The organism is Kitasatospora sp. NPDC089797, assembly GCF_040684795.1.
Classification (GTDB): domain Bacteria; phylum Actinomycetota; class Actinomycetes; order Streptomycetales; family Streptomycetaceae; genus Kitasatospora.
Genome location: NZ_JBFBGS010000067.1, coordinates 1 through 51118 on the forward strand (window position 1 = coordinate 1; position 51118 = coordinate 51118).

The 51118-nt window shown below is 72.8% G+C and carries 60 protein-coding genes; 19 read left to right on the plus strand and 41 right to left on the minus strand.

Features of this window, described 5'->3' with window-relative positions; genetic code table 11:
* Window positions 1–178: 178 nt before the first annotated feature.
* From AB0O91_RS36605 to AB0O91_RS36725, 25 genes are all read right to left on the minus strand, one after another.
* Complete coding sequence (locus AB0O91_RS36605) at window positions 179–526, minus strand: hypothetical protein (protein WP_363442511.1); 348 nt, start codon at window positions 524–526, stop codon at window positions 179–181.
* A gap of 72 nt (window positions 527–598) precedes the next feature.
* Window positions 599–1153: a hypothetical protein gene (locus AB0O91_RS36610; RefSeq protein ID WP_363442514.1), complete on the minus strand. Its 555-nt coding sequence runs from the start codon at window positions 1151–1153 to the stop codon at window positions 599–601.
* On the minus strand, window positions 1150–1707 hold the full coding sequence (locus tag AB0O91_RS36615) for a hypothetical protein (protein WP_363442517.1): 558 nt from the start codon (window positions 1705–1707) through the stop codon (window positions 1150–1152). The genes AB0O91_RS36610 and AB0O91_RS36615 overlap by 4 nt, the downstream gene beginning before the upstream one ends.
* Window positions 1708–1790: 83 nt before the next feature.
* Window positions 1791–2144 carry a hypothetical protein gene (locus tag AB0O91_RS36620; protein WP_363442520.1) on the minus strand — a complete coding sequence of 118 codons (354 nt, stop codon included), beginning with the start codon at window positions 2142–2144 and terminating at the stop codon, window positions 1791–1793.
* Between the two features lie 16 nt (window positions 2145–2160).
* Window positions 2161–2985, minus strand: a complete 825-nt coding sequence (locus AB0O91_RS36625) for a histone-like nucleoid-structuring protein Lsr2 (protein WP_363442523.1) — start codon at window positions 2983–2985, stop codon at window positions 2161–2163.
* A complete protein-coding gene (locus AB0O91_RS36630) occupies window positions 2985–3689 on the minus strand; it encodes a GGDEF domain-containing protein (RefSeq protein WP_363442526.1) in 705 nt (234 codons plus the stop codon). The genes AB0O91_RS36625 and AB0O91_RS36630 overlap by 1 nt, the downstream gene beginning before the upstream one ends.
* A 103-nt stretch (window positions 3690–3792) precedes the next feature.
* Window positions 3793–4767, minus strand: a complete 975-nt coding sequence (locus AB0O91_RS36635) for a hypothetical protein (protein ID WP_363442529.1) — start codon at window positions 4765–4767, stop codon at window positions 3793–3795.
* A gap of 73 nt (window positions 4768–4840) precedes the next feature.
* A complete protein-coding gene (locus AB0O91_RS36640) occupies window positions 4841–5086 on the minus strand; it encodes a hypothetical protein (RefSeq protein WP_363442532.1) in 246 nt (81 codons plus the stop codon).
* 89 nt (window positions 5087–5175) lie between these two features.
* Window positions 5176–5883, minus strand: a complete 708-nt coding sequence (locus tag AB0O91_RS36645; protein ID WP_363442535.1) for a hypothetical protein — start codon at window positions 5881–5883, stop codon at window positions 5176–5178.
* 95 nt (window positions 5884–5978) lie between these two features.
* Window positions 5979–6425, minus strand: coding sequence for a DUF6251 family protein (locus AB0O91_RS36650; protein ID WP_363442538.1), 447 nt, complete (start codon window positions 6423–6425; stop codon window positions 5979–5981).
* 93 nt (window positions 6426–6518) lie between these two features.
* On the minus strand, window positions 6519–7079 hold the full coding sequence (locus tag AB0O91_RS36655; RefSeq protein WP_363442541.1) for a hypothetical protein: 561 nt from the start codon (window positions 7077–7079) through the stop codon (window positions 6519–6521).
* An 89-nt stretch (window positions 7080–7168) separates the two neighbouring features.
* Window positions 7169–7381 carry a hypothetical protein gene (locus AB0O91_RS36660; RefSeq protein WP_363442544.1) on the minus strand — a complete coding sequence of 71 codons (213 nt, stop codon included), beginning with the start codon at window positions 7379–7381 and terminating at the stop codon, window positions 7169–7171.
* A gap of 14 nt (window positions 7382–7395) precedes the next feature.
* Window positions 7396–7632, minus strand: a complete 237-nt coding sequence (locus tag AB0O91_RS36665; protein WP_363442547.1) for a hypothetical protein — start codon at window positions 7630–7632, stop codon at window positions 7396–7398.
* 118 nt (window positions 7633–7750) lie between these two features.
* A complete protein-coding gene (locus AB0O91_RS36670) occupies window positions 7751–7957 on the minus strand; it encodes a hypothetical protein (protein ID WP_363442550.1) in 207 nt (68 codons plus the stop codon).
* Window positions 7958–8078: 121 nt separating this feature from the next.
* Window positions 8079–8267, minus strand: coding sequence for a hypothetical protein (locus AB0O91_RS36675; RefSeq protein ID WP_363442683.1), 189 nt, complete (start codon window positions 8265–8267; stop codon window positions 8079–8081).
* A gap of 25 nt (window positions 8268–8292) precedes the next feature.
* Entirely contained in the window at window positions 8293–8601 is a 309-nt protein-coding gene (locus tag AB0O91_RS36680; RefSeq protein WP_363442553.1) for a hypothetical protein, read from the minus strand.
* Window positions 8602–8633: 32 nt separating this feature from the next.
* Window positions 8634–8852 (minus strand): hypothetical protein, encoded by a 219-nt coding sequence (locus AB0O91_RS36685; protein ID WP_363442556.1) that lies wholly within the window; start codon window positions 8850–8852, stop codon window positions 8634–8636.
* 2 nt (window positions 8853–8854) lie between these two features.
* Window positions 8855–9760 carry a hypothetical protein gene (locus AB0O91_RS36690; protein WP_363442559.1) on the minus strand — a complete coding sequence of 302 codons (906 nt, stop codon included), beginning with the start codon at window positions 9758–9760 and terminating at the stop codon, window positions 8855–8857.
* A gap of 206 nt (window positions 9761–9966) precedes the next feature.
* Window positions 9967–12567, minus strand: coding sequence for a DNA translocase FtsK (locus AB0O91_RS36695; RefSeq protein ID WP_363442562.1), 2601 nt, complete (start codon window positions 12565–12567; stop codon window positions 9967–9969).
* A 98-nt stretch (window positions 12568–12665) separates the two neighbouring features.
* Entirely contained in the window at window positions 12666–13052 is a 387-nt protein-coding gene (locus tag AB0O91_RS36700) for an RRQRL motif-containing zinc-binding protein (RefSeq protein WP_363442565.1), read from the minus strand.
* Entirely contained in the window at window positions 13049–14440 is a 1392-nt protein-coding gene (locus AB0O91_RS36705; RefSeq protein ID WP_363442568.1) for a hypothetical protein, read from the minus strand. The genes AB0O91_RS36700 and AB0O91_RS36705 overlap by 4 nt, the downstream gene beginning before the upstream one ends.
* Window positions 14440–14643 (minus strand): hypothetical protein, encoded by a 204-nt coding sequence (locus AB0O91_RS36710; protein WP_363442571.1) that lies wholly within the window; start codon window positions 14641–14643, stop codon window positions 14440–14442. The genes AB0O91_RS36705 and AB0O91_RS36710 overlap by 1 nt, the downstream gene beginning before the upstream one ends.
* A complete protein-coding gene (locus AB0O91_RS36715) occupies window positions 14640–14972 on the minus strand; it encodes a hypothetical protein (protein WP_363442574.1) in 333 nt (110 codons plus the stop codon). Before AB0O91_RS36715 ends, AB0O91_RS36710 begins: the two co-directional genes overlap by 4 nt.
* On the minus strand, window positions 14969–15208 hold the full coding sequence (locus tag AB0O91_RS36720; RefSeq protein ID WP_363442577.1) for a hypothetical protein: 240 nt from the start codon (window positions 15206–15208) through the stop codon (window positions 14969–14971). Before AB0O91_RS36720 ends, AB0O91_RS36715 begins: the two co-directional genes overlap by 4 nt.
* On the minus strand, window positions 15205–15639 hold the full coding sequence (locus tag AB0O91_RS36725) for a hypothetical protein (RefSeq protein WP_363442580.1): 435 nt from the start codon (window positions 15637–15639) through the stop codon (window positions 15205–15207). The genes AB0O91_RS36720 and AB0O91_RS36725 overlap by 4 nt, the downstream gene beginning before the upstream one ends.
* A 310-nt stretch (window positions 15640–15949) precedes the next feature.
* Here AB0O91_RS36725 and AB0O91_RS36730 point away from each other — a divergent pair, with 310 nt between their 5' ends.
* From AB0O91_RS36730 to AB0O91_RS36745, 4 genes are all read left to right on the plus strand, one after another.
* Window positions 15950–16723 carry a GntR family transcriptional regulator gene (locus tag AB0O91_RS36730; protein WP_363442583.1) on the plus strand — a complete coding sequence of 258 codons (774 nt, stop codon included), beginning with the start codon at window positions 15950–15952 and terminating at the stop codon, window positions 16721–16723.
* A 902-nt stretch (window positions 16724–17625) separates the two neighbouring features.
* Window positions 17626–18690, plus strand: coding sequence for a helix-turn-helix domain-containing protein (locus AB0O91_RS36735; RefSeq protein WP_363442586.1), 1065 nt, complete (start codon window positions 17626–17628; stop codon window positions 18688–18690).
* A gap of 76 nt (window positions 18691–18766) precedes the next feature.
* Window positions 18767–20227 carry a replicative DNA helicase gene (gene dnaB, locus AB0O91_RS36740; RefSeq protein ID WP_363442589.1) on the plus strand — a complete coding sequence of 487 codons (1461 nt, stop codon included), beginning with the start codon at window positions 18767–18769 and terminating at the stop codon, window positions 20225–20227.
* 47 nt (window positions 20228–20274) lie between these two features.
* The gene (locus tag AB0O91_RS36745; RefSeq protein WP_363442591.1) at window positions 20275–20967 is read left to right on the plus strand and encodes a hypothetical protein; all 693 of its coding nucleotides are present in this window, start codon (window positions 20275–20277) and stop codon (window positions 20965–20967) included.
* 676 nt (window positions 20968–21643) lie between these two features.
* Here the strand turns inward: AB0O91_RS36745 and AB0O91_RS36750 are convergent.
* Entirely contained in the window at window positions 21644–22033 is a 390-nt protein-coding gene (locus tag AB0O91_RS36750; RefSeq protein ID WP_363442594.1) for a hypothetical protein, read from the minus strand.
* Window positions 22034–22178: 145 nt separating this feature from the next.
* A complete protein-coding gene (locus AB0O91_RS36755) occupies window positions 22179–22526 on the minus strand; it encodes a hypothetical protein (protein ID WP_363442597.1) in 348 nt (115 codons plus the stop codon).
* A 694-nt stretch (window positions 22527–23220) separates the two neighbouring features.
* Between AB0O91_RS36755 and AB0O91_RS36760 the strand changes: the two genes are divergently transcribed.
* Together AB0O91_RS36760 and AB0O91_RS36765 are read left to right on the plus strand one after the other, a co-directional pair.
* Entirely contained in the window at window positions 23221–23817 is a 597-nt protein-coding gene (locus AB0O91_RS36760) for a sigma factor (protein WP_363442600.1), read from the plus strand.
* Window positions 23814–24599 (plus strand): hypothetical protein, encoded by a 786-nt coding sequence (locus AB0O91_RS36765; protein ID WP_363442603.1) that lies wholly within the window; start codon window positions 23814–23816, stop codon window positions 24597–24599. Before AB0O91_RS36760 ends, AB0O91_RS36765 begins: the two co-directional genes overlap by 4 nt.
* Before the next feature lie 258 nt (window positions 24600–24857).
* Here the strand turns inward: AB0O91_RS36765 and AB0O91_RS36770 are convergent, their stop codons facing one another.
* The 3 genes from AB0O91_RS36770 to AB0O91_RS36780 all read right to left on the minus strand — a co-directional run bounded on the left by AB0O91_RS36770 (window position 24858) and on the right by AB0O91_RS36780 (window position 27054).
* Window positions 24858–25916, minus strand: a complete 1059-nt coding sequence (locus AB0O91_RS36770; RefSeq protein ID WP_363442606.1) for a sigma-70 family RNA polymerase sigma factor — start codon at window positions 25914–25916, stop codon at window positions 24858–24860.
* Between the two features lies 1 nt (window position 25917).
* Complete coding sequence (locus tag AB0O91_RS36775; protein WP_363442609.1) at window positions 25918–26163, minus strand: hypothetical protein; 246 nt, start codon at window positions 26161–26163, stop codon at window positions 25918–25920.
* A gap of 555 nt (window positions 26164–26718) precedes the next feature.
* On the minus strand, window positions 26719–27054 hold the full coding sequence (locus tag AB0O91_RS36780) for a hypothetical protein (RefSeq protein WP_363442611.1): 336 nt from the start codon (window positions 27052–27054) through the stop codon (window positions 26719–26721).
* 384 nt (window positions 27055–27438) lie between these two features.
* Here AB0O91_RS36780 and mobF point away from each other — a divergent pair, with 384 nt between their 5' ends.
* Window positions 27439–32253 (plus strand): MobF family relaxase, encoded by a 4815-nt coding sequence (gene mobF, locus AB0O91_RS36785; protein ID WP_363442614.1) that lies wholly within the window; start codon window positions 27439–27441, stop codon window positions 32251–32253.
* Window positions 32254–32394: 141 nt separating this feature from the next.
* Here mobF and AB0O91_RS36790 read toward each other — a convergent pair whose 3' ends face one another.
* Window positions 32395–32829, minus strand: coding sequence for a nucleoside 2-deoxyribosyltransferase domain-containing protein (locus AB0O91_RS36790; protein WP_363442686.1), 435 nt, complete (start codon window positions 32827–32829; stop codon window positions 32395–32397).
* Window positions 32830–33148: 319 nt separating this feature from the next.
* On the opposite strand from AB0O91_RS36790, the gene AB0O91_RS36795 reads away from it, so the two are divergent.
* The 3 genes from AB0O91_RS36795 (at window position 33149) to AB0O91_RS36805 (ending at window position 35416) form a co-directional block, all read left to right on the plus strand.
* Window positions 33149–33574, plus strand: a complete 426-nt coding sequence (locus tag AB0O91_RS36795) for an RNase adapter RapZ (protein WP_363442617.1) — start codon at window positions 33149–33151, stop codon at window positions 33572–33574.
* Window positions 33575–33945: 371 nt separating this feature from the next.
* Entirely contained in the window at window positions 33946–34596 is a 651-nt protein-coding gene (locus tag AB0O91_RS36800; protein ID WP_363442620.1) for a hypothetical protein, read from the plus strand.
* A 172-nt stretch (window positions 34597–34768) separates the two neighbouring features.
* Window positions 34769–35416, plus strand: coding sequence for a hypothetical protein (locus AB0O91_RS36805; protein WP_363442623.1), 648 nt, complete (start codon window positions 34769–34771; stop codon window positions 35414–35416).
* Window positions 35417–35963: 547 nt separating this feature from the next.
* Here the strand turns inward: AB0O91_RS36805 and AB0O91_RS36810 are convergent.
* A complete protein-coding gene (locus AB0O91_RS36810) occupies window positions 35964–36305 on the minus strand; it encodes a hypothetical protein (protein WP_363442626.1) in 342 nt (113 codons plus the stop codon).
* 468 nt (window positions 36306–36773) lie between these two features.
* On the opposite strand from AB0O91_RS36810, the gene AB0O91_RS36815 reads away from it, so the two are divergent.
* Window positions 36774–37178: a hypothetical protein gene (locus tag AB0O91_RS36815; protein WP_363442629.1), complete on the plus strand. Its 405-nt coding sequence runs from the start codon at window positions 36774–36776 to the stop codon at window positions 37176–37178.
* A 184-nt stretch (window positions 37179–37362) separates the two neighbouring features.
* Complete coding sequence (locus AB0O91_RS36820; RefSeq protein ID WP_363442632.1) at window positions 37363–38052, plus strand: hypothetical protein; 690 nt, start codon at window positions 37363–37365, stop codon at window positions 38050–38052.
* A gap of 227 nt (window positions 38053–38279) precedes the next feature.
* Here the strand turns inward: AB0O91_RS36820 and AB0O91_RS36825 are convergent, their stop codons facing one another.
* Window positions 38280–38999: an AbrB/MazE/SpoVT family DNA-binding domain-containing protein gene (locus tag AB0O91_RS36825; protein ID WP_363442635.1), complete on the minus strand. Its 720-nt coding sequence runs from the start codon at window positions 38997–38999 to the stop codon at window positions 38280–38282.
* 208 nt (window positions 39000–39207) lie between these two features.
* Here AB0O91_RS36825 and AB0O91_RS36830 point away from each other — a divergent pair, with 208 nt between their 5' ends.
* Complete coding sequence (locus tag AB0O91_RS36830) at window positions 39208–39864, plus strand: hypothetical protein (RefSeq protein ID WP_363442638.1); 657 nt, start codon at window positions 39208–39210, stop codon at window positions 39862–39864.
* Complete coding sequence (locus AB0O91_RS36835) at window positions 39861–40997, plus strand: tyrosine-type recombinase/integrase (protein ID WP_363442641.1); 1137 nt, start codon at window positions 39861–39863, stop codon at window positions 40995–40997. Before AB0O91_RS36830 ends, AB0O91_RS36835 begins: the two co-directional genes overlap by 4 nt.
* Window positions 40998–41735: 738 nt before the next feature.
* Here the strand turns inward: AB0O91_RS36835 and AB0O91_RS36840 are convergent.
* Window positions 41736–42515, minus strand: coding sequence for a hypothetical protein (locus AB0O91_RS36840; protein WP_363442644.1), 780 nt, complete (start codon window positions 42513–42515; stop codon window positions 41736–41738).
* Window positions 42516–42789: 274 nt separating this feature from the next.
* On the opposite strand from AB0O91_RS36840, the gene AB0O91_RS36845 reads away from it, so the two are divergent.
* The 4 genes from AB0O91_RS36845 to AB0O91_RS36860 all read left to right on the plus strand — a co-directional run bounded on the left by AB0O91_RS36845 (window position 42790) and on the right by AB0O91_RS36860 (window position 46125).
* Window positions 42790–43929 (plus strand): hypothetical protein, encoded by a 1140-nt coding sequence (locus AB0O91_RS36845; protein ID WP_363442647.1) that lies wholly within the window; start codon window positions 42790–42792, stop codon window positions 43927–43929.
* Between the two features lie 29 nt (window positions 43930–43958).
* Window positions 43959–44222 carry a hypothetical protein gene (locus AB0O91_RS36850; RefSeq protein WP_363442650.1) on the plus strand — a complete coding sequence of 88 codons (264 nt, stop codon included), beginning with the start codon at window positions 43959–43961 and terminating at the stop codon, window positions 44220–44222.
* Between the two features lie 163 nt (window positions 44223–44385).
* Entirely contained in the window at window positions 44386–45582 is a 1197-nt protein-coding gene (locus AB0O91_RS36855; protein ID WP_363442653.1) for a hypothetical protein, read from the plus strand.
* A 189-nt stretch (window positions 45583–45771) separates the two neighbouring features.
* Window positions 45772–46125, plus strand: coding sequence for a DUF4158 domain-containing protein (locus AB0O91_RS36860; RefSeq protein WP_363442656.1), 354 nt, complete (start codon window positions 45772–45774; stop codon window positions 46123–46125).
* On the opposite strand, the gene AB0O91_RS36865 is transcribed toward AB0O91_RS36860, so the two are convergent.
* The 3 genes from AB0O91_RS36865 to AB0O91_RS36875 form a co-directional block, all read right to left on the minus strand.
* A complete protein-coding gene (locus AB0O91_RS36865) occupies window positions 46022–46780 on the minus strand; it encodes a hypothetical protein (protein ID WP_363442659.1) in 759 nt (252 codons plus the stop codon). The two genes, AB0O91_RS36860 and AB0O91_RS36865, sit on opposite strands and share 104 nt — an antisense overlap.
* Window positions 46781–47075: 295 nt before the next feature.
* Window positions 47076–47393: a hypothetical protein gene (locus AB0O91_RS36870; protein ID WP_363442662.1), complete on the minus strand. Its 318-nt coding sequence runs from the start codon at window positions 47391–47393 to the stop codon at window positions 47076–47078.
* Window positions 47390–48325 carry an AAA family ATPase gene (locus AB0O91_RS36875; protein ID WP_363442665.1) on the minus strand — a complete coding sequence of 312 codons (936 nt, stop codon included), beginning with the start codon at window positions 48323–48325 and terminating at the stop codon, window positions 47390–47392. The genes AB0O91_RS36870 and AB0O91_RS36875 overlap by 4 nt, the downstream gene beginning before the upstream one ends.
* 170 nt (window positions 48326–48495) lie before the next feature.
* On the opposite strand from AB0O91_RS36875, the gene AB0O91_RS36880 reads away from it, so the two are divergent.
* Window positions 48496–49065, plus strand: coding sequence for a hypothetical protein (locus AB0O91_RS36880; RefSeq protein ID WP_363442668.1), 570 nt, complete (start codon window positions 48496–48498; stop codon window positions 49063–49065).
* Between the two features lie 406 nt (window positions 49066–49471).
* Here AB0O91_RS36880 and AB0O91_RS36885 read toward each other — a convergent pair whose 3' ends face one another.
* From AB0O91_RS36885 to AB0O91_RS36900, 4 genes are read right to left on the minus strand one after another with little or no spacing between them, the layout of a single operon-like run.
* Window positions 49472–49741 (minus strand): hypothetical protein, encoded by a 270-nt coding sequence (locus AB0O91_RS36885; RefSeq protein ID WP_363442671.1) that lies wholly within the window; start codon window positions 49739–49741, stop codon window positions 49472–49474.
* Window positions 49734–50033, minus strand: coding sequence for a hypothetical protein (locus AB0O91_RS36890; RefSeq protein ID WP_363442674.1), 300 nt, complete (start codon window positions 50031–50033; stop codon window positions 49734–49736). The genes AB0O91_RS36885 and AB0O91_RS36890 overlap by 8 nt, the downstream gene beginning before the upstream one ends.
* Before the next feature lie 38 nt (window positions 50034–50071).
* On the minus strand, window positions 50072–50386 hold the full coding sequence (locus AB0O91_RS36895) for a hypothetical protein (protein WP_363442677.1): 315 nt from the start codon (window positions 50384–50386) through the stop codon (window positions 50072–50074).
* A gap of 14 nt (window positions 50387–50400) precedes the next feature.
* On the minus strand, window positions 50401–51078 hold the full coding sequence (locus tag AB0O91_RS36900) for a hypothetical protein (protein ID WP_363442680.1): 678 nt from the start codon (window positions 51076–51078) through the stop codon (window positions 50401–50403).
* Between the last annotated feature and the right edge of the window lie 40 nt (window positions 51079–51118).

The following is a 51118-nucleotide window of genomic DNA, read 5'->3' on the forward strand; positions in this document are numbered from 1 at the left end:
GGTCGAGCCAGCTGTCGATCTGGGGGAGCAGGAGGGTGGCCGTGGGGTCGCTCATGAGTGCGAGCCTTCCGTGAACGTCGTCGGGGGCCGCCTGCAGGCGGCCCCCGGCTCTCATCTTTGCGGGTCGGTCGGACAGGTGGGGCTGGTCTGCGGAAACTCCGCTTCCGTGCTGGTGGTGCTACGCGTCGCCGAGCAGGAAGGCGGTGGTCGAGGTGTCTTCGGTGCGGGTGGCGAGCGCGGCCTGCGCCCGGTCGTACGGGAGGTCCGCCCCGAGGGTGGCCCGGGCTGCGCGGCGCACATCGACCAGCGAGGCGGAGGAGCCGTGCTCGGCGACGGCCAGGTCGGCGGCGGCCGGGTCCGCCCAGATCGGGTGCTGCTGGCGCATGTCCACGCCGGGGGCGAGGACCATGCGGCCGGCGGCGGTCTCCTCGGGCGCGGCCTCGGCCATGTGCTGCGAGAAGCGGGTGCTGCCGCAGATGGTGACGATCGGCGGCAGCAGGTCACCGGTGTCGGGGGTGTAGTGCATCGCTGGCCTTTCTTGGTTGGTCCTGTTGGGTCCAACAGGTCTTGTGATCCCGGGCCGGGAGGGATGGACAGGTCAGGGGGCGGTGGGGCTCTGCTTGCGGTCGGCGGAGCAGCGGGCGCAGTACGCGGTGCCGTCGGGCAGGAGCTGGCCGTCTTCGGCCTGGTCGTGTCCGCGGCGGCAGTGGGTGGGCCGCTGGGGGCTGCCGAGGACCAGGCGCAGGGCGGCGCGGTCGCGCTGGCGGCGGGGGAGGTCGTCGATGTGTTCGGGGGCGACACAGTGCCGGGTGCCGCAGCCGGGGGCGGCGTAGCCCTGCGGGTCGGTGCCGTGCTTGATCCGGAAGGCGATCCGGGCCGCGGTGTAGCACCGGCCGGAGTGGCGCATCACCGGGGTTCCGCTGGTGCGCTGCCGCTCACCGGTCCACGCCAGGTGGCCGCCGGGCAGGTCGCGGACGCGCAGGCGCCACTTCTGTTCGACGGTCAGGGGCTGGGCGGGAGTGTTCGGCAGGCCGAGTTCCTGGCGGAGCAGGGCGACATCGTGCTTGTCGACGCGGAGCTGGCGGGCGATCGCGCTGTTGCTCAGGCCCGCGGTGAGGAGGTCGCGGGTCGCGCCGAGCTTCGCCGGGTTCACCGTGCCTCCTTCTCGTCGAGTTCGGCCAGGGCGTATCGCAGCTGGCGCCGGAGGTCGTCGACCTGGTTGCGGAGGCGGTGCGGGTCGTCGAGGGGGGTCTTGAGGTCGAGCAGGGTGACCGGCACGGCGCTGGGGTCGCCGGCCTGGGTCCAGGTGATGTTCCAGGCGACCTCGTCCGGCCAGCCGTTGTCCTGGCTGTGCTCGATTGGGACGGCGAAGGCGGCCCAGGTCTCGGTCAGGGCGCGCAGGCTGCGCATCGCGCCGGGGGTGGTGTCGTCGAGGAGGTTGGCCCAGTCGTGATTGCGGCGCATGTGCCGGTTGGCGGTGGCGACCAGTCGGCGCCAGTCGAGTCCGGGTCCGTGGCCGAGCGCGAGGAAGGCGTACTCCCCGTGGTCGTTGAGGAGGGCGGCGACGGGCAGTCCGTAGGGGATGTCGAAGGCGTGCTCGAGGAGGTCCTTCGGGCCGGCGGGGTCGGGGATCCAGAGCTCTTCGACGGGCTCGCCGAGCGAGTTGACGCGGATCGTGAACGGCCAGTCGATGGTGATCAGGTCCATGGGGGCCCTTCCAGGCGGGGTGGGTGGAGCTGGGTGGTGTTGGGTCCATCGGGCCCAATGGGGGTGTTGGACCCGATGGGCGGTCAGATGTCGAAGGACAGTTGGCCGGCCGCCTCTCGGGCGGCCCGGCGGGTGGCGGCGGCGCTCTCGCGGTGGTGGTCGCGGTCGTAGTGGAGGTGGCAGCCCTGGCACATCGCGCGCAGGTTCTGCGGGTCGCAGTGTTCGGGCTGGTGGTCGAGGTGCGCGGTGGTCAGCACGACGGTGGAGCCGGTGCCGTACGCGGGCCGGCCGTGGCGGTTGGGGCAGCGGCCGGGGTGGGTTCCCCGGCCGCATTCGCCCAGGCATTCGCACTGCCAGCCGCCGCGTTCCTTGATCGCGCGGGAGACCTCCGGCCAGTCGGCCGGGTACCGGGCGCGGTTCTCGGGGCGGATCGGCACGGTCGGCGCCGCTGGCTCAGGCCGCGAGGCCGTGGCCGGCGGCGGCCGGGGCGGTGGTGGCCCTGCGCCAGGCGTCGACCACGTGCCCCGGCACCACGCCGGCCGGGGAGACCTCGACGCCGTTGGCGGAGGCCCAGGCCCGCACCACCTTCGGGTCGTAGTCCCGCTCGCGCTTCTTGCGGGAGGCGGTGTTCTGCTCGGGCTGCAGCTCGGCGACCCGGCCGCGCAGCGCCTGCAGCTGCTCCTCCAGGCGGTCGATCTGGACCTGGGCGGCGCGCAGCTCGTCGTCGCGCTGGTGGCGCTCGCGCAGCGCGGTGATGCCGCTGCGGATGGTGGCGCCGTGCTCGCGGATCGCCTTGTCCTGGTGGGTGGCGGCCCAGGCGAGGAGCTCGTTGAGGACCTGGTCGCTGGTGACGTTGGCCACCACCGGGGTCACGGGCGTGGCGGCGTCGAGGGCGGTCAGGTCGACGGACGGGGTGGTCGAGGCGGCCTGGTCGGCGCCGAGGAGCCGCTGGACATCGCCGAGCGGGATGCCCAGCACGTCGGCGATCTCCTCGGCGCCGCGGCCGTCGCCGTGCATCGACAGGGCGACGGCGGTGTAGGCGGAGGGGCTGGTGGCCATGGGCACTTCCTTGGGTTCCGGCCGCCGGGCGGCGGTGTTGGACCTGTTGGCGGTGTTGGGGGCAATGGGGGCGGGGGCGATGCCGAGGACGTCCAGGAGCAGGCGCAGGTCGCCCGGCCCGGTGGCGTTCGCGGCGCAGACGAGGGCCGCGGCGCGCTGGTCGGCGGCGGTGACGGCACGGGTCGGGATCGAGGCGTCGCGTTCGGGTGCGGCGGGCATCAGGCGGCCCTGCGCAGGGTGTGGGCGAGGGTCAGCGGGGTGGGCCAGCGCCGTCCCCGGCGCCCGCGGCGCTTGCTGCGGTACATGGCGGCGTCGGCGGCCTCCAAGGCGGCGGAGACGGTCGGCACCGCGAGGTCGGCGAGCCGGGCGGCGCCGAGGGAGGCGCCGACCTGCAGGAGGCGGCCCTGGTGGTCGACCGGCCGGGCGAGGGCGTCACGCAGTTTCGTCACGCGCTCGGTGAGGTCGCCGTGGTCGGGGACGGCGGCGACGAACTCGTCTCCGCCGAGGCGCCCCGCGGCGCCGGCCGGGCCGCACCAGTCGGCGAGGCGGTGGGCGGTGGCGGCGAGCACGGCGTCGCCGGCGGCGTGGCCGTGCCGGTCGTTGACCGGCTTGAAGTGGTCGAGGTCGACCAGGAGCACCGCGGTGGGCCCGGCGGCGGTGAGCTGCTCGGCGCGTTCGGTCCAGGCCTGGCGGGTGTCGAGGCCGGTGAGCGGGTCGCGGCGGGCGCTCTGCAGCCGGGTGGCGAGGCGGTCGCGGTCGGCGAGGGTCTCCTGCAGGAGCGGCAGCAGGGCGGCCAGGTCGTGGTGGACGTACCAGGCGGCGCGCGGCCCGGCGTCCTCGTCCAGCTCGGAGGCCCAGGTGCGGGCGTGGGCTTCGAGGTGCCGTCGGGCGCGGTCTATGAGGTCGGCGGGTGCGGGTGCCATGGTGGTGGGGTTCCTCTCCGTACTGGGTTGCGGGCGAGGGATGCCGGGGCGGCCGGCCTTAGTCGGGTGTGCGGCCGCCCCGGCGCCGGTCAGTGACCGGCCGTCAGGTGCGGGGCGCGGTGGTCCAGGGGTCCTCGGACAGCACCGTGAAGTGCTCGACCTCGGTCTCGGCGCCGCTGTCGGCCTGGTCGGTGGAGTCGGGCTCGGGGGCGTCAGCGTCCTCGCAGGCCTGGGTGCAGTACCGGCGGGAGCCGTGGAACGGGGCGCCGCACAGATCGCACTCCGACTCCGCGGGCTCGCCGTCGAAGTCCTCGAAGTCGTCCTGGTCGCCGTCGCCGAAGTCGTCGGGTGCGTCCAGGCCGGGGCGGCCGTAGGCGCAGGTGCTGCACAGCGTCTCGGTGCCGTGGGTGGTCAGGCAGCAGCCGTCGTGGCAGGGCTCGTAGGGCGTGCAGCCGCAGCGCGGGCAGGACGAGGGGCCGGTGAAGGCCTCGGTCAGCACCCGCCACAAGAGGTCGCGCTCGCCGAAGGCCGGGTCGATCAGGGTGACCTGCCAGGCCCGGTGCATCGCGTGGATGGCCCGGTAGCCGGCCCCTCGCCAGATCCGGATCACATCCTCGCTGGCGAGCGAACGGCCGAACTTGGTGTGCGGCCGCTCGTCCCGCTCGGTGACGACCACCGCTCCCAGCGCGAGGCTGAGGCTCCCGCGCCCGTAGACGCGGATCATCAGGCCGTGCTGCTCGGCCACGCCGCGCAGCACCGCGAGGACATCCGGGTCGTTGGTGAAGCCCTGGACGGCGGCCCGCTGGCGCCTCCAGTGACCGTCTGCGCCCATGCCCCGGAAGCCGGGTTGGCTCGACTCGGTGACGAACCCGCCGCGGTTGCACAGCAGCAGCGCCGCGAGCAGGGCCGGGCTGTCGGTGGTCTCGCTGTCCGGCCCGTGGCCGGGGGTGTATCCGGGGCGGGAGGCGATGCGGCTCTCCAGCCACTGGGCGGTCAGCTCGCCGAGGTCGGCGGCGGTGCGCGCCGAGCGCCAGCGGCGCCGGTCCGCGAAGGACATCATCAGGTGCAGCTTGAACACGTCGGCCTCCTGGCCAGGTGGTTCGCGGGCTTCGTGTGGCGGGGCCGCCTGCGGGCGAGCCCGTGGCGGTCGGTCAGACGCGGGCGGCGGCCAGGATGGCGGGCTCCAGCTCGTGGGCCTCCGCCTCCTCCAGGCACACCTGCGCCTCGGCGCGGTAGCTGTCGGCGATCGGGCGCTCGAGCAGGCCGTAGTTGCCCTGCAGGTCGGCCAGCCGGGACTGGCGACGGCCATGGCTGCCGACCCGGTCGTACTCGGCCTCGGCCGCCTGCGGCCAGGCCGGGGCGGCGGCCTCCTGGTCCTTGGTGACGGGGTCGGTCATGATGAAGCCCTTCCTGTCGCGTCTTGCGGGATGGGAGGGCCCGGGGCGGCCGGTAGGCCGGCCAGCGTGGCGGCCGCCCCGGGGCGAAGTCAGAAGGTGAGCTCGTCGTCGCCGCCGTAGTGGCCCGTGGCGAGCGCCGGCGCCTTCGGCTCGTCGGCGGTGAAGGCGTGCTTGTCGCCGATGGAGAGCGAGGCCATGTCGAGGTAGCAGGCCGTCTCGCGCAGCTCGGCCGCCTGGTCGGCGTCGTACTGGTCGCGGTCGCGCTCGGCGTACCGGTCGGCGGCCAGGGCGATGACGTCGTGGATCTCGCGGACCAGGTGGACGCCGCGCACGCCGGCCAGGAGAGCGTCCAGGTCGGCCTCGGGCTGGCGGAGGTCGACGCGCAGCTGCCCGAGCGCGACGCCGGCTTCGATCGCCCAGTCCGTTTCCTCCAGGCCGTAGCCGTCGAACTCCTCCTCGTAGACGCCGAGTTCGGTGCTGTCGGGCGCGTGGGTCCGCAGGGCGGTGGTGATGAAGTCGTCGAAGGCGTCGCGCTCGGGGGCGACCAGGTCGGCCAGCGCGCCCAGGAAGGCGCGCAGCGCGTAGCCGGTGCCCACGCACCCCATCGCGACGAAGACGGCGGTGCCCAGGCTGACGGTGGTGAGGTCGGGCCGTCCGCCGAGCGGGACGAAGTGGGCGAGCACGACGGCCGCGGCGCTCACGGCCCCGATGACGTCGAAGGCGTCGCCCACGCTGTCGAGCAGGATGGCGGCGGTGGAGCGGATGCGGTAGGTGCGGGTGGTGAGGTGGTGGGTCACGGTTCCTCGCTTCTGGACTGGAGCGGGCCGGACTGTCCGGTCCCCCGAACCGCAGCGACCCCGGAAGTGCGGGGGCGGTGCGGCACGGCGGGCCGTCAGGCGCGGGGCGTCCTGCGGGCGCGGCGCTGTGCGAGGGCGGCGCCGGCCTTGGCCTTGGCCGCCTGTCCGGCCTCGCGGCCGGTCTTGTACTCGTTGAAGGTCCGCATGGCCATCACGGCGATGACCGCGATGACCAGGCCGGTGATGGCCAGGGTCTGCAGCAGGCTGATCAGCATCGGGCCGAGGACGACCAGGGCGGCGACCGCCCCGGCCCCGGCGCCGGCCGCGAGGACCAGACGCAGGGTGACCGGGCCGAGCTCGCTGGCCTGCCGCGGCTGCTGCATGACGATGATCTGCGGCGGGGCCGCGTAGTACGGCGTCTGCCCGGGCTGCTGGACGACGCCCTGCAGCTGGGTGCCGTACGGGCTCTGGGTCGGGTGGTAGGCGGCGGCCGGCTGGACCTGGTGGCCGGGGTAGGGCACCGGGACGTAGTGGTCGGCCATGGGCGTTCTCCGATCTGGCGGGGACGATCCGGTCTGTCCGGTCCCCCGCGCCGCACCGGCCCCGGGGCGGGGGCGGTGCGGCACGGCGGTCCGTCAGCCCGTGCAGCTGATGGAGCCGAGGAAGCGGCCGTGGGCGTCGTGGCGCGGGAGCGTCCCGGTGCCCTTGCAGCGGCGGCAGTGGGCGTGCGTGCCGGTGGTGAGCGGGCGGGCCGAGCGGCGGCGTCGGACGGCGTAGGCCTGGCCGGTGTCCCAGGCCCAGGAGCCGACGGCGAGGCCGGCCCGGCCGGTGAGGGCGAGTGCCTTGCCGGTGGGGCGCAGGACGCCCCGGTAGAGCACGGTCCCGGCGACGGCGGTGGTGCCCACGAGGGCGAGGAAGGGGTGTTCCCAGGCGAAGCGGGCCGCGTGGACCGCCCGGGCGCCGATGCTCTTCGGGGCCTTCTTGGTCTTCTTCGCCGGGGACTTCCCGGCGGCCGGCCTGGCGGCGGTGCGCTGTACCGGGGCCGTCTTCTTCACGGGCCGCGCGGGGGCGGCGGTCTTCTTGGCGGTGCGCTGGGCCTCGGCGGCGGTCCTCTTCGCCGGGGCCTTCTTCGCGGTGGCCTTCTTGGCCGCCGTCTTCCTGGCGGCCGCCGGGGCCGGCGGGGTGGTGGTGCTCACGGAACCCCCTGGTGGCAGGCGGGGCCGGGCTGTCCGGTCCCCCGCGCCGCACCGGCCCCGGGGCGGGGGCGGTGCGGCACGGCGGGCCATCAGCAGGCGGGCGGTTCCTCGGTGCCGTAGATGCCGTCCGGGTCCCAGGTCGGGTCCATGAACCGGCGGATCCGGATGTTCATGTAGATATCGGCGCGCCGGTGTTCACCGGCCTGGTCGTGGGCCACGGCGGCCCGGACCAGCTCCTCCTCGGTCATGTCCTCGCCGGGCTTGTGGATCCAGGACTCGCCTTCGTACGGGGTGAGGTCCACCTGCTGTCCTCCGTCTAGTCGGTGAGGTTCTTGAGCTGCTTTCGGATGTACTCGCGGGTGAAGCCGAGGGCGTCGACCGCGTCGACCTGGCGCAGGGCGCCGGAGTCGATCTCGTCGCGGACCGTGGTCCAGAAGGCGGTCTCGATGTCGGCGTGGCCCTTCTCGCGCCGGGTGAGGGCCTCGGCCAGGCGGGCCTTGGCTGCGTCGCGGGCCGCCTCCTTGGCGGCCTTGTCGGTGTTGTCGGTGACCATGTGCGGGCTCCTGTTCGGATCAGGGACGATGGGTTCTCCTCCCTGCTCTTCCTGGAGCGGGTCGGTGGCCCGGGACGGCCGACGATGCTTGCCGGCTGGCGGCCGTCCCGGGGCGTGGTCAGCCCTGGGCCCGCTCGGCCATCGCGAGGCAGAGCTCGGCGAGGCGGATCTCGGTCTCGGTGTAGACAGGCGGCACGTCGCCCGAGGCGTGCTGCCGGACGGCGGCCGCGTAGTGGTCGGCGGCCCGGTTGGCCCAGCCGACCTTGGTGGTCCGGACGAGGCTGAGGTCGATCTGGGCGGCGGGGCTCTGCGGGACGGTGTCCACGGGAGTTCCTCTCTCCGTTGGTGTCGGTCCCCGGCGGGCCCGACACATTCAGAATGCCAACTTAAAATTGGCGTGTCAAGTGTTGGCCAACATCAAGTTGGCGCGCTGCTGTTCCGGCTGGTCAGCGGCCGGTCGCCGGGGAGCTGACGGCCGACGAGGGCGAGGGGTCGGGGCCGGCCGGAGCCGCTCCGCCGTGGCCCGCGGCGCTGGCCAGCCAGGCGCCGGCGGCGAGGCCGACAACCGCGCAGACGGTGGGCCTGTGCTTCTGCCACCAGGTGGGCGGGTCGGGCTCGGATATCAGGTAGCGCACGCCCAAGGGGCGGCTCCCTTCGAGGTCAGGGGGTGCGGGCGCTCTCGGACGCGCACCGGGCGCCGGCGGGCTTCTTGTTCAGGCCGAGCCAGGTCTTCACCCGGCTCTCGCCGACGCCGACGCGGCGGGCGATGACCGCGACCGCGGTGTGGTCGGCGTGCAGGAGGCGCGCGGCGAGCAGCTGCTCCGCCTCGGTCAGGCCCTCGACCGGTTCCCCGTTGAGGGCGCGTTCGACGGCGACGTTGTCGATCAGGCCGTCGGTGCTGGTGGGGCGGGCGGTGTCGACGTAGCGGCGGCGCTCGGGGCAGTGGACGGCACGGTTCGCGCGGATCATGGCGGGGTCCCTTCCAGGGGAGTGGGGGCACGTCAGAAGGGCAGGCCGTTGACCCAGCCGAAGACGGCGGCCATCAGGTGGCGGCCGGGGCCGCCGGCGGAGGAGTCGGCGATCGCGAGGCCGGCGGCGACGCAGGCGGCGGCGTGCCACCAGCGCAGGCCGCCCTTCCAGACCATGACGACGACGGAGCCGGCCAGGACGAGCGGGACGGACAGGTGGAGCTGGGTGTCGGCGGCGGCGAGCTGGTGCACGCTCACTCCCCGGCCGTGGTCGCGGCGGTGCGGCCGCCGGGGCGGTAGCCGGTGCGCGGCCGGACGGCGCCGAGCCCGGGCGGGCGGGCGCCGGCGCCCTGGTCGGCGCGGGGCTTGCTCGGTCGGTGGGTGCCGCACTCCGTGCACGGGATGTCGACGCCGGGGGCGGTGATCCTGCCGGTGTCCGAGCAGACCAGGCACCGCGGGCCGCGCCTGGCGGCCGGGATGCCGAGCGCCTTGCGGTACTTGGCGTAGGACGGGACCTCGACGTGCTCCTGGTCGTCGCCGGGCTCACCGAACTCGTCGTCCAGGGGCGGCTCGTCCTCGAGGACATCGTCGCCGACGATCCGCTCGCGCACCTTCTGCCCGGCGGCGCGGGCCGCGCCGGTGACGGCGCGGCCCGCCTTCTGCCGTCCCTGCTGGACGGCATCGCCGAGGCGGCCGGTGGTCTTGGCCTTGATCCGCCTCTTCGCCCGCTTGGCGAAGTGCTTGCCCAGGACGACGGCGGCTTCGCGGCCCTCGGCCCAGTAGTCGACCTCCGGCGGCGGCTCCTCGCCGTAGCCGGCCTCCAGGAGCCAGGCCCAGTCCGGGTCCGGCAGGGGCAGGAACCGGAAGCGGCTGTAGCCGATGAAGTGCTCGCGGACCAGCCGCGGCTCGGACCACTCGTGGCGGTCGGGGCAGCGCACGACCACCTCCGGGTCCGAGGACTCGACCAGGGAGAGGTCCAGGCCCTCCTCGGCCAGGCAGACCGGGCAGGAGAGCACCCGCGCGAGCCATCCGTCGAGCGGGCCGGACCAGGCCCAGGGGATGTGCTCCAGGTCCTGCTCCAGGTAGCGGAAGCGGCGCTCGGCGATCACCCGGTGCAGCGCGTTGAGCGGGTCGGGGGAGTTGGGCCACTGACGGTTCACAATCGGACCTTTCGTGATCTTTCGGGCGGGAACAGGGCGGGAACGGCCGTAAACGCGCAGGTCAGAGCGGCGGAACAGGGAGGAACAGCACCCCTGGGAGGCGGAACAGGTTCCGGGTCCAGCGGGGGCGTTCCGCCCTGTTCCGGGCGGTCCGCACCCCGCTGACCTGCGTGTTCCTCCCGTGTTCCGGGCCGGATCCGGGCCGCTCAGGCCTCGCCGGTGATCTTCTTGAGGTCGCCGAGCTTGTAGCCCTTGACCGTCCCCGCGCCCGGCGCCGGCCGGAAGGAGGTGGTGGTCCACTCCTCGCCGCGCGGGTCGAGCACCGCCCGGACCGCGGCGCGCAGCGCGGCCACCCGGGCATCGCCGTCCGCGAACGCCTGCAGCTCCCAGTCCGGGTCGAGCTTGCCCAGGTACGCGGCCAGCTCCTCGGCACGCAGCCCGGCCGGGTCGCCCGCCATCTCGAAGGCCTCGCGGGCCAGGGCGATCAGCGCGGGCAACGCGTCCTCGTCCTGGTCCCACTCCTCGGCGAGGTGTCCGGCGAGGTCGGCCAGGTCGTCGGTGGCGAAGGCGGCCGACTCGGCGTCCAGCTGCGGACGGCCGGCCTTCAGCCGCTCGTCCGCGCGCCGGTCCGACTCCTCGTCGGGCAGGATGCAGGCCCGGTAGGGGATCGGTTCGGTGTAGGCGCCGCCGGCCATCACATAGGCCACCCCCGCGTCGTTCACCTCGTCGCCCATCGCGGGCAGCAGCCGGTCCGGCCGCCAGCCCTGGGCCATCGCCCCGCCGCCCGCGATCAGCTTGATGTCGTCCACGTCGCAGGCGCACATCAGCTGCGCCGGCAGCTCGCTCAGCCAGGTGTTCGGGCCGACGCGGTCCTTGGTGACCCCCTGGGAGCCGACCACCAGGACCACGTCCGACTTCGCGGAGGTGAGGTGGATCTGCTGTGCGAGTTCGTCCAGTCGCAGGAACGGCTCCAGGTCCTCGGCGTCCTGTCCCTTGCGCGCTGCCTGGGCGACCTGCGCCTCCAGCTTGGCCTTGGTCACCAGCGCCGGGAATTCGTCGATGATGACGGTGATTCCCGGGCGCTTCTTGGAGGACTCCCAGTTCAGGCCCATTCCGAGCTTGTTGAACAGCTTCGGACGGTTCTCGCCGATCGCCAGCGCCCATTCAAGAATCCGGCGCGCCTCACCCACGGTGCGGCCCAGCGCGTGCAGGTCCTTGACGTACGGCCCGAAACCGGCGCCGTAGGAACCCAGGTCGATGCCGACGACGATCCGGTCCTCGCAGGCGGTCAGCGCGTCGACGGCGGCGCGGATCAGCGTCGACTTCCCCGAGCGCGGCTTGCCGATCACGCCGACCGAGGTCCGCTTGCCCGGCAGGGCCAGCGGCCGGCCGGACATGTCGGCGCCGATCTGCGCGGTGTGCAGGGTGGCGGTGGTCACCGAGCCGGGCGCCCGGTACGGCAGCTCCGGCACGGCCTGCCACGGGTTGTCGCCGGGGATCCGCAGCACCGCCTCGTTGCGGGCCCGCGCCGACTGCTGCAGCAGGATGCTGTTGGTGCGCACGCCGGGCAGGCAGGCCTCCAGCTTGTCCAGGCCCTCGGAGAGCTTGGCCGGGGTCTGGCGGTGGAAGGTGACGTCGACCTCGAAGCCCCAGGCCTGCGGCTTGATCCTCAAGGCCTGGATGGCGATGCCGAGGTCCTCGGTCAGCGCCTGGTGGAGCATCTGCTCGAAGTGGCGCACCGTCATGCCGAGCTCGAACTTCCCGGGCACGCCGAGCTCCTCGCGCTCCAGCGCCTCCAGGCCCTCGGCGTCCAGGTTCGGGGTGCGGCCGCTGTAGGCGAGGACGCCGAGGTTGACCAGCAGCGCGGCGGCCAGGCCCAGGCCGCCCTCGTAGCCGTAGGCGGCCAGGTCGGCGGCGGCGAACGGACCGAAGGCCAGGCCCGCCCGCATGCCGATCTTCTTGTGGGCGGTCGTCTTCATCGCGGTGGCCTGGACGAGGGCGAGCCGCGCGTCCTGGCCGGCCTTGTCCGCGGCCTTCTTCTTCTCCTCCCGCTGGCGCAGCGCGAACTGGGCCTGGCGGGTCGACTTCGACGCGGCGGAGGCGAGCATCCTGGCGTGCTGCTCGGCCGCGCGGGCGGTGGCGCCCTCGGTGCCGACGACCCAGCCCTGGATGCGCCGGCCGCCGCGCCACGCGGAGGGGACGACGCCGCGCACCGTGGTCTGGTGCTTGACCCAGCGGCGCAGCTTGCGGCGGCCGCGCCGCTGCAGGTAGCGGGCGCGGGCGCGGCGGCCCTCCTTGGTGAGGAGCATGGGGTTGATCCACGGGGCGTCGCCCTCGGGGTCGTCCTCCAGCACCAGCTCGTCGGCGAGGTAGACCTCGCCCTCGAGCGCCTGGTCCTCGTCGTCGTCGTCCTCCTGCTCCTCGTCGGCGCCGTCCTCGTCGTCGGCCGGGGCCGGGGCGGGCTTGCGGAAGTCGACCGGGATGCGGTCGGCGGGGGCGGCGTCGGCCGGGGCGCGGGTGCCGGGGAAGGGCAGCACCTCGGCGTCGGTGCCGAGCGCGGCCAGCGCGCGGTCCATCTCGTCGGCGCGGTACAGCACCTCGCGGGCCCGGCCGCCGTCGGCGGGGCCGACGACGCCGGCGGCCTCCAGCTGGGCGAAGAGCTGCTGGACCTGCGCCCAGCCCAGGCGCAGCTTGCGCTGGACCATGCTCGGGGAGCCGAACTGGGTGGAGACGACGAGCTCGGCGGTGTGCCGGATCAGGTCGGGGTCGGTGGAGGGGAGGACGGCGTGGTCCAGGGTCTCCGTCATGCTTGGTGTGCTCCTTGGGGAGTGCGGCGGGGCCGGGCTTTGCTGGCAGGCGGGACCGGCCCCGCCGGTGCGGGGGAAGACGGGGTGGCGCTGATCTGTCAGGCCGCGTGGGCGGCGGGTCCGTCGGCGCAGTCGACGCAGGCGCCGAGAGAGCGCGGGATGCAGTAGTCCTTGACCTGGCCGCAGTCCGGGCAGGTGCGGCGCTTGCGCATCGCGGCCTCCAGGCCGGCGGCCTTGCCCGGGGTCATCGGGCGCACCGGCATGGCGAGGTCGACGCGGTAGAGCCAGGCCGCGCGGGTACCGCCGGAGCGGCACGCCTTGCGCGACTTCCACAGGAGCTGACCGGCGACCGGCTGGCCGCCCGGGCGCAGCCCCTGCTTGCGGAGCTGGCGGCGGGTGGCGTAGCCGACGGGGGCCATGCGGAACGGCCAGGTCGGGATGCCGTACCGCTCGCCCGTCGGGTCGAGGTGTCGGGCGTGACTCATGCCGTCACCCCGTACGCCGCCGGGTTGGATTCGACCGCCTTGATCTGCTTGCTGCCCCAGTCGGAGCTCAGGCCGTAGGCCTTGCCGAAGGCGGCGGGCGACGGCTTCTCACCCTTGTTCAGCAGCTCGGCGATCTGGGCCCGCGCCTTGTCTCGCTTGACGGCGAGGGCGTCGGCTTCCTTCTGCGCCTTCTTCGCGGTGTGCCGAGCCGCCGCGCGGGCGATGGCCGACTGCCGACGGACAGGGGGCTTCTCAGCCCCCTTCTCGGGGGTCTTTTCAGCAGGGGGGATCGGCTCGCTGACCTGCGGTTTCGGTGCGTGTACGGCGGGGGTGATCGTCGGCTCCACCCAGCCGTCCAGACCCGGCAGCCACAGCGCCGAGCGTCGGGCCTCCTCGGGCTCCTCGTCGGCGTAGACGCTCAGTTCCGTCACGTCCGACTCGGTGACGCTTTCGTCGGCGTCGTCGGCGAGCTCGACCAGGCAGGTGTCGGCGAGCATCGCGTCCTGCAGCCGGGCCCGGTTGCGGCGCCGGCGCCGTTCCCGACGAGCCGTCACCCCGAGCGTCGGAGCGTGGTACTGGTCCCAGGCCTCGGCCCACGCCGCGTCGGCCGACATCGCGCCGTGCGCGATGGCCCGGATCCGCCAGGCGACGAACGCCATCACCGGGTGGGCGATGGTGCGGGCGAGGTCCGCGCGGACCTCCGCCATCGGCCGGCCTTCCTTCGCCTTCATCAGCAGGCTCAGGAACAGCTCCCAGACGAAGACGCCGGACAGCGAGGCGATCGCGTACACCTCGCCGCTGCCCTCGGCCGCGTGGTGCTGGTAGTTCAGCGCCGCCGCGACGATCGCGGCGATCGCGGTCACCAGCCGGTACCTGCCGGTGGCCCGCCCCTTGACGTGGGCGAAGAACGCGAGCGCGGCCATGGTCCAGGTGACGCCCTCGGTGACCATCGGCACCAGGTTCGCCGCCGAGCCCATCTTCGCCCGGAACCCGGCCGCCTGGCCGTCCCACGCGAAGTACACGCTGATCACGACCAGCGCGGCGACCAGGATGGAGGCGAGGATCAGCGGGGCGTGCGCGGTCAGCGCCGCGCGTCGGCGCGCCCAGGCCTCCCGGCGGGCGCCGGCCTTCTTCTGCTTCGCGCCGTCCTGGATCTGCTCGATCTGGACGTTCGCCTTGGCCTGCGCGACCTGCGCCTTGGCCTGGGCCTCGGCCAGCTCCAGCTGGTCGAGGTCCGCCTGGTGCTGGTTGCGGCGGACCTTGTCGACGGCCTCCGCGGCGGCGGCGTCGGCGCGGGCCTTCGCCTCGGTGGCCGCGGACTTCGACACGATGCGGGCGTCGGTCCGGGTGAAGCCGTTGATCTGCGGCGGCGGCATGGTGGTCGTCATCAGGAGGCCCTCCTCTCCGGGCCGGGCACGGCCGGGACCGCGCAGGTGCAGGTGGTCAGTTCGATCAGGCGCAGCTCGTTGTCGACGCGGACCATCAGGTCCCGCCGGTCCTCCAGGTCCCGCTGGGGCCAGGTCTTCGGGTCGCCGTGCAGGCGGACCATCGCGGCCTCGGCGATGCGCAGCGCACGCTGACGGGGGGTCACCGCTGCTCACCCCCGTCGGCGACGCGTGCCAGGAGCGCGAACACCTGGACAGGGGAGTCGGTCTCGGGGTCGGTCTCGGCCTGGTAGTAGTGCCGGCCGCCGACCTCGGCGAGCCCGGGCTCGATGCCCAGCTCGGCCGCGATCCGGTCGACCTGCAGCAGCCGGTCGGTCTCCTCGCCGACGCCGGGCAGGACCTCGATGTAGATCCCGGAGGCGGCGGCGGTGATCCGGACGTCGGTGGTGTCGGTGGCACTGGCCTCCAGCACCGCGTGCAGCGGGCGGATGCAGGCCAGGATCCCGACCGTGGTGTTCAGGTCGGCGGCGCTCACCGGGCTCCCCCGCTCGGGCCGGCGGTGCGCGGGGTACGGACGACGGTGACGGTCGCGGTGTCGGCCTCGGCGGCCGCCTGCAGGTAGAGCAGGACGGCGACGGCGGGGACCAGGACCAGGCGGGCCGGGAGTGGGAGGGTGATGCCGAGCATCCAGAGCATCCCGGCCAGGCCGAGGAGCAGGTGGAGGCGGCGGGCCGCGAGCGGGCCCGGGCGGGAGGCAAGGAGCGTCTTCACGACTGCACCGCCGTCTCGGCCGGGGCCAGCTCGCCGTTGCCGTAGCGGCCGGAGCGGGTGACCCAGCGCGGGCCGTTGCGGAACGGGGAGGCGGCGGCGATGGCCTCGGTCACCTTCGGCGTCCAGGCGTCCAGCTCGGCCTCGCGCTCGGCGCGGCGCTTCTCGTCGTTCAGCCGCTGGATCACGGTCTCGACCGCCAGGTCGGCCGCCTCGTCCGGGTCGACGTCCTCGTCCTCGGCCGGCGCGGTATCGGGGTTCGCGGCGAGCAGCATGTCGGCCAGCAGGGCCAGGCGGTGGGAGCGGGCGCCCCCGCCGGCCGCGTCGATCCAGGCCTGGGCGTCGGTGAGCGTCTCGGCCGCGATGATCGCGCCGAACGAGCGGCCGGCACCGGGGGTGCGGTGCTTCGGGGCGGAAGAGGGCAGGATGGACACGCGGATCAGCTCCTGAAGGGTTGGTGGTCCGTAAGCGGCCCCGGGGCTGTGCGTCTAGCCACGCACAGCCAAAATCCGGGGCCGTGCCCGTTTTCAGGCACGACGAAGAAGCCCCCTCCGAGGAGGGTTCTCGCCCGACCCTTGCGGGCCGTGCTGTGAGACGAACATAGAGCTGTTCTAGAACGCACGCAAGCGTCCAAGCCGAACTATTCGCGTACTAGAACACTCGTCCTGCCGAGGGCGCGCAATCGTTCGCGTTCTAGTACGCTGGCGTCATTACTCGGCAGTTCCAGCACGGAAGGGCATCAGAATGAGCCCACGCATCGAGCGGCCGGTGCCCGCTTTCATGCAGGTCACGGACCATTTCCGACGTCAGATTCAGGACGGAACGCTCCCGGAAGGAGCGCAGCTGCCCACCGTTGCCGCGATCGAGCGAGAGTGGGGAGTCGCACGGGCTACGGCTGCCAAGGCCATCAGCCAGTTGCAGGTAGAGGGACTGATCTACAGCTCGCCGCGGGGCAGCTTCGTTGCCGGGCAGGGGGCCAAGGCCACCTCTCCGCGTGATCGGCTGGACCGCTATCGACGTACGGGCACTCTTGACGGGGTGAACGAACATCACCGCGTGACGGCTGTCGGAGTGGTGACTGCGCCGACGTACGTGTCCGAGCTGTTCGACATCGAGTACGGATCGCCGGTGATTCGCCGCGAATTCGTCACGCTCGAAGACAAGTCGATCCGGTCACTGACCGTTACTTGGCACAACGGCGCCCTCGCGGACCAGGTCCCAGATCTTCTGGCCCATGAGTCAAGCAAGGTTGGCACCCGGCTGGCTCGGGTCGAGACCGTGGCGGGGCGCATCAGCCACGGCCGGGACTTCATGCACGCCAGGGGCGCTGACGCTCGTGAGGCAGCCGCCCTTGGTATCCCGGTCGGAGCGGCTACCGAGGCGCTGACCTGGCTCTGGAACGCAGAAGTAGACGGGGAAACCCGGCTCGTGGAGTACGGCGAGTCCTGCCTGCCAGCGCGTCACACCCTGTCCTACGACTACGTAAGTGCAGGAGAAGGTGCGGAGGTGAGCCAGTGACGACCTACACCGAGCGGTTGAGGACCCTACTCCAGGATCTGGAGGCTGGTCATTGGGCTCCGTCTCTGGCCGAGGTAGAGGCAGCCAAAAATCTGACCCAGCTGCCCCGGCTCACTCCCATAACAGTCCGTGAAGCCCTTGCTCCAGCCAGGTTGACCAGGAGCCGGCTCGTCGTCGCTCTGGAGGGCGTTGCGTCGGTCTTGTCCCTGCCTCCGATCCACGAAGAAGAGAGCGACCGTCAGGCGCTCCTCGACCAGGCTGTCGAGACCGCTCGCGCGGTTGCGTCACGGCTGCCGCAGTGACCCTCGGGCAGCGCGGGACCTTATCCACAGGCGTCTGCCACTAGTGTCTTCGTACAGCAGCGATCGGCAGGACCGAGGGGAGACGTCGGGGTGGGTGGCCCGCACGATAGCCAGTCTGGCTGCCCACCGCCCGGTGACACCCGGGACCGACCGCGCGATGCGCATCCCCACCTCCGCCGTGACGAATGGGAGCAGCACCTGATGGGCCCGTAAAACACCGAAGGCCGACCTGGGCAAACAGGCCGACCTTCGATTCGCTAGTCCGCTCCGAGCCTGGCAGCCCGAGAGCGGTGTGTAACTGGAAACCTGGTGGTTGGCGCCATCCCGGTCCGGAGCACACACACAAGAGCGCAGTCCCACGCGTCTCGTCGCCAAGGATGCCAGACCACCTGGGAGCTGGACCACAGCACCCGGCCATCTGTTCATCCAAAAGCGATCACTTGTGTGCTCCGGCCGATGCCCGACCACTGCCCCCGTCTACCCTCTGGGAGCCTCCGCAGTGGCGCAGCACGACTGGCACACCGATCACGGTGTGCCCGACATCACCTCCGGCGGGCCGTACCAGGCCGCCTTCTCCACCGCTTGGCCGGCGGTGGCTCGATGAGCTTCGACGCGATCACCTGGGCCCTGGAGCACTCTCCGGTCTCCGACCCATTCGAGCGGCTCATCCTGACCTGTCTTGCCCGTCGGGCGAATGCCGACGGCTGTGACAGCTACCCATCGCGCAACACGCTCGCCAAGGCGAGCCTGTGCGACAAGTCCACCGTGACGCGCAAGCTCGCTGGCTTGGAGAAGCGCGGGATCATCCGCGAGGGCGACCAGCGGGCTGCCTACCGCATCCCGGAGCATCTTCGGCCGAAGGTCTACGACGTCCAGATCCCGCACTCGTACTACAGCGCAGAGCGGCTCGCAGCGGTCAACCAAGAGCGGGCCGATCGAGGTCTCGGCCCCATCACCCCGGAGAACAGGCCTGACCTGATGCCCGCCGAGGAGCGGAAGGCACGAGCTGACAAGGGCACCAAACGCGCCTCGAAGCAGTCGCAGAAGAAGGAGGGGGGTGCTTCAAGCACCCCCATGGATTTGTCCGGATTTGAGGGGGGTGCTTCAAGCACCCAGGTGCTTGAAGTTCGCGAGGGGGGTGCTTCAAGCACCCCAAAGCTTTCCTTTAACTCAGTCCTCTCTCTCTCTCCCGCTCCTCAGACCGCAGCGGCACCGTCGCTGCCAACCAAGGCAGTGACGGACGAGAGAGAGAAGACGGCTCCGCCGGACGACGACCCCGTTGCTGCCGCTCCTGTTGCGAACCTTCCGGCTCAGCGACACGAGACCGGCACCGAGGAGCAGACCGGGGCTGAGGCGGTCCTGGCCGCGTACGAGCAAGAGCTAGGGGGGCGGGCACTTAACGGGACCCGGAGCAAGCTCCTCGCCCAGGCCGCTGAACTGTTGGCTGACCGGCCGTTGTGGTGGGTGGTCGACCGTGCTCGCGAGCTCCCTCAGTGGGGCGACGACCTGATCAAGCACGCCTCCAAGTCGAAGGTCCCGTTCGCTGGACAGCCGAAGTCGGCACCGGCGTGCCAGGACGTGGAGGCGGAGGAGGAGCGCGTCACGGTCCCGATGCCGGCTGCCTTCGCCGAGATGCTGGCCAGCTTGCGCAACAGGTCGGCCTGACCCCTGAAACGAGCACGGGTCCGCCGGTCACCTCTCACAGTCCCCGGCGGACCCGTCGAACCCGAGTGGAGTTCTCATGACCGATTCTGGCACCGTCCTGCCTCCGGAGGACGACATGTTCGAGGGCGACCCCCGGTTCGCCGAGTCCGCGCCCGTACCGGGTCAGGGAAAGGCGCGGGCGGAGGGATTCGACCGGGTGCCCCCGCAGGACCTCGATGCTGAGCAGTCCGCGTTGGGCGGGATGCTGCTGTCCAAGGACGCCATCAACGACGTGGCCGAGGTCCTGGAGCCGGACGACTACTACCGGCCCGCGCACGAGCTGATTCATCGGGCGATCTTCGACCTCCACACCAAGGGGGAGCCGGCCGACCCGATCACCGTGGCCGGCGAGCTCACCAAGCGCGGCGAGCTCCAGCGCGTCGGCGGCGCCTCCTACCTGCACACCCTGGTCAACTCCGTCCCGACCGCGGCCAACGCCGAGTACTACGCCCAGATCGTCCGCGAGCGCGCCGTACTGCGCCGCCTGGTCGAGGCCGGCACCCGGATCGCCGGCATGGGCTACGCGGCCGAGGGCGACGTGGACGAGATCGCCGCCGCCGCCGTTGCGGAGGTGATCGCGGTGGCCGAGAAGCGCGGACGTCAGGACGACTTCAAGGCGCCGTCCGAGACGCTCGCCAAGACGCTTGATCTCATCCAGGCCGCCGAGAACCAGAAGGGCATCAGCGGGGTACCGACCGGCTTCGCCGACCTCGACGCGCTCACCCAGGGCTGGCAGCCGGGACAGGTCATCGTCGTGGCCGGGCGTCCGGGCCAGGGCAAGTCCACGTTGGCCATGGACTTCGCGCGGGCCTGTGCCATGCCGCGCAACAAGGCAGGCCAGCCGATCGTGGGCGCGGGCCGCCCGGCGGCGTTCGTGACGCTCGAGATGAGCACCGACGAGCTGAACATGCGCGTGCTGTCCGCGGAGGGCCAGGTCGCCCTGCACCACCTACGGTCCGGGGGCGTCACCGAGACGGAGTGGGCCAGCCTCGCCACCGCCTACCAGCGGTACACCGAGGCCTCCCTGTACGTGAACGAGTCCGCCCGCTCGCTCCCGCAGATCCAGGCCACCTGCCGTCGCCTCAAGAACCGCGTCCCGGACCTCGCCCTGATCGTGATCGACTACATGCAGCTGATCGAGGTCGGCAGCAAGAGCCGCATCGAGGTCCGGGAACAGGAGATCGCCAAGATCAGCCGCTCCATCAAGCTCCTCGCCAAGGAGCTGAACCTGCCGATCATCGTGCTCGCCCAACTCAACCGGGGCCCCGAGATGCGCGCAGACAAGAAGCCCGCCGTCTCGGACCTGCGGGAGTCCGGCTCACAGGAACAGGACGCCGACATCGTGATCCTGATTCACCAGCAGGACAAGGACAGTCCCCGCGCCGGCGAGACGGACCTGGTCGTCGGCAAGCACCGCAACGGCCCGACACCGACAATCTCCGTCGCCTTCCAGGGCCACTACAGCCGATTCATCGATATGACCCGCGACGTCACCTGATCTGAGAACCTACAGGCTGGGTAGGGCAACAGCCCTTGGAGGGGGACATGACCACGATCCAGCCGATCGAGACCCGCTACGCCGGCCACCGCTTCCGCTCACGCCTCGAGGCCCGGTGGGCCGTCTTCTTCGACACCGTCGGCATCACCTGGGAGTACGAACCCCAGGGCTACACCGTTGGCCCGGACAAGCGGCCCTACCTGCCTGACTTCTGGCTGCCCGACCTGCATGCCTTCGTGGAGGTGAAGGGCGACGAAGAGCGGTTCGATGGCCGCCTGCTGTCGGACCTTCTCAGGTATGCCCCTGACGCCGTATTCGTCCTCGCACTCGGACAGATCCCGCACGCCGAACTCGGCAGGGCCCCGGTGCACGCGGCGTTCATCCCGACCTCCGACTTCTACCAGTCTGACTCTCCCGCGATTGAGACAGTCGAACGAGCCTTCGCTGCGATTCGTACGCTGGCCGAGCCGGACCAGGCAGCGGTCAAGGAACTGCTCCACAGCCGGGCGAGGATCGCCATCAGTTGTCAGCACTTCGTATTCCAGTACGGAAAGGACGCTGACGGGGAGGCCGCGCCGCTGATCCTTCCGATCTTCGCACCCAACGCCTTCACCTCGGCGAAGGACATTCTCAACCCCAACCCCACCTGGTTCGTCCTCCAGGACCCCAAGGTCATCAAGGCCTACGAGGTAGCGCGGTCCGCCCGCTTCGAGCACGGGGAATCCGGGCCGACGGTCTGACTGAGAGTCGCTCCGTCGACCCGCGGCTTCAAGATGGGCGCGGCATCTCGCAGCAGCGGAGATCGCGATGGCGAACTCCCGGCCCCTGCGACCTGCGGTGACCTGGGGGCGCCCCAGGCGCCGACCAAGACCAGGGTGCACGGGTCTCGAGTCCTCCAGGCGGTGGAGCCACCGGAAGCCGTTCAAGACACACCGTCACCCTCCGGCCGCGCACACCCGTAAACGATCAGAAACGGCCCTGTGAGCGCCTGTCAGCCCTCCCGGCGGGCCATCCGACATCTGACGGGCCAAGAGGCGCCCACAGGGCCGCTCACGCCCCGCCGCTGAACACCCGCCCGTGTGACGAAGCCTGGTGGCCCCGCCCGAACGGGGTGAGTTGGCGCCACCAGACGTTCGACCCAACAGGCCTGTTGCGGACCCGGGTGCCCGGCGTGACCCCCGGGTCTTGAGGGTGGACGCAGGTGCCCCCACCCCGTTCCGGCATCTGTGGCAGCCGCCCACGCGCGCGCGAGCTGGGCCCAGGGGCGCGCCGACGGACAAGGCAGGCCGTGGTACGGCGGCGCCCCCGTTGGACCTGTTGGGTCCAACGGGGGCGCGGGTGCCTGCTGCCGTCGTCTCGAGGTCGGGCGACCAGGCGCTGGCCGGTCAGCGCGGACGCGGGCCGGGGCCTGGCCGGCTACGTGGTGCCGTACGCGGCGTGCAGGCGGGTGAGCAGGTCGTGCGCGTTCTCGGCGGAGAACGCGGTCACGGTGTCGGGGTCGTCGTCGACGCCGATCTCCATCTCGCCGGCGGCGTTCTTCGTGACGTGGATGGGCGGTTGGGCCATCCACATCACGTCGATGCCGCGCCGGACCACCACGGCCACCAGGCCGGGCGTCAGCACCGCCGCGCCGTTCGCGCCGCCCGGTCCCATGAGCAGATCGGCCAGGGCCTCGGTGGCGTCGTCGCCGCGCACGCTCGTGCTGTTGAGGGCGATCTCCCCGCCGCCGACGTGCGTGAGGGTCACCGCCATGTGGGTGCAGTCCTCGAACCGCTGCCACGGCGGGGTCTTCCAGGTGAAGGTCATGCACGCATCCCTGCCCAGGCCCGTGGCCTCTACGCCGGCGGCGGCAGAGGCCCCCGTTGGACCTGTCGGGTCCGACGGGGCGAGGGCAGTGACGGCGGGGCCGGCCCCGCCGTCACTGCCGAGGCCCGGCTGCCAGGTTCGCCGGTTACTTGTACGACCAGGCGATCTCCAGCGCCCCGTTCTCCTCCGGGTCGAACTCGTCCGTCGCCGCCGCGTAGGCGACGGTCGCGCCGCCGTCCAGGCGGTCGAGCTCCTTGCCGCGCAACAGCGCGGGCAGCTCCAGCGGCGCGCGCTTCGCCCACCCCTCGCTCGTTCCCCGGGCCACGGTCAGCCAGCCGCGCTGCGACGGGAGGCCGGGGACGAACACCTCCAGCGCCCAGGGGAACTCGTCGTCGTCGGACCCGGTCACCTGCAGGCCGGTGATCCGGTCCGCTCGGACCAGCAGCGAGTCGTCGGCGTCACGTACCGCCAGCCACACCTGATTTCGCGTCATGGCGCGACGGTAGCCAGCGGGGAGGCCGCGCCCCGGTGAGCTTCACCCGGACGGGCGCGGAGCGAGGCGTGGTGCGAGGGGAGACGCGTTTCGTCGCCGGCGGCCGGCCGTGACCTCGCCGGGTCCGTTGCCCCTGTTGGGTCCATTGCCCCCAACAGGGGCAGGTGACGGCTCAACGACCGGTCGGTCGGGAGGCTTTCCGCCGGTCAGCGCGGTGCGGCCAGCGGTCCGCGGGCGGGCGGGCGATCTGACGGGCAGTCAAAACTGTGATTTAAGTCACTCGATCATGTTTGCGGCCGTGTTCAGGCGCTCGAATCCCCAGGTCAGCACGCTAGGTGCATTAAATATCACTTACGGTCATCGCAACTGGTCGCCCGAACGGGTCAACGCCCGCCCTTCTCGCAGCGGTTCTTCCAGTGCGCCCCACAAGGCGCCGGCGCACCGCCCGGTGCGCCGGACACCGGAAGAGCAGAGAGGGGGAAGCAGCGTGCGGGAGTCTCCGAGGCCCTGCCGACGGCGGACAGCCCCCCGGCGTCGGCAGGAAGAACCGGGAGACGCCCCACGCGGCGGGCCGGTGCGGCCGCCTCGCTTCCTAGACGCCGGGATCCGCCGGCGCCCGTCGCCGCCACGGCGGCCTCTACCGGATCAGACTCGCCGGCTGCGGGACAGCGGCGACCGTCGTACAGGAGGCACGGTGACAACGCCGTTCTCGGGCGATGACCAAGAGGTCCTGGACCAGGACCCGATGCGTTCGCTCGCCCTCGACTTCACGGTCTTCTTCGTGGAGGAGGAGGGCAGGTGGCTGCGCTACGCCCTCGGCAAGCTTCGGAACCTGGCCGACGCCGAGGACGCCGTGCAGGAGGCGGGGATCCGGTTGTACGAGAAATGGGACCGCGCCCTGGGCGGTCCGGACGTCCGCGCCGTGCAGGCCTTCGCCTGGAAACTCGTCCGGGCCTCGGTGGCCGATGTGTTCCGGCGCCTCGGCCGCGCGGAGGCGAAAACGCTGAAGCTGATCCGGCACAGCGGCCCGGAGGACACCGGTCACGAGCCGATGGACCAGCTGGTGGACCGGGACGCGCTGCGCTGGGCGATGGAGGAGCTGGCGAAGACGGCCCCGGTCCAGGCCGAGGTGGTGCGGCTGCGCCAGCTCGCGGTGGACTACCCGACCATCGCGGCGGTGTGCGACATCGCCCCCAGCACGGCCAAGACGTACTACTGCCTGGGCACGCGTCACATGGAGTACCTGCTCGATCCTGTGAACGATCACCAAGGACGAGGGGACCTGACGTGAACATCCACAAGTTGCTGCGGGACGACGCCGAAGAACTGGGACGGGAGCTTGAAGGGCATGACCCGGTGGCGAGCGTGCGACGCCTCGCCGTACGCATCGCAGGAGGGGAACGACCGGCCCCCGCCCGCACCGTCGGGCGGTCCGAGCGCACCCCGGCGGCCCCCCGGACGGCCCCGGCGCCGTCCGGTGCAGCCGCACGCACCCCGTACAAGCGCGAGCACCTGGACGTGGTGGCCGCCTCCGGCCGGGCCGATCTGCGCCGTGACCTGGAGCACCTGTGCGCGGCCGTGGTGAGCGAGGCGGCTCCCGAGTCGATCGCCGAAACGCTCGCCGGCTTCAGCCGCGACGGGGCCGCCGCGCGGGGCGCCGGCTGCCTGATGTACCTGCTGGGGCAGCCCCAATGGGCCGAGTTCTGGTGGGGGGTGGCGACGGGTGCGGACGACGAGCTCGCCGCGCACCTCCTCGCGATCCACTACGCCGGGACCGGGTGCCAGGAGAGGGCCAGCGTCTGGCAGCAGCGGGCAGCCGAGGTCGCCGAGGACGCCCTCCCCGGGCAGGGCATGATCTGCCCAGGGGATCCGGCCGAGCTGGCCAAAGTGCTCACCGTGCTCACCGTGTACGCCGAGGGGGCCGGCGAGCAGGCCCTGCTGGACATCGTCGAGCGGTGGTCGGCGGCCCCGCCGACCTTCGAGCGGCCGCGCGCGGCGACGGTGGGCGAGCGCCGGATCACGCGTGGCAGGTCGCCGCGCCGACGCCAGCCCGCCCAGCGCGCCACCAGGTGACGACGGAGCCCCCGCCCCGCGGCGGAGGCCGGTCCCGCGGCGTACCCGCCGGGACCTGGCCTCCGGAGTGGCCCGGGCGGTAGCGGCGGCCGTGGCCACCACCGCGGCCAGCCAGCTCATCTCCGGCGCCGCCGAGCTGATCCGCCTGCTCGCCGGTGGCCGCTGAGCCGGCCCTTCGGGGACGCACCTCACCCCGGCAGTCGCCGAGGCCCCCGTGGACGTGTGCGGTCCGCGGGGGCCTTCCCGACCGGCCGGGCGTCAAAGGCAAATGGGACACGTCTCCACAGGGACGAGCGAGGGGCGCTTGAAGAGCAGGTCGAGCCGTTCGGAGGAGACGTTGATCTTGGCCTGCAACTTCTTCCGGGCGTGCCACAGGGTCACCCGGGCGTTGTTGGCCGAGATACCGATCCGTTCCGCGATCTGAGCGGGTGTCGCGCCGGAAGCGGCCAACCGCGAGACCTGCTGTTCCCGCGGGGGGAGCCGACTGATCTCACGCTCCAGCCACTCACGCTGACGCCGATCGTGTTGATGTTCGGCCACGAACGCCGCCTCCGGCCAGATCTGAGCGGCGGGCGGGACCGCCCCCGAGCGGTGCGACGGCACACCTGCCGCGGAAGGTGCCGGGGAACGCGGAGGCTGCTGGCAGGCCGGGCACACGGGGCCGGGCCTGGGCGCAGGGATCGAGGGCACCCGCCCGTTCCGGGGAGGACCCAGCCCGGCCTGCTCCAGCCGTGCCCGGAGCTCGAACCGGATCACCTCCAGGAGGTCCCGCCGCGGGTGCCGATCGAAGTCCATGGACACCAAGGTCTTCAGGTCCGGCACCTCGCGGTCCTTGGCCAGCAGCTCGAGGATGAGCGACCTCAGGTGAGGGTTCGCGTCCAGGATGCTCTCCAGGGTCATCTCGATCTCGACCGCGTCCAGACGGTGATCCGGCTCCGCCTCCGTGTACGCCAGGGCGCTGCGCTCCACCTTCGCCCTGTTGCGCGCGAGCGCGCGGAAGTGGTCGGCGGTCCCGGTCCGCAGGACCGAGAAGAAGTACGCCTTCGCGGACTCGGGCACCGAGAACAATCGCCACCGCTGGTACATCTTCACCAGGGCGGTCTGCACGATGTCCTCGGCGTCGGCGTGCCCGAGGCCGGGGCTGGCCCTGCGGACGTAGGCGGTCGCAGCGGGCTGCACCTCCCGGACGAACAGCTCGAACGTCGCGTCGGTGTAGTCCCCCAGGACGAACAGCTCGACCAGCATGTGGTCGGCGGTCGGGGGCGGGCAGGACTTTGCGGCCCGCCCTGCCAGGCCGACGGCATCGTCGGCCGCCACGTCAGCTCCGGCCGCGCAACAGCGCCGGGGCGGTGCAGCCGGCGGTCGCGGTGAGGACCAGCGCCAGCTGTTCCGGGCTCCAGTGGCAGTAGACCGCGACGCCGGTGATGGCCAGCGCGGTGCCCGAGACGATCGCGGTGTCGGCGGCGCCGCTGGAACCGGCCCGGTCTCGGCGGACCGGGGCCGGCGCCGGGCGTGCGGGTGCCGTGCGGGGACGGCCGGTACGAGGGATCAGGAGCCTACGCATGATCAACTCCGTCGGAGAGAAGGGGATTTCGCCGGACCGGCCAGCTGCGACTCGACCAAAAGCACACGCCGGGCAAGGTCCTAGCCGCCCATCTTGGCGATACGCGCAGTGATCGCGCCAATCCCTTCCGTCGATCGTCCCGTGAGAAGAGTCACCCGTGCTCGGCCTAATGCCGCTTAATGCCCGGTCCGTGAAACGGGTGAGTGCGTGCACGCGTGCACGCACTCGGAGAAGGGGAGTTGTCGCTGCGACTCGACCAAGGCACACGCGACAGCCGACCGGCCGGTCCGGCCCGGGATGTGTTCCTCATCCCGGGCCGGCCACGTGCTGCCCCCGTTGGGTCCAACAGGTCCCGGTGGAGCCGGGAGCCGCCGTCCGGGGCGAGATCGGGCGACCAGGTCTCCACGGCCGCCAGGTCCCGCGCCCGGCGGCCGGCGTCGGTGAGGCCGCGGGCCCTGACACGGCGGGCGTGCCCGCCGCCGTACTGGTCGACCCAGGCCAGGCCCGAGCGGTCCAGCACCGTGCGGGCGCGGGTGACAGTGACGTAGGCGAGCATCAGGTCCTGCCGGTGCCGGCGCCGGCTTCGACCACCAGGTCGCCGCGCTCGGCGCAGGCCTCGACGATGGCCTGCTGCTCGGGGGCCGGGACGAGGCCGCCGACCTTGCGCGCCGAGCGCGCGGTGCGCACCGCGGCGGCAGGCTTCTCGAACGCATCCAGGATCTCCTCGGGCACCCGCTGCTGGCCGGGGCCGGGCGCCGGCGCCGCCTTGCGCGCCGCCGGGGCGGGCGCCGGGTGGGCCGGCTCGCGCGGCTGCTCGCGCGTGGTCGTCAGGTCGGGCCGGCGCAGCTCGGCGTCGAGCACCGCGTACATCCTGACCAGGCCGGCGCGCACCGCGCGGCCGTGGCGCAGGAAGGTGGCGAGCTGCCCTGCCGTCCTGTCCCGGCTCCCCGGCTCGGCCGATTCCGCGGCGCCGCTTGCCCTCGCTGTAAGCCCGGCCAGCCAGTTCTCCCGCCGACCTCACGACAAACTCAGGCATACCAGCCAAACCGACGCCACATCACATCAACACACACCGCAAGCAACTTGAACCGCACCGACCCGCAATCCATACTGACAACTCAAACGATCAAGCCAAACCCTTAAACATGTGCCTGGGTATCTGGCGATACACGGCCGCTGACGGCGTCAGCGCGAAGGCGCTGGGCGAGGAGAAACACAAGGGTTTCTCCGGCCGCGACAGGAGCGGCTACGGGGCGCGGGGGAGGGGATTCGGTCGTGGCTGTCACGGCGGTCCGCTCCGAGGCGCAGATCGAATACCGCCTGATCGAGGGCGACGGCTGCGACCGCGAACACCCCCAAGCCCCCGGCCCCGGTGAACAGCATCCGGACCACGGTGCGGGCGCGGCCGTCAACTACCGCCTGGACGGCAAGGCGCGGCCCCTGGAGTGGATCGGCGCCGGCCTGGCCGAGGTCGGCCTGGTGGCCGGCGAGCGGGTCGATCCGCGCGCCGCCCGCGCCCTGATGTCGGGCCGGCACCCGGCCACCCGCGAGCAGCTGACGAACCCGGTGTGGCGGGTCGCCGATGCCGGAAAACTCGGCGCGGCGCCCCTGCTCGCGGCCCTCCAGCAGGCCGCCGAGCGGGCCGGAACGACGTCGCCGGCCGCCCTGATGCCGACCCGGGAACTGCGTGATCGCCTGGCCCGGCTCGAGCGGATGGACCTGCGCGACGGCGGCGGGCACCGCGCCCCGGTGACCGCCCTCGCGCAGCTGGCCACCGCCGCCGGCATCGACCTGGAGAGCGTCTACCGGCCCGCGGCGCTGGCCTCGGCGTGGCGACACGCGAGCGACCGGGAGCGCGTGGACGTCGCCGGAGACGACATCACCTTCACCCTGCCGAAGTCCCTCTCGACCGCCTGCGGACTCGCCTCGCCGCAGGTGCGGGACATCGTCGAGGAGGAGTTCCTGGCCTCGGTGCGCGCCGCGGTGGGCGCGCTGGAGACCTGGTGCTCGTACGGCGTCAGCGGCCACCAGGGCGACGGACAGATCGCCGACCGCGTCGCCTCCTCCGGCTTCCTCGGCTGGATCATGACCCACAAGTCCGCCCGCCCGGTCAAGGAGGCGGTGGGCGACCCGCACCTGCACGCACACGTCGTCATCGCCCGGATGGTCAAGTGCGAGGACGGGAAGTGGCGCTCCCCGGCGTCCGGCGGACGCGACCTTCGCCGCCACTCCCACGCCGCGAACGAGCTCCAGAAGGCGCTGCTGCGCACCGCGCTGACCGAGCGCCTGGGCGTCGAGTGGGAGTTCAACGAGGCGAACCGCGAGTGGGAGATCGCGGCGATCCCCGGCGAGCTGCGCGGCGCGTTCTCCCGCCGCAACCGGCAGATCCTTGAGGAGGCCGGCGGGGCGGAGCTCAGCACCGCGCAGCGCCGCGTCGTGGCCGCCAAGCTGCGCCAGGCCAAGCGCGACATCGCCGAGGTGGACGTCCTCGCCAAGTGGCACGCCAACGCTGTCGAGGTGCTCGCCGACCGGCACGGCCGGGGCGGCGAAGCACGGCTGCGCGAGGTGCTGGCCGCCGCGTTCCCGGGGCCGGCCGGGCCCGGCGAAGGACTCGATCTGCCCGACCTCGGCGTGCTCGCCGCCCAGGTCTTCGACCCCGAGACCGGCCTCACCTCCAAGCACAAGGACTTCTCCCGGGCGCAGGCTCTGGCCGAGGTCGCCAGGGCGCTGCCGCCCGGCCTGTACGGGCACCTGGAGCTGGAGTCGCTCACCGACCAGGTCCTGGCCGAGGCCGGGTACGCGGTCGCGCTGGCGGACCTGCACGCTTCCCACCACACCAACGCCGACCGGTACACCACGGTGGACGTGCTGGCCGCCGAGCAGGTCATCACCACCGTTCCCGCGGAGCGGATCGCCGACCATGCCGCCATCGTGGACCCGGCTGCGGCGGCCCGCCAGGTGGCCGCCTTCGAGGCCGGGAAGCGCCTGCAGCTGAGCGTCGAGCAGCGCGCCGTGGTGCTGCGGCTGCTGAGCGCCGGGCACGGCGTCGACACCGTGCAGGGCCTGGCCGGCGCGGGCAAGACGACGATGCTCGCCGCGGCCCGGCAGGTCTGGGAGCAGGCCGGGCTGACCGTCGCCGGGGGCGCGATGATGGCGGTCGCCGCGCAGAATCTGCAGGCCGAATCCGGCATCACCTCCACCACGATCGCGTCCTGGCTGCTGCGGATCCGGGACGGCGAGGGCCTCGCCGGCATCGACGTCCTGGTCGTCGACGAGGCCGCGATGGCGGATGACCGAACCCTCGCCAAGCTCCTCGTCCACACCGCCGAAACCGGCACCAAGCTGGTCCTGGTCGGCGACGAACAGCAGCTCCAGCCGATCGGCATCGGCGGCGGCTTCGCCGAGATCCACCGCGCCGTCAGCGGCCTCGCGCTGCGTGAGAACCGCCGCCAGCGCGACGCCGTCGAGCGCGACGCGCTGACCGTGTGGCGCACCGGCGGGCGCTCCACCGCACTCGCCCAGCTCGCCGACGCCGGTCACGTCCACGCCACCGAGACCGGCGAGCAGACCACCGCCGCGATGCTCGCCGCCTGGAGCAGCGAGCGCCGCCGCTGGTCCGATCCGCACGAGAACCTGCGCAACCTGCTGCTGCTCGCCGGACGCAACGCGGACGTCGACGCACTCAACGCCGGAGCGCGACAGATCCGGCGCGCCACCGGCGAACTCGGCGCCGAGACCGCCTTCGCCCTGGCCGACGGGCGCGTGCTCGACATCGCGGCCGGCGACCTGGTCCGCACGAAGGTCAACGACCGCCGCTCCCGGCGCACCGCAGGCAGCGAGCCCGACATCCTCAACGGCTACCGCGGCGTCGTCCTGAGCGTCGACCAGCGCGGCGCCCTGGTGCAGTGGCAGCGCGCGGCCGGACCCGACCAGCTCGTCACCGAGCAGGCCTGGCTGACCCGCGAGCAGATCGCCGAGGGCGCACTCACCCACGCCTACGCGATGACCGTCACCGCCGCCCAGGGCCTGACCGCGATGCGCGCGCTGGTCAACGGGACCGGCGCCGACGCCTTCACCCTGTACCCGGCGATCACCCGCGCCAAGGAACGCTCGGACCTGTGGCTGCCGCTGCGGAGCGTCGAGGACGAAGGCGCCCGCGCCCGGCTCGGCGACCCGGCCACACCCGGCCAGCTGCTGCTGCGCGCCGTCGCGGCCTACGGCAAGTCGCTGGACGCGGACAGCGCCGAGGGCATGATCTCCGGCCGCGTCGCCGGGCACAGGCCTGTTGGACCCAACACCCCCAACAGCGGTGACGGGCCCGACGGCGCAGGCCCCGGCCGCCCGCCCCGCACCCCGCGCGGCCCCGAACCGGCCGGCCCCGGCGGCGGAGGCCTCGCCCTGCGCACCGCCGAACCCGCCGTGCTGCTCGCCACCGTGGAGCAGGCCGCGCCGCTGCGGCCCGAGGAGGACCGCGAGCACCAGGCGCAGCCGCAGGCCTCGCTCCGGGCGCCGCAGGCGGCCGTGGTGCTGGAGCCCTGGCGCACCCGCACCGACCGGCCCGAGGCCGGGGAGCCGGCCGGGCGCCGGGACATCGACGCCCTGGTCGAGGAGGCCCGTGACCGGCGCAGCGCCGACCGGCCCAGCGCCGAGGAGCTCGCCGACGAGCGAGGCCGCCAGGCGCGGGCGCGGCGGACCACCGGCACCCACCGCGCCACCGCCCGGGCCGCCGCCGACCGGGTCGAGCGCGAGGACCGGCAGCCGCACCGCGGTGGGCGTCTGGGCCAGCTGGCCCGCGCTGCCGAGCAGCGCGCCGCCCGCCACCACGAGGCAGTGCCCGGCGCCGAGCGGATCCGCGCCTCCCGGCAGCAGGCGACGGTCACCGCTCTCGTCGAGCGCCCGGCCGCCGTCCCGCTCGAGCACCGCGACCAGGACCAGGCGCAGCGCAGCGGGCGGGCCGCGCACCTCGCCCGCGCGGCCGAGCGTCACCGTGCCCGCCACCAAGCTCAGGAGCAGGTCACCGAGCGGCCGGCCCCGGCGGTCGGCCAGGTCGAAGCTGTCGCACCGGCCCAGGTCCGGCCGCAGGCAGCCCCGGTGCCGGCCGCGCCGACCATCGCCCCGGCCGTCCTGGCAGGCCTCGCCGAGAAGGTCGCCGCCGAGCTGGCGGCGCAAGAGGCTGCGCGCAAGGCCGAGGCCGAGCAGCGGGTGGCCCGCCTGGCCGCCGACGCCGCGATCCCGTCCTGGCGCCAGCGCGAGCACGGCCACGTCATCGCCATCAAGCGCGCCCACGACACCGCCCTGGAGCAAGCGGCGGCGGCGGAGAAGCTCGCCGCCGCCGCCCAGCGCACCGTTGACGCGCTCGGCCCGGTGCTCGGTACCGACCGGGCCCCGGCCGCCGCGCTCGTCGCCGAACTGACCGGCTACCTGCAGCAGTCCGAGCAGCAGCTGCAGCGCGTCGACGAGCTCACCCGGCAGGCCGACGAGATCAACACGCAGGTCCCCGCTCTGTGGGAGGAGCAGCGCCGCGAGTACCGGATCAAGGAGCTGGTCGAGGCGAAGGCCGCCAAGCGGTTCACCAAGCTCACCTTCCGCTCGCCGGGCATGCACGAGGTGGCCGACGCCCTCGGGGAGCGGCTCACCGAGCGCCGCGCGCTGATCGACGGCCTCGACCGGCAGCGCAACGAGCTGCAAAACGCCGCCCGGGACGCCGAGCGCGAGGCCTGGAAGCTGCGCGGCCGGTCCCAGATCCAGCGCGACGAGACCCCCGAGGACCACCGTGCCCGGATCACCCGTCACGCGAACCGCGCGGACACCAACACCTACCGGCACGCCGTCTCCGAGGTCGAGCGGCACACCGCGGCCGCCGCGGGCCACCGCCAGCGCGCCGCAGGCCTGGTCGAGGAGGCCCGGCTGCGCAGGCAGATGTCCCCGGAGCGCAAGGCGGCCGAGGACACCCGCCGCCACGAGCACCGCGCCCGGATCCAGGAACAGCACCGCGAGGAGCAGCAGCGTCTGCAGGAGCACTACCGCCAGCAGCAGCCCTACCGGGGGCTGGAGCCGCCGCGCCACAGCGGACCGGGCCAGCACATCTGACGGCCCGTCGAAAACGACCGCTGATCCCTGTGGTGCCGGGGCCGCTTGCCGCGCCCCGGACCCCAGGCCCGGCCCGGCATCATCCGGCGCGGACAGGACGCTCCCGGGCGGGCCGCCGCACGCGCCGGACGACGCCGGGCTTCAGTCAGTGCTCAGCGCGGGCGGCGGGACCGGCCCGAGGGCGGCCCGGGCCGCGTGCGCGATCACCTCGTCCAGCACGTCCGCCACCGAGGCGTGCACCCTCCTGCTGCTCCCGGCGAGGGCGACCTGGTGCTCGACGTCCAGGCGCCTCGGGTAACCGGGCGCGGCTCCGAGTACGACGTGCCGGCCCTCTCCGAGAGCGGCGCCGAGCTCGAACAGCGCGATCGGCTGGACCTGGTCGGCCGGGAACCAGAACAGGGTGACGTCGGCCAGGTGCAGGTGGTGGTGCTCCCAGGCGATCTGACGCGGGGCCTCGCCGGGGTCGCCGATCGGGAACGCCCGGCGGCGCGGGTTGAACACGGTCAGGCCGACGCCCAGGAGCTCCTGGGCGGCCGGGGCCTGCCAGTCGGGGCAGCCGGTGATCCCGCTGGCCAGGAAGACGCTGGGCGGGTCGCCGGGCGCGGGCTCGTAGTAGTCGGGCGCCTCGAATTAGCGGGTTGTCATACCGCCACCGTGGGGGCCGGGGACGTGCCGCGCCCGGGATTCCCGGGGGTTCCCCGGTTCCTCTTTCCCCGTTCCCCGGGCGGCCCGTGCCGGGGTTGGGCCTGTTGGGACTGACGGGGGCAACAGGCCCGGCGGACGCCACGGCAGCGAAGTCAATTAGATATTGGCCAACACTAGACAGGCCAAGTAAAAGTTGGCATTCTGAGTGTGTCGGGCCACCCGGGCCGGACAAGGGGAAGGGACCGCAGCCATGTCGGACACCGCGACCACCGAGACCGAGACCGCCACGCCGGACGTGGTGATCACCTCCTTCGGCTACCTGCACGACGCCCCGCCGGCCGACCAGGACCTGACCCTGGACCTGCGCCGCCACTTCCGCGACCCGCACGTCAGCCCCGCCCTGCGCTACCTCACCGCGCTCGACGAGGAGGTCCGCGAGGCGGTGCGCAACACCCCCGGTATCCAGCAGCTCGTGACCGCCACCGTCGCCGCCGTGCAGGCCTTCCGCAGCGGCCCCAGCGCCGAGCGGCACCAGGTCAAGGTGGCTTCGGGGTGTGCCGGAGGTCGTCACCGTGCCGGCAGCGTGGCCCGCGAGCTGTGCGAGGCGCTCGCCGCGCTCGGCCTGGTCGTCGAGCTCGTCGACCGCGACCTGCACCGCGACGTCGTCGACCGCTGAGCCGCGGTGACCAGCGCCACGCCGGGGTTGCCCAACCGTGGGCAGCCCGCCCGGCCCGAGGGCGCTGAACTTGGACTCGCAGGTACCGCCGCTGAGATCGGCCTCACGCCCCCGTGTGCGCGCTCAGCGCGGGTCGGCGTGACGCCGCATCGGTGTTCTCGAACCAGCACCGGCAACGCCGTCAACTCGCCGGCCGTCCCGGGGCTCCCCTCCCACGTCCGAGAAAAGGAGGACACCATCATGCCCACCTCCGCCGTCGTCTTCATTGTGCTCCGGTCACCGGGGGCGGCTTCTATGCCCCCGGCTTTGGGGACGGGGGCGTGCAGCCTCGGTCTTCTCTGCACCGGTCCGGCGGTTGCTGGGGGTCTCCGATGAGCGCGTGGCACCACGACGTCACCCTGTTCGGGGAGCCCTACCCGACCCGGAACCCGGTCCCGGACCACTTCCGGACCGGTGACGTCACCGCCGACGAACTCATGGGTCTACCCCGGGAGCAGCGACTCGCAGCGACCGCGGCACACGAGCTCGGGCATGCGCTGCTGTGGGCCGCCGCCGGGCTCCGGGTCGGCAGGGTGTCGATCGTCGACGACGACCATCGCAGCGGGCACGCCATGGCCCTGTCCACCGGCGTGCCCGACGAGGCGCGGCTGCTGGCCGTCGGCACGGCCGGCGGGGAGCGCGCCGAGGACCGGTGGCTGCGGGAAGCGGGCCTGTGGACGCCGGACCGGGCCGCCGTCGTGGAACTGAGCGCCCACGGCGACCGGGCCCGGCTGCTGGACTGCACCAGCCCCCGCCCGGTGTTCGGCACCGGCGGGCCGGACTTCGCGGTGCTGCACGACATGGCGGACGAGGCACTGGACCGGGTGTGGGGCCGGCTGATGGGCGCATTGCCGGTTCTGGTGCGGAGGCAGGCCCTCACCGGGCAGCAGCTCGCCTCGATCACCGGCCTGCCCCTCCCCGCCCCGGGGCCCTGCCGTATCTACCTAGATAAACCGGAGCTCTCCGAGCGGGCGGTTCTGTGACGCGCTGGCGGGCGTGACGCAAGACCGTGCGGGCGGTCTCGGGCGCCGCCGGCGGACAGGACGGAGAGGACGCCTCTTGTACTGGTGTGCGAGGTTCCACGCCTCGCGGCTGGAAAGGAACTGGACCACGGCCGGCCGCGCGCCGGTCACCACGAGGGAGGGGAAGAACGACGTGGGCAGGTTCAAGGAGAAGAAGCCGCGCCGGTCGCGGTTCCAGATCGACGACCGGCCGGTGGACGAGGTCGAGATGATGGCGCACGCCGTCGAGCTGAGCAACACCGTGGACGACCACGGGCTGCTGCTGTTCATGGACGATCCGGCGCTCGGCTTCGGCAAGGTCGCCACCGGCGTCGCGCCGGACGGGATGGTCGAGACCTCCGATGAGGAGGAGCCGTTCCCGGTGGCGCTCTTCGAGCCGGCCCGGTCGATGATGTCCCAGCTGCCGGGCCAGGTCCCGCGTGAGGTCCAGGTCGAAGGCGCGATCGCGGCCGGCCTGCGGCGCCTGCCGCGCGGGATCGCCGACCTGCGCACGGTCCCCGGTTGGCAGCTGCACCGTCTCGGCGACGAGCGCCTGGAGCTGCGCTCTCCCGACGGCGGGGTGTACTCGCGGATCGCTGTGTCGCCCGACCCGGCCTGGATCTCCTCCGCCCTGCACCACGGCTTCGCGCTGTGCCTGTACGGTCCGAAGCTGGGCGTCCGGGTTCCGCCCGCCCGACGTCCGGACCAGTACACGGCCGCCGACCGGCTCACCGAGATCCGCACCGCCCGCGGCGAGGGCCTGGTCGCCGCCGGCTTCGTCGCCTTCCACAACGACCGCTGACCCGGAACACGCGCAGGCCCGTTGGACCTGTTAGGTCCAACGGGCCTACCGCTTCCCGGGACGGGTGGTCGCCCCGCTGCTGACCCGGCCAGTCAGGGCGGCCCCTGTCCCACTTCGGACCTTCGCCGGTCGCGGTACGCCTGCTGCCGGCACGCACCCGAGCAGTACTTCGCGGGCCGGCCTCCCCGCCAGGTCATGGGCTCCAACACCCGACGGCCGCACCCCTCGCACGGCCGCAGAGCCGAGGTCTCCAGCTCCTCGAGTCGGCGTCGCAGCCCGCGGGAGGTCACAGGCTCGTCGTCTTCGTCGCGGAGGGTCTGGGACCGGCTCGGGTGCCGCAACATCGAGGCACCCTTGCTGACGATGGAGTGGACCCGGTCCGGAGTAAGGCCCAGGACCTCTGCGATCGCCTTTGCGGTGAGACCGCCTTCTATGGCCAGCAGCAGCGCGGCGGTGCTGTTGGAAGGCAAGGTGCCCAGGGACTCGTCGATCTCGCTGAGGTCCAACCCCCCGCTCGTGGGGTCGCGGTAGACGTTTCCGCGGCGCCTCACCGGGGGCTCCGCTCGACAGCAGCAGGCAGCTCGGCGGCAAGGACGGTCGCACCCGTGAGGCTGTCCGCCTCGTCCATGATCGGCTCCTGCGGCAGCCGGGGGCGGATCACCGTCCCGACTCGAACGCCATTCGAGCGGGAAAGCCTGCTCAGCGGCAGGAAGAGCGCCAGGGCGTGGACGATCGCCCGTACCTCCGCCAGCACGCTGCTCACCTCCTCGGGACGCGCCTTCCGAAGCGCACACCAGGCCAGAAATCCTACGAGCAGCACCAGCAGCAGGACCGTGACCATCCAGGCGACGCTGAACCACACGGTGTAGCCGACAGCGGCGTTGTCCATCAAGCACCTCCGGGAACGACGAAGGCCCCCGCACCGGAAGTGGTGCGAGGGCCGGTTCCGCGGCCCGCCGGGCCGAGAAACAAAGAACCCCTCTACCCGAAGGCAGAGGGGTTCTGAAGTGCATCCGGGCACAAGAATGCCCGAGCGATGCCTATTATGCGCAAAAGCCTGCCGGAGTGCAAGCGTGACGTTTCGCCAGGTCAGCGACCTGCCCGGGGCCTTGTGTTGTGTGCGGGGTGCGCGCAGCGGGTTTCGTAACGCGCCGTCGGACGGCTGGCAGCGCCGGTCACAGACCTGCGCCGATCAGGGGTTGCGCTCGCTCCAGCCGTCCTCCTCCCCAGGGCTGGTGACGCGATGGCGGGCGTGACGCATCCGCCGTGCCCGGGGCGCGGGCTGACCCGCTCCAGCTGGGGAAGGAACTGGACCACGGCCGGCCGAAGGGCGGCCGCCACATGGAGGGGACTGCCCGTGCGCAACACCATCACCCTGGCCAACGATGCCGACCTCGCCCACCTGGTCGACCTGATCGACATGCTCCCGGGCCCGGAGGAGACGAGCTTCTGGGGCGAGGGACCTCTGGCCATCGGCAAGAAGTTCGCGGCCCGGCTCCGCGCCGTGCTCACCGACCGGGCCTACCCGAAGGACGTGGACTACCTGGCGATCTACGTCCTGAAGTACCTCGGCCGCGGCAACGGCTACATCACCGAGGAACAGATCACCAAGAGCCTGACCGGTGCCCACGGCATCCCGGCTGCCGGCTACGCCTGGGTGGAGGACGCCACCCGCACCGCGTGGACCCTGGTCAATCGCTACAGCCTCCCGGCCTGGCGCGGCTCAAGCACGGCCCCCGGGAGCGCGTGGCTCCGAGGCTGAGCAGCCCGTAGACGATGTAAGGCCCGTTAGGCCCATTGGGCCTAACGGGCCTTGCTCTTCCCGCGGCAGGGGCCCCGGCATCGGTGGTGACCTCGCCGTCCAAGTAGCCGTGCGGGACGAGCAGTCGAGCGAGCAGCACCCTCGTATTGTGGTGGGCAGAGGCGAGTTGACCGAGGAGTCCGCCATGACGACCATCCGGGCCGAGGGGCCGCCCACCGGACGCCGCGATGAACTTTGGCGGGTGTGCGTCGATGGGTTGCGCGTCCCCAGCGTCACGTACGTCTACGACGACACCAACGAGCTCTCCGTCCTGCGCAGCGAGGAGGCGTACTGCTGCCCCCGCTGCAAGTGCCGGCGGGCGCTCGCGCACGGGCGCTGGAACGATGCGCTGGAGCTGCTGTGCGGCACATGCGGCAGCCGGTCCCCGTGGGAGGACGACGAGGGCGGCGTCGCGTGCATGCGGGACGTGATCACGGCGGCCGCAGCCGGGGAGGCGCCCGCCTTCTCGGGCCGTGGCGCCGACGTCGTGGCCCGAGCCTCGGCCGCGCTCGCCGCCGGAAGCTGGGTGCCCACCAGAGGCGCCGACCACGTGACCGCCGGGTCCGTCGTCCGCGCGGCCGAGGCGGCCGGCGGCGAACTCACCGCAGGAGCCCTGCACCGGGCCATCGGCTTCGCCGACCCCTTCCGGCACCACCACACCCGGACCTGGGTGGACGCCGTCGCCTACACCTACTCGGCGCTGCTGCGGCCCGCCCCCGGCGAACGCGCCGAGGCCGGACCCGCCCTATTCGGCCTCGCCCGCGCCGTCGCCGCCCTCGATCCGGTCCGGCTTCCGTCCGCGCCTTCCCCTTCCGAGCAGTTGCCCTTCTGCTAGCCGCCCCGGGTGCACTGGAGGCGGCGGTGGCGCTCTGACCGAGACCGCGGCCTACCGGTATGTGGTAGGTCTGTTGGACCTGTCAGGTCCAACAGACCTACCTGGAGCAGGACGGCCACCCGTCCGTGATCGGCTACGGGGTGAGCGTGCCGGTCCGCTGAGGCCCGACGGCCCAGCCCGGACGGTTGGCAACCGCGCTCGGGCCGGAACTCGGCCGAGGGCGAGGGTCAGGCCTGCTGGGTGGGCAGCAGGTCGGCGGCGAACAGCGGCACGCCGAGGCGGTGGGCGGCGGCGGTGCACAGCGCGTCCGGCATCGGCACCTCGACGCCCTCGCGGGCGGCCTCGGCGGTGAGCTCCAAGGCCAGCGCGGTGTCCTCGGCGAGGTGGGCGCGGTGCTTCGCGGGACCGGGAATCTGGACGCCGAGGACGGCGAGGTCGGCGAGCAGGGCGTCGGCGCGCTCGTGGGTGCCGGCCCGGGCCAGGATCGTGAAGAGCTCGGTGACGGCGGACTCGGGCAGCACGGCACGCGACAGCCAGAGGTCCATCCGGGAGGTGTGCTCGCCGGTGATCCCGGCGAGCACGGCGCGGGCGGTGAACACCGCCTGGCAGTCGCCCGGTACCACGGCCCGGTCCTCCGGTGAGGCCGGCGACAACGGACGCATCGGGACCGGCAGTGGCCCGGCCGTCTTGGTCAGGGTGGTGCCGCCGACGAGCATCCGGGCGGGGCCGGCCGGGAGGTGCCCGTCGAGCAGCACAGTGAAGGTGGCCCGCAGCCGGTTCCGGACTGCCCATAGAGGCTCGATGGTGATCGTGCCGTCCTCGGAGGTCCGGACGGCGACGGTGTCCCCCGAGCCGATGAGTGCGGCGCGCTGGATCTGGGCGGGAAGGATGAGTCGCCCGCGCTGCCCGATTTTGGCGGTGGTGACAACGGTCTGCCTCTGAGTCATGACCGGCACCATAGCCCGCCGCTCCTGGTTTGGTGAGCATCTTTCAATCTGCTCACCCGATGGTGTCTGGGGGTGCCAGACCCGCCCGACCCACTCCCAGAATCGAGGCGGAGAAAGGGAAGGATAATGACGGTTATCCTTCTCTCCCCGTCGCTAGGCTGACGGCCGGTCCGGCGAGGGGCGCCGCGGCCCGCTGGGGAGGACCACCGTGAACACCGACCAGATCATCGCGGCCGTGTCGGCGGGCGGCGGCGCGCTGGCCGCCGGCTTCGCCGGCTGGCAGGCGAGCATCGCCCGCGGCCAGGCCAACGAGGCCCGTGCCGCCGAGGCCGCCGCCGAGGCTGCCGCCGAGGTCGCTCGGCGCCAGGCCATCGCCGCTGAGGACCAGGCGGCGGCCGCGAGGGACCGGGTGCGGGCGGCCGAGGAACAGGTGGAGCTGCTGCGCCGCCAGCTCGACGCCGACGACGCCGAACGCCGCGAGGCCCGCGGCCCCGAGTTCGGGGTCAGGTACTGGGGCCCGTCGATGGCCGCGCCGCCGGAGCTGCGCGTCAAACGCTTCGAGATCACCCAGACCGCCGGACCGGCCCTGTCCGCGATCACGGTCTCGGCGGCCGGGGCCAACGTGCTCGGCATCTTTACCGGACGCGGGATTGACCCCGCGCACGTACAGACCGGCCCGATCAGCACCGGGGGGACCTTCCTCGTGGACGTCGCGGTGAACCCGGAGGTGACGAGGAGGATCCCCGTTCTCCTCAGCTTCGAATGCTCGGCCGAGGACAACACCTACGGCTGGCGCCGGTCGCAGACCTCGCACGTGGAGCCGCCCCCACGCATCTCCTCGCCGGCCCGCCGGTCGTTCCGGTGAGTGCCCTTGCCCTGCGGGCGGCGGGCACCCCGGTGCCCGCCGCCCCGCGCGACCCCCGCGACGACTGGCCCGCCGAGGCCCGCCGGCTGCGCGAGGACCTCGCCGCCCTCTGGGGCGAGGACGACGCGCTGCCCGACCTCGCCGGCGCCTGGATCGCCCACCACCGCAGCGCGAACACCCGCCGGACCTACGCCCGGCACTTCCGCACCTGGAACCGGTACTGCGCCGAGCGCGGCCACCACCCGCTGGAGGCCGCCGCCGAACTCGCCGACGCCTTCGCCCGGCACCTGGAGACCGCCCCCACCCTGGTCCGGGTGCGCGGCGGGGCGTACGGCGAGACGGCCCCGACCGGGGCGCCGTACTCGGACGCCGCCCGCGCCAACGTGCTCTCCGCCAACGGCGGCTTCTACCGGCACGCGGTGAAGACGAAGGCGCTGGCCACCGGCGACCCGTTCGCCGACGTCCTGCGGCCGCCGATCGACCCGGACCACTGCGCCACCGAGGGCCTGACCCAGGAGGAGAACCTGCGCCTGGTCGAGGCCGCCCGGGCCCGTTCCAAGCGCGCCTACGCCCTCGTGCTGTGCCTGTACGTGCTGTTCCTGCGCGTCGACTCGCTGCTGTCCGCCGACGTCACCGACCTCGGCTACGACCGCGGCCACCACGTGCTGCGGATCCGGGTCAAGGGCGGCAAGGTCAAGCGCAAGGCGGTCCCGCCGATCGTCTGGCACGCCCTGCAGGACTACCTCGACGGCCGCACCGACGGGCCGCTCTTCACCACCCGCACCGGCGCGCGGCTGCGCGAGCCGGAGGTCTGGAAGCTGCTGCGGCGCCTGGCCCGCCGGGCCGGCCTGCCCCAGCAGGACTCGATCCACCCCCACGTGCTCAGGGGCGACGGCATCACCGACGCCCTGGAGGCCGGCGACAAGCTGGAGGACGTCCAGGACGCCGCCGACCACAAGGACCCGCGCACCACCCAGCGCTACAACCGCCGCCGCCACCGACTGGAGCGCCACCCCGGCCACGGCCTGGCAGCCCGGCTCGCCGACCGCCTCGCCACCGACGACAGCGCCCTGGTCGACGCCGACGGGCAGGCGGGCGTGCTGCCCGGCCAGCTCGCCGTGCCGGTGCCCTGAGCCCGGCCTGGCCCGAACAGCGGCGCCGTTCCGGAGGGGAACGGACGGAACGGCCTTGGCCCGACCCCATCGTTCACCGGCCGACCACGACCCTTCCGGGGGCCCGTAGCCCGCGCACGACGTGCGCGGGCTAGGGGTGCGCCCCGGCGTGCTCGGTCCTGGTTCGTGTGCGGTTCTCGCTCGCCGAATGTGGTGCCGCCCGCGCGTCTCGTCGTTACGGATACAGTCGGGTGTGCTGCCTCTCGAACCCCCCAGCAGCCGCCGCAGAGCGCGGTGGTGACGCACCTTCGGGTGCTGTTCCAACCGGAGAGGTGGTGGGTCCCTATGTCCCCGATGGGTGGCGGAGGGTCCCGCTGGTGGGTGTGGCTCGTGCAGTTCGGCCTGGTGGTCGACATCGTGCACGGCCTTGTGGTGATCGCGGACCACGTCCGTTGATGCTGCAATCGTATGAGGCCCGGACGTGTCACCGTCCGGGCCCCATGATCACCTGCTGGTGAGGTGCACGCGGGGCCCGTCTCTTCGTTCCGGAGGGGTCGGGCCCTTCGTGTGTCCGCACTCGAGCACACCAAGATGGTGTCGCTCTGGTGTTGATGTCTTGACTGTATCGCCCCGCGGCAGTGGGGGTCAGCCGCCAGCGGCCCGTGCCCTGCTTGTGGCTGCACGTCGTTCCCGCGTCCGTGGAGGCCAACGGCGTGTTCTTCGACGCAGCAGACGGTGTCCAGCGGGGTGGTGTGCGGTTCAGCCGGCCCCGCCCTGGAAGGGGCTGGGGGTGGCGGCGAGGGCGTCGCTGGTGATGTGGGGGGTGTGGTCGGCGAGGAGGGGGTGGGTGGCGGCGACGGCGCGCATGAGGGTGGTGGGGCTGGTGTGGCTGTCGAGGCGTCGGCCGCGGTAGGTGGTGAGGAGGGGGCCGCGGGCGGGGGTGGAGTGGGGGGCTGCGGTTGTGCGGTGGGGGAGGTAGTCGTCGATGGCGAGGGCGACGGGGGGTGGGACTTCTCGGGTGTCGGTGCCGCCGCCTTTGAGGGTGATCTTGGCGGTGGTGCGGTGTTGTTCGCGGGTCCAGTCGTCGAGGTCGAGGGCGACGGCCTGGTGGGCGCGCAGGTCCATGCCGAGCAGGAGGTAGCCGAGGGCGCGGGTGCGTTGGGGCAGGGGGCCGTCGTAGCGGTCGAGGGCGCTGAGGAAGAGCGCGGCCTGGGGCGGGTCGAGGGCGGGGCGTCCGGGCGGGAGGGTGGTGACGGTGGGGCGCAGGCGGCGCAGGGCGGGGTTGTCGATGAAGGCGTTGAAGGTCTGGGCGTGGTTGTAGAACCCGCGCAGGGAGGAGACGCGGCGGGCGCGGGTGCGGGGTTTGGCGTGCTGGCCGGCGCTCCAGGCGGCGACGTCGGCGGGCTCGGCGTGCCAGACCCGGTCGCCGATGAGGGCGAGCCAGTCGCGGACCTCGGCGTGGTAGTCCTCGCGGGTGCGGTCGGTGAGGGGGGTGCGGGCGAGCCAGTCGTCGAGCACCACGCGGGGGTCGGGGTCCATGCCGCGCATCCTACGGATCTCCATGACTTGGGATAACAGCCGACCACCCGCCGCCTCCGGTCGCCTTCCGCCGCGACGTTCGGAAGGTGGCCGGCGCGCGCCGCGCGGGCTGGCGGGTGGCTGGGGCTCCCGGCTGTTATCCCAAGTCAGATTCTGGAGGGCCCACGGGACCGCAGGTCAGCGGGCGTTCCGCGGGAAGCCGGCACGCCCGGGCGGGATCCGCCCTTACTAAGTAGAGGGCCCCGAACCACGGGGCCGGACTTCGAGGAGCACGATGCGCCAGGCCCCCGCCCCCGACCCGACAGGCACCGCCCCGCCTGCCCCGGAGGCCCTCGCCGAGCTGCTGGCCGTCCGCGAACAGCTCGCCCGCCTGGAGACCAGCCCCCTGGTCACCGGCGCCCACCGCCTGGCCCGCAACTTCGGCCCCGTCCTCGAACCCGTCTGGTCCCTGCTCGCCACCCCCGACGACGGCGTCGGCCACCTGCGCCAGTACGGCACCGGCACCACCGCCCCGGCCGCCCGCCGCGCCAACACCGCCGTCGCCGCCAAGGCCCTGCGCGCCTACAAGAAGCTCAAGCTCGTCGGCCCCGACCGCCACCAGATCTGGGCCGCCCTCGCCAACCCCGCCGACACCATCCTCGCCGCCGTCCCGGTCCCCGCGCCCACCGCCGAGACCGACCACTCCCCCACCACCACCCTCACCGCGGCGGTGCGCCCCGCCCTGCCCGCCGCCCTCCACCTCGACCACGCCCCCGACACCCAACTCGTCCCCGCCCTGCGCGCCGTCCTGCGCCGCTGGTGCGACCTCGCCCACCGCTCCGGCGGAACCGGCGGCGACCACGCCCGCATCATGCTCGCCGCCGCCCTCCTGGCCCGCGGCGCCGCCCTCGACGGCGACACCGACACCGTCCGCTGGTTCATCGACCGCTGGCTCGGCCTCAACCCCCTCGACACCCGCGTCGACGGCACCACCGCCGCCCTCCTCGAGAACGACTGGACCCGCAACCGCGTCGACGCCCGCCTGAGCCAGCTCCTCGACACCGTCACCGGCCTGCGCACCGACGCCGACCACCAGCACCGCCTGCACCGCCCCGTCTGGGAGACCCAGGTCGCCGGCCACACCGTCGCCCTGCTGCCCCAGACCTACGACCGCGCCTCCACCGCGGCCGACGACCCGGCCGAACTCGCCGCCAGCGTCCCGGTCGCCGAACAGCTCAACGCCGTCATCGCCGCCCTTTCGAGTTCGAGGCGCGAGGCCGACATCGTCACCGTGCTCTTCACACGGAACCTCTCGCTGGCCGATGCCGCCGAGCAACTCGGGATGCCCTACCCCCTCGCACGCAAGCTCTGGAACCAAGCCCTCATAAAGCTCCGCCACCCCGAAAGCCGCCAGTTCCTGCAGGACTACCTCTAACCACGCCGCCACCCACGAAAGGCCACCTCGTGCCCCTGCCACCCGTACCGCGCGGCGCGAACAGGACCCTGCCCCACCGGCCCGGCCCCGTCCTGCGCTGGGCCTGCGCACTCGCCGTCATCTGCGCGGCCACCACCCTGCTCGTCCTGCTCGGCATGCCCGTCGCCGGAGCCGTCACCAGCGTCTCCTCCCTCGCCCTGCTCGCCTCCCAGGTCTCCGGCACCGGAACCACCCCCGGGCAGGACAGCACCGCGCCACCGGACAGCCCCCGCCCCGACGACACCCCCGCGTGAGAGACGGGGCACGCCCGCGTGCTGTTATCCCAAGCCGCCCGATCGGGGCCGGGCTCCCCCGCAGGTCGCCGACGCTTCCGCGGGACCGCCCCGCGGGCACCCGCTCCACACGCTTAGGTATAGGGGGGCTCGAGGGGAGCCCGGAACAGCCGAGGAGCGGAGCATGGGCAGTACCCGTACTGGAAGCCGGGGCACGACCGAAGAGGTCGAACTGCTGGCGGAGCTGCTGGTCGTGCGCCAGCGCCTGCAGGAACTGAAGCACCACCCCGCCGTCAGCGGCGCCAACCGCCTGGCCCGCACCTTCGGGCCGCTCCTCGAACCGGTCTGGGACCTCCTCGCCCTGAGCGAGGAGGCCACCGGCGTCGGCTCCCTGCTCCAGTACGGCGTCGCCTCCCCCACCGACGGCGCCCTGGAAGCGAACGCCTCCGTAGCCCGCAAGGCCACGAAGACCTACCGCAGGCTCAGGCTCACCGGCCCCGACCGCCACCAGGTCTGGGCCGTCATGTCCAACCCCACCAGCGCCATCCTGGCCAACACCCTGACCCCCGCCGTGCTGCCGGCTGTCCCCTCCACCGGGACCACCGCGGGCCTGCGGGTCGCCGTACGCCCGACGCTCCCGCGCGCCCTGCAGGTGGACTGGAACGACGACGCCGACGTCGTGCCGGCACTCCGCCGCCTGCTGTGCCGCTGGTGCGACCTGGCCCGCGCGTCCGACAGCGTCGTCGGGGACGTCGCCCGCATCATGCTCGCCGCCGCGCTCCTGGCCCGCGGCGCCGCCCTCGACGGCGACACCGACACCGTCCGCTGGTTCATCGACCGCTGGCTCAGGCTCGCCCCCACCGAGGCCCGGCTCGACGGCTCCACCGCGGCGCTGCTGGAGAACGACTGGACCCGCAACCGCGTCGACAGCCGCATGTCGGTGGTGATGGACACCGTCACCGCCCTGCGCGCGGACGGGAACCACCAACACCGCCTCCACCGCCCAGTCTGGGAGACCCGTCTCGGGGGAGCACCCGTCACCCTCATGTCCGAGCACGGCCCCAACGACGGCTGGCTCAACATCAGGTCCCAGGGCGAGTACGGCGACCCTCTCGAGCTCATCTCCGCCGACATGATCAGCGACGACGTGGCCGCTGTCCTCGGCACGCTGCCCGAACTCCCCCGCGAAATCCTCATCGCCACCCACCTCCGAGGCATGAGCCTCAAGGAGATCAGCGACAGCGACATCGCCTGCGGGCTTGGCACCGCGACGATCCGCGCGATGCTGGCCAGGGCGATCAAGACCGTCCAGCGGAACGAGCACCGGGTCCGCTTCCGGCTCCGCCGGCCAGAGGACCTCCACCAGCGTCTATCCCGATAGTCAGGCACAGGATCGCCCCCTCCGAACGCCGCCGGCGAACCAGGCCTGTCCGCGCACCGGCGCCAGGTGGGACATGGCCTGCGGCCAGAACACAGGCGCCCCTGATGGGTCCAACGGTCCTGTTGGACCTGTTGGACCCATCAGGGGCGACAGCATGCGGCTGGGGGTCAGCCGACCGGAGACCCGGTCTTGAGCTTCTGGCCGGACCCCTTCTTCCGCCTGGACGGCCTGGGGCTGGGGGCGGCGCGCTCGAAGCGGCTCGGTTTCGCGGTGCTGTGGGGCTCGGCGCGGGTGCCCGGAGTGGTCCCGACCGAGGACCTGGCGGCGGAGCCGGCCGTGGTGGTCCGCTTCGCGGCCGGGCAGCTGGGCGTCGAGGCGTCGAGGTTACCGCCAGTCCCTCCACTGGATCCAACGTCTGCGAAGGCCACCCCTCGTTCCGTCAGTTCGCGGGTTCGTTCTGGTCGGCGGGCTGCGGAGGCTCGTCAGCGGCGAGCAGGAGCAGGCCGAGCCGGAGCGCGACGGCGGCGCACAACGCGTCGGTGAAGTCGAGCTCGGCGCCGTCGCGGGCGGCGTCGGTGACCAGGTCGAGCGCGGTGGCGGTGTCGTGGGCGAGGTCGGCGTGGCCCTCACTGGGGGTAGTCAGCTTGAGGCCGAGCAGCTGCAGGTCGGCGAGCACCAGGTCGACCTGGTCGCGGGCGCCGGCCTTCACCAGGGCGGTGACCAGCTGGGCTACGGCCTGCTCGGGCAGTACCGCGTAGGGCAGCAGGCTGTCGGCGAGGCTGCCGGGGCCGGCGCCCTCGGCCTCGGCGAGCCAGCCGAGGACGGCGGAGGCAGTGACCACCACCAGGGTGTCCGTGCCGCCGGACTCGGCGTAGGCAAGGGCGCGGTCCAGCGTCCTCTTGGCGGCCGCCGCGGGCAGCAGGGGGTCGGTCGGCCGGGCGGTGGCCGGCAGTCCCGGCCGCCCGCCCCACCGTACGGTCACCGGGCCCTGTGGGGGGAGCAGTCGGCCGGTGGTGGCGCGCAGTCGCAGGGCCAGGGCCCAGACGGTCTCGATGGTGATCGTGCCGTCGGTGGTGACGCGCAGGACCACTCTGGTGCCCTCGCTCATACCTGCGCCCCGCTGGAGTGCTGCGGGGACTATCAGGCGCCCACGCTGTCCGATCGCGGTGCGGGCCGCAGCTTCGATCTTGTTGTCCATAGTCGGATTCTAGGCAACCTCAGGTGAAGTGGTGAGCGCATGACTACTCCGCTCACCACTTTTCCATCTGCTCCGCAGGCCTTGTGTCCTCGGACGAACCGCGGTTTCAGACACGACACCGAACCCGGCCGGAGCGGGCAGCAGAGGGACCGGCCATGACGGGCGAACAGAAGGACCTGGACGGCGAGGTGCACTCCCCGCCGGCCGAGAGCAGTCTGGGCTGGCACGGGGGCGCCCCTGTTGGGTCCAACAAGCCTGTTGGACCCAACAGGGGCAACAGCATGCGGCCTGGGGGTCAGCCGACCGGCGGCCCGGTCTTGAGCTTCTGGTTCGGCCGGGCCGGGAACGGTCGGCCCCCGTTATAGGTCTCCTCCGCCTCCTCGACGGCGAGCATCACGGCGGCCGCGACGAAGGCGCTCAGTGACACCGGCGGCTCGGCGACCTCGGGGTTGCGCTGCAGGGCGACCACGGTGTTGCGGAGCCGGTCCAGGTCCTCGGAGGGGATGTAGGCGGGGATCTTCTCCTTCTTCCCGCTCTGCTCGGGGAGGCCAGGGCTGCCGATCAGCTTCCCCAGTACGCCTCCGCCGTTGTTCCCGAACGGCATCCCGCTCATGCGGTGACCTCCTTGGGCTGCAGCAGCACGCGGCCGGCCTGGTCGTAGTCGGCGGCGGTGGTCCCGGTCGGCTCGAAGAGCCGCACCGGCTCGCAGTGCTTGGGTGCCTCGGCGGCCTTGACGGACTCGCGGATCGTGAACACCGCCGCCTCGGGGTAGTCGGAGCGCACCCGCTCCGCCACCTCGCGGGCGTACTCGCTGCGCTTCCAGGCCGTCAGGAAGGTCGCCCGGACGGCGAGGTGCGGGTTCGTCTCGTCCTGCACGGCCCGGATCGTCCTGTGCAACTTGGCCAGGCCCCGTTCGTCGAGGGCACCGACCTTGAGCGGAACCAGCGCCTCGTCCGCCGCCGTGAGCCCGTTGACGGAGAGCTTCCCGAGCGCCGGCGGCGCGTCGATGATCGTGATGTCGATGGGGGCCTGGCTGGCGGCGATGGCCTTGCGCAGCGCGGTGTCCTTGCCGACCCGGGGGTCGAGGTCGACCAGGGCCAGCTCCTCCGTGGACGGGACCACGTAGAGGTTCTGGTACCGGGTGTAGTAGGTCGCCTCGTCCAGGGGGCACCGGCCGTAGAAGACGTCGGTGAGCTCCCGCCGGTCCTTGGGGGCGACGTCCTCGGGGTAGATCGGCTCGAGCCAGCTGGAGAGCGAGGCCTGGTGGTCCAAGTCGATGACGCGGACCGTGTAGCCCATCGCCGTCCACACCGCGGCGAGCTCCATCGCGGTCGTCGTCTTCCCGGCGCCGCCCTTCTGGTTGACGACGACGTACGTCCGGTGCGCGGTGAGCCTGTCGGGCAGCACCGTCTCCAGGGTCGGCGGTACCAGGTGCTGCGCCCGGAACTCCTGGTAGGGGACGGTCAGGTCCCAGGCGCTGACGACCTTCAACGGCTCCCGGCGCGGTGCGGGCAGGGCTGTCAGGACGCTCAGGTCAGGTGGCACGGGCGGGGCTCCTCGTCGTGGACTGCGTTACGTACACCCCTGACGGTATTGGACCTAACGGGGCTAACGGGGGCAGGTGCCCGGCCACGGCGTTTCGCCCCCAGCACGCGCCGGACTGTGTCGGGGAAACAGCCGGTGCGCACTCCGCCGCGTGGCTACGCTGACGACCCATGTCACTGACACTGCGTGAACTCCTCGACGAAGCCGTCACGAGCGGGACAGCGTCCCTCCCCAACAAGGACGACGGGGGAAGGTCCTCGGTCCCCCTCAGCCTGGAGATGGTCGTCCAACTGTGGGCCACGCACCGGTCGAGGATGCGTGAGCAGCGGCACAACGCCCGCACCCCGGACCGGATCCTCGTCTCGGCGGAGTCCGGCGACGAGACTCGAGCCGTGCTGCAGATCACGAACAACCGCTACGAGGTCGACGCCTCCGGCCGGGTCGTTCCGCTGTGCATGATCCCTGACTGCTCTGGTGAGTGCCTGGGGGTCAGCATTCTCCGGGTGTGCGCGTACCACCTGGACCACCCCGGCCACACCCCCACCACCGTCGCGGACGACCCAGCCGCGCTGTTCGGCGCACGCGCCGACGCCTGGCATGACAAGGCTCTGGCTGCCCGGGACGCCGCGGACAAGGACCTGGAGGATGCCAAGTACCACGTGGCCAGGGCCTCGGACGGATCACGGGCCGTCGTGCCGGCCCCGGCAGCACCGACCGGGGCTCCGACCACCGCCGTCTGAAGCCCGGGGTGTCAGCGGTTCCCCAGCCCTTCGTGGTGTTGGTCCGGTTAGGACCAACACCACGAAGGGCTGTCCGGCACTATGGGTGAATGACTGATCATCAAAAGAGGCGGGCCCTGTGGCGTGGCCCGCGGTCCGGTCCGGCGGGGGCCCGGTCCGTGCCCCGGGACGCGTGGAGCGGCGGGCCGCTGTTCGGCGAGCCGCCGACGGTCGAACCCGAGGGTTCGGAGCAGACCGTTCTCGTGGAGCAGCCGCCTGGGCGGCGGCCGCTGGGGCCGGGACCTGCCCGCTCGTAGACCGGGCGGGCTCCGTGCCTCGGTTGCCGGCCGGGTTCGATCGGCGGCCGGACGAACGCATGAAGGGTCCCCCGGCAAAGCGCACGCCGGGGGACCCTTCAGATATTCGGTTAGAACGGGAAAATCCTGGTCAGGACGACCTGATGGCGTTCAACGTCGACGCGGTACTCGACGATGCCGCCGCCTCCCGGAATCGGGAGGGTCCGCCAGGGCCCTCCCTGCGCGGCCGGCCGACTGTTCTCCAGCCACGGATCCTCCGAGATGTCGACCGTCAGGGCGACGATCCTGGAGAAGAGCACCGCGGGGAGGGCCGGATCGGCGAGGGCGTCCGCGACCGTCTCGGACGGGATGACCGGCCATAGCTCGTCTTCGTCACTCACCGGGCATCTCGCCACCCCGCTCGCGCCGGCGCCGGTAGACCTGCTCCCAGGAGACCGTCGCCAGCGTTCCCGCGTCCGCGGCGGCGATGATGCGCTCGCCATCCGGATCGGTGTCGAGCATCGCCTGGCCCCACCAGGTGGCCACCACGTGCTGGAGGTCCTGGCCGGCCTCGGCCTGGCCGACCTCCCGGTAGAAGGCCATGCGGCGCGCCGGCGAGAGGGCGGCGGCGATGCCGTCGATGGTGCGCGGCACCCTGGGGTGGGGCGCGTTGTGTACGGGCTGGGCGCTCATGGCGGTGTACCTCCTGCCAGCCACCGTAGTCGGGACGCTCACCGTCCGTCTGCCTCGATCCGGTCGGGTGCCGGCGCGGGCGGTGACAGCCAGCGGGCGCGCTCCCCGTCCAGCGCCTTGACCGGGTCCGGCGGCAGGAAGCCGGCCGGGAACGCCACCGGCCAGGACTCGGTGATCAGCTCGCAGTACCCGAACCGGCCGGGGAAGCGGTCGCTGCCGCGGACGATGCCGATCGGTTCGCCCTGACGGCGCACCCAGACCATGCCGTCGGCGTCGGCGGAGAGCTCGATCCCGGCCTCGCGCCAGGAGGCGGTGCGGTCCGGGAACCGCGTCTCGAGTTCGGTGAGGTTCATCCGGGGTCGGCCCTTCAGGCGGTGAAGCGGTTGAGCTCGGCGTCGAGCCTGGACGTGGCGGTGGCGGCGGTGAAGCGGTCAATAACGCGCTGGTAGGCGGCTTCCTGCTGGTCGGTGAGGACGATCCGGGTACCGGGCTCGGCCGGCTCGACGACGGCCAGGAGGAGCTCGGTGTCGGCGTCGGGCTGCTGCTGCAGCACGGCGATGGCCGCGGCGACGGACTGGACGACGTCCTCGACACCCACCTGCCGCTGGTGCTCGGAACGGTAGCTGGCGGTGAGCTGCAGGATCTGGTCCAGGTCGCCGGTGTCGCCGGCGCCGTACGCGGCACGCCGCAGGTGGCCGAGAAGCTCGGCAAGCCGGTCGACATCGGCCTGGGCGACCGTGGCTGCGTAGAGCGGGGCGTGCTCGTAGCGGCCGTCGGGGGCGAGGAGGGTGAGCTCGTCGGGCAGCGGGTCGTACGTCTTGGCCCAGACCCGCTCGCGCAGCGTGGCCGGCAGGGCGTCCACGATCCGCGACCAGGCCTCGTAGACAGCCTCGCCGTCCAGCCCCTGGGGGAGCTGCCACTGCTCGTCGGGGTCAGCGTCGGGCAGCGGCCGAAGGTGCAGGAGCAGCGGCTCCTCGAGGGCGGCGAACGGGTCGAGCCAGCTGTCGATCTGGGGGAGCAGGAGGGTGGCCGTGGGGTCGCTCATGAGTGCGAGCCTTCCGTGAACGTCGTCGGGGGCCGCCTGC

What these genes read in the sequence shown, in the direction of transcription:
- AB0O91_RS36840 (WP_363442644.1), bottom strand. Translation starts at nt 42,515, where the DNA reads ATGGACCCCGACCCCCGCGTGGTGCTCGACGACTGGCTCGCCCGCACC.
- AB0O91_RS36795 (WP_363442617.1), top strand. Translation starts at nt 33,149, where the DNA reads ATGTCGGACACCGCGACCACCGAGACCGAGACCGCCACGCCGGACGTG.
- AB0O91_RS36755 (WP_363442597.1), bottom strand. Translation starts at nt 22,526, where the DNA reads ATGACGCGAAATCAGGTGTGGCTGGCGGTACGTGACGCCGACGACTCG.
- AB0O91_RS36820 (WP_363442632.1), top strand. Translation starts at nt 37,363, where the DNA reads ATGACGACCATCCGGGCCGAGGGGCCGCCCACCGGACGCCGCGATGAA.
- AB0O91_RS36625 (WP_363442523.1), bottom strand. Translation starts at nt 2,985, where the DNA reads ATGCCCGCCGCACCCGAACGCGACGCCTCGATCCCGACCCGTGCCGTC.
- AB0O91_RS36680 (WP_363442553.1), bottom strand. Translation starts at nt 8,601, where the DNA reads ATGATCCGCGCGAACCGTGCCGTCCACTGCCCCGAGCGCCGCCGCTAC.
- AB0O91_RS36650 (WP_363442538.1), bottom strand. Translation starts at nt 6,425, where the DNA reads ATGGCCGACCACTACGTCCCGGTGCCCTACCCCGGCCACCAGGTCCAG.
- AB0O91_RS36630 (WP_363442526.1), bottom strand. Translation starts at nt 3,689, where the DNA reads ATGGCACCCGCACCCGCCGACCTCATAGACCGCGCCCGACGGCACCTC.
- AB0O91_RS36845 (WP_363442647.1), top strand. Translation starts at nt 42,790, where the DNA reads ATGCGCCAGGCCCCCGCCCCCGACCCGACAGGCACCGCCCCGCCTGCC.
- dnaB (WP_363442589.1), top strand. Translation starts at nt 18,767, where the DNA reads ATGACCGATTCTGGCACCGTCCTGCCTCCGGAGGACGACATGTTCGAG.
- AB0O91_RS36870 (WP_363442662.1), bottom strand. Translation starts at nt 47,393, where the DNA reads ATGAGCGGGATGCCGTTCGGGAACAACGGCGGAGGCGTACTGGGGAAG.
- AB0O91_RS36880 (WP_363442668.1), top strand. Translation starts at nt 48,496, where the DNA reads ATGTCACTGACACTGCGTGAACTCCTCGACGAAGCCGTCACGAGCGGG.
- AB0O91_RS36605 (WP_363442511.1), bottom strand. Translation starts at nt 526, where the DNA reads ATGCACTACACCCCCGACACCGGTGACCTGCTGCCGCCGATCGTCACC.
- AB0O91_RS36700 (WP_363442565.1), bottom strand. Translation starts at nt 13,052, where the DNA reads ATGAGTCACGCCCGACACCTCGACCCGACGGGCGAGCGGTACGGCATC.
- AB0O91_RS36810 (WP_363442626.1), bottom strand. Translation starts at nt 36,305, where the DNA reads ATGGACAACGCCGCTGTCGGCTACACCGTGTGGTTCAGCGTCGCCTGG.
- AB0O91_RS36890 (WP_363442674.1), bottom strand. Translation starts at nt 50,033, where the DNA reads ATGAGCGCCCAGCCCGTACACAACGCGCCCCACCCCAGGGTGCCGCGC.
- AB0O91_RS36735 (WP_363442586.1), top strand. Translation starts at nt 17,626, where the DNA reads ATGAGCTTCGACGCGATCACCTGGGCCCTGGAGCACTCTCCGGTCTCC.
- AB0O91_RS36895 (WP_363442677.1), bottom strand. Translation starts at nt 50,386, where the DNA reads ATGAACCTCACCGAACTCGAGACGCGGTTCCCGGACCGCACCGCCTCC.
- AB0O91_RS36615 (WP_363442517.1), bottom strand. Translation starts at nt 1,707, where the DNA reads ATGGACCTGATCACCATCGACTGGCCGTTCACGATCCGCGTCAACTCG.
- AB0O91_RS36705 (WP_363442568.1), bottom strand. Translation starts at nt 14,440, where the DNA reads ATGACGACCACCATGCCGCCGCCGCAGATCAACGGCTTCACCCGGACC.
- AB0O91_RS36665 (WP_363442547.1), bottom strand. Translation starts at nt 7,632, where the DNA reads ATGGTCACCGACAACACCGACAAGGCCGCCAAGGAGGCGGCCCGCGAC.
- AB0O91_RS36775 (WP_363442609.1), bottom strand. Translation starts at nt 26,163, where the DNA reads ATGCGTAGGCTCCTGATCCCTCGTACCGGCCGTCCCCGCACGGCACCC.
- AB0O91_RS36825 (WP_363442635.1), bottom strand. Translation starts at nt 38,999, where the DNA reads ATGACTCAGAGGCAGACCGTTGTCACCACCGCCAAAATCGGGCAGCGC.
- AB0O91_RS36800 (WP_363442620.1), top strand. Translation starts at nt 33,946, where the DNA reads ATGAGCGCGTGGCACCACGACGTCACCCTGTTCGGGGAGCCCTACCCG.
- AB0O91_RS36745 (WP_363442591.1), top strand. Translation starts at nt 20,275, where the DNA reads ATGACCACGATCCAGCCGATCGAGACCCGCTACGCCGGCCACCGCTTC.
- AB0O91_RS36695 (WP_363442562.1), bottom strand. Translation starts at nt 12,567, where the DNA reads ATGACGGAGACCCTGGACCACGCCGTCCTCCCCTCCACCGACCCCGAC.
- AB0O91_RS36730 (WP_363442583.1), top strand. Translation starts at nt 15,950, where the DNA reads ATGAGCCCACGCATCGAGCGGCCGGTGCCCGCTTTCATGCAGGTCACG.
- AB0O91_RS36750 (WP_363442594.1), bottom strand. Translation starts at nt 22,033, where the DNA reads ATGACCTTCACCTGGAAGACCCCGCCGTGGCAGCGGTTCGAGGACTGC.
- AB0O91_RS36855 (WP_363442653.1), top strand. Translation starts at nt 44,386, where the DNA reads ATGGGCAGTACCCGTACTGGAAGCCGGGGCACGACCGAAGAGGTCGAA.
- AB0O91_RS36900 (WP_363442680.1), bottom strand. Translation starts at nt 51,078, where the DNA reads ATGAGCGACCCCACGGCCACCCTCCTGCTCCCCCAGATCGACAGCTGG.
- AB0O91_RS36865 (WP_363442659.1), bottom strand. Translation starts at nt 46,780, where the DNA reads ATGGACAACAAGATCGAAGCTGCGGCCCGCACCGCGATCGGACAGCGT.
- AB0O91_RS36640 (WP_363442532.1), bottom strand. Translation starts at nt 5,086, where the DNA reads ATGACCGACCCCGTCACCAAGGACCAGGAGGCCGCCGCCCCGGCCTGG.